Raw genomic sequence first — 55,035 nt, forward strand, 5'->3', positions numbered from 1 at the left:
AGACCCTGGACCCGCACAAGTCCTCGACGGTGGCCGAGGCGCATATCCTGCGCGACCTCTACGAGGGCCTGCTCACCTACGACAATCACGGCGCGATCATCCCCGGGGCGGCCACCGCCTGGACCCTGTCCGATGATCGCCTTACCTACGACTTCGCCCTGCGCGCCGACGGGCGCTGGTCGAACGGCGATCCGGTCTTAGCCGGGGATTTCGTCTTCGCCCTCCGGCGCATCCTCGCCCCCGCCACCGCGGCCAAATACGCCGAGGTCCTGTTCCCCCTGAAGAACGCCCGGGCGGTGAACCAGGGCGGATTGCCCCCCGAGGCCCTCGGGGTCGTCGCCCCGGACGAGCGGCGCCTCGTGCTGACCCTGGAGCAGCCGACGCCGTACCTGCTCGAACTCCTGACGCACCAGACCTCGCTGCCCGTGCATCCGCCCTCCCTGGCCCGGCACGGCGACGCCTTCGCGCGGGCCGGCAACAGCGTGACCAACGGCCCCTACCGCTTGGCGGAGGTGGTACCGAACGACCGCATCACCCTGGAGCGCAACCCGCATTTCCACGCGGCGGCCACGGTGGCGATCCCGCAGGTGGCCTTCCTGCCAACGCCGGACCTGTCGAGCGCGGTCCGGCGCTACGCGGCCGGCGAGATCGATTCGCTGGCCGACCTGCCCGGCGACCAGATCGCTTCGCTCAAGGCGCGCTTCGGCTCCGAAGTGGTGCTCGGCCCCTCACTCGGCCTCTATGCGCTCGCGGTGAACACCCGCAAGGCGCCCTTCGACGACGTCCGGGTCCGGCGCGCCCTCTCCCTCGTCATCGACCGCGAGTTCCTGGCCAGCCAGCTCTGGGGCGGGACCATGGACCCGGCCTATTCCCTCTGCCCGCCCGGCCTCGACCATTATCGCCGGCCGCCCGAGACCGAAGGCCGCGAGGCCCTGCCGATCGATCGCGAGGACGAGGCCCGGGCGCTGCTGGCGGCCGCCGGCTTCGGCGAAGGCCGGCCCCTGCGGCTCGAGTATCGCTTCAACACCAGCGACAACAACCGCAACACGGCGCTCGCCATCGCCGACATGTGGCGCGGCATCGGGATCGAGACCCGCTTCGTCTACACCGACGCCAAGACCCACTTCGCCTACCTGCGCGACGGCGGCGACTTCGACGTGGCCCGCATGTCCTGGATCGCCGACTATTCCGACCCACAGAACTTCCTGTTCCTGCTGGAGACGGGCAATGACGGCCTCAATCCCGGCCATTACAGCAACCCGGCCTACGACGCCCTGATGCGGCGGGCGGCGGCCGAGCGCGACATCGCCCGACGGGCCGACCTCCTCTTCGCGGCCGAGACGATCGTGGTCACCGAACTGCCCTGGATCCCGGTGATGCACACCCGCTCGAAGGCCCTGATCGCGCCGCGCCTCGCCGGCTACCACCCGAACCTGCGCAACGCCGCGCCGACCCGGTTCCTGAGGCTGACGGCGTGATCGGCTTCGTCCTGCGCCGCCTCCTCCAGGCGATCCCGACCCTGCTCGCCGTGGTCACCGCGAGCTTCTTCCTGATCCGCCTCGCCCCGGGCGGGCCCTTCGACCTGGAGCGGCCCCTGCCCCCGGCCGCCATGGCCAACCTCGCCCGGGTCTACGGCCTCGACCAGCCGCTGATCGTCCAGTACGGGCGCTACCTCGGCGCCCTGCTCACCGGCGATTTCGGGCCCTCCTTCTCCTTCCGCGACCTCACCGTGGGCGAGCTGTTCGCCCGCGGCCTGCCGGTCTCGATGACGCTGGGCGCCCTCGCCCTGGCGCTCGCCCTGGTGCTCGGCATCGGCCTCGGCGCGCTGGCGGCCTTCCGCCGGGGCAGCGCCGTCGACCGCCTCGTCGGCCTCGGTGCCGGCCTGACGCTCGCGGTGCCGACCTTCGTGGTGGCGCCCCTGCTGCAGATCGTGTTCGGCCTGACCTTGCGCTGGCTGCCGGTGGGCAGCTGGGAGAACGGCGCGCCGGCCAACCTCGTGCTCCCGGTGGTCACCCTGGCCCTACCCCAGGTCGGGGCGCTCGCCCGCCTCACCCGCGCCGCCCTGGCGGAGGTGCTGGCCGCGCAGCCGGTCCGGACCCAGCGCGCCATGGGCCTGCCGCCCCACCGCATCGCCCGCCACGCCCTGCGCGGCGCCCTGCTGCCGGTGGTGGCGATCCTCGGGCCGACGGCGGCCTCGCTGCTCACCGGCTCGGTGGTGGTCGAGACCATTTTCGGCCTGCCCGGCATCGGCCGCTACTTCGTCGACGGCGCGCTCAACCGCGACTACACCCTGGTGATGGGCACCGTCGTGCTGGTGGCCGTCTTCGTCATCGCCCTCAACCTCGTGGCCGATCTCCTGTCCGGCCTTCTCGACCCGCGCCTGCGGGCGGCCCGGTGAGGCGCGTCCTCGGGCGCCTCGCCCGCAACGGGAGCGCCCTGGCGGCCCTCGCCGTCCTGGCGCTGGTCGCCCTCGCCTGCCTCGCCGGTCCCCCGCTCACCGGCCACGATCCGGGCCGGATCTATCCCGACCTCGTGCGCACCGCGCCCTCGCTGCGCGCCCATCCGCGCCCCGAGGCCATCGCGCCGGCGGTGGAGCGCCTCGCCTTCCGCATGCGGGTGACGGCCGCGGACATCCGGGTCGCGGACGGGCGCCTGCGCGTCACCCTGTCGGCGCCGAACCCGATCAACGCGCGGGTGCTGAGCTACCTGCCCCGCTCGGACCTGTTCGGCCCCGCCACCATCCTGTCGCGGGAGGCCGAGGGGCGCCGCCTCGTGGTCGAGGCGCCGGTGCGGCGGCTCTTTTTTCCCCTCGGCACCGACGTGCTCGGGCGCGACCTCCTTACGCGCAGCCTCGTCGCCGGCCGGATCTCGCTCCTCATCGGCCTCGTCGCCACCGGCGTCGCGCTCCTCATCGGCGTCACCTACGGGGCGGTGGCGGGCTATGCCGGCGGCCGGGTCGACGCGGTGATGATGCGCGGCGTCGACGTGCTCTACGCCCTGCCCTTCGTGTTCTTCGTCATCCTGCTGCTGGTGTTCTTCCGGGCCGGGCTCGGGCTGATCCTCGTCGCCATCGGCGCGGTGGAATGGCTCGACATGGCCCGGATCACCCGGGCGCAGACCCTGTCGCTGCGCCACCGCGACTTCGTGCGCGCCGCCGAGGCGCTCGGCCTCTCCGCGGTCGCGATCCTGCGCCGGCACATCGTCCCCAACACCCTCGGGCCCGTCACCGTGGCGGCGACCCTGCTGGTCCCCAAGGTGATCCTGCTGGAGAGCTTCCTCTCCTTCCTCGGGCTCGGCGTGCAGGAACCGTCCACGAGCTGGGGCGCCCTGATCGCCGAGGGCGCACGGGCCATCGAATCCGCCCCCTGGATGCTCGCCGCCCCGGCCGGGTTCCTCGTCGCCACCCTGGTGGCACTGAACGTGCTGGGCGACGGCCTCGCCGAGGCCCTCGACCCGCGTCTCAGCGCGGATTGGTGAGTCCGGGATAAACCACCCGGACCACGCGCCGCTCTTCCGGGATCTCCGAGACCGGCCGGCCCTTGGCGTCCCGCGCAGGGCCCGCCTCCGCCGGCACGACGTCGCTCGGCCGCAGTCGCCACGGATCGAGGGGCCGCGCCGCCGCGCCGCGTCCCGCTTCGGATGCGGCGGCGGGCGGGACCCCGAGGGCGGTGAGGGCGAGAAGCAGGGCGGAAGACACGCGGGCAGGCATCGGCAGGGCGTCCGGGAGAGCCTGCCGAGTTCAGCGGAGATGACTTAACCTTTGCGTGAAGCTTGGCGGAACCGCCGGGCACCGCGCCGGATTGCCAACAACTGTCGTACAGCACGGTTAACGAGGATTCGATGGCAACCAAGGCCGTGGCGGACCGGGGCAGCGCGAGCGCGGGGACGACGCCGGAGCGGGTCCCGATGGGAACCGTGATCGACACCGACATCTCCGCCCGGCTCGACCGCCTGCCCTGGGGGCGCTTCCACGTCCTCGTCATCGTGGCGCTGGGCATCACCTGGGTGCTCGACGGCCTCGAAGTCACCCTCGCGGGCTCCCTCGTCGGGGCGCTGCGAGCCGAGCCCATGAGCTTCACCGAGTTCGACATCGGCCTCGCGGCGAGTTCCTACCTCGTCGGCGCCGTCACGGGCGCGCTGGGCTTCGGCTGGCTGACCGACCGCATCGGCCGCAAGAAGCTCTTCTTCATCACCCTGGCGCTCTACCTCGCCGCCACCGCCGCCACGGGCCTGTCCTGGAATATCTACAGCTTCTGCCTGTTCCGCTTCCTCACGGGCGCCGGCATCGGTGGCGAATACACGGCCATCAACTCGACGATCCAGGAACTCGTGCCGGCTCGCGTGCGCGGCTGGACCGACCTCGTCATCAACGGCTCGTTCTGGATCGGCGCGGCGATGGGCTCGTTCCTCTCCATCGTGGTGCTGCGCCCGGGCATGATCGACCCGGCCTGGGGCTGGCGCATCGCCTTCTTCGTCGGCGGCGGCATCGGCCTCGTCATCCTCCTCCTGCGCACCTGGATTCCCGAGAGCCCGCGCTGGCTCGCCACCCACGGCTACGTCGCCGAGGCCGACCGCGTGGTCACCGCCATCGAGAAGCGCTTCACCGACGAGGGCCACACCCTGCCGCCGATCGACGAGGGCAAGCGCATGAAGCTCAGGACCCGCAGCCACACCCCCCTCAAGGAGGTGTTCGGCACCATGCTGGTCGGTCACCGCCGGCAGACGTTCGTCGGCCTCGCCCTGATGGTGGCGCAGGCCTTCTTCTACAACGCCCTGTTCTTCACCTACGCCCTGGTGCTGCAGCGGTTCTACAACGTGCCGGGCGACCATGTCGGTTGGTACCTGCTGCCGTTCGCCCTGGGCTCCTTCCTGGGTCCCGTGCTCCTCGGGCGCCTGTTCGACACCATCGGCCGCCGTCCCATGATCGCCTTCACCTACGGCATCTCGGCGGTCCTGCTGGCGATCACCGGCTACCTGTTCAAGATCGACGTGTTCGGCCCGGTGGGCCAGACGGCGGCCTGGATGGTGGTGTTCTTCTTCGCCTCCGCCGCCGCCAGCGCGGCTTACCTCACCGTCGCGGAGACCTTCCCCCTGGAGATCCGGGCCCTGGCCATCGCGGTGTTCTACGCGCTGGGCACCGGCATCGGCGGCGTCTCCGGGCCGCTCCTGTTCGGCGCCCTGGTGGAGACCGGCTCGCGGGACTACGTGCTGGTCGGCTACCTCATCGGCGCGACCCTGATGGCCGTGGCGGCGGTCGTGGGCGGTCTCTTCGGCACGGCGGCCGAGGGGAAATCCCTGGAAGACGTCTCGAAACCTTTGGCGGCCGCCTGATCTTCGGCGATCGAGCCCCGGCAAGGCTCGAAACCACCGGGATTGATCCGTGTCGGTCCGGCACCGACCGGGTCACGCCCATCTCGGGAAGGACCCCATGCGGATCGTCCCCACCGCCCTTTCCCTGGTCCTCGCCGGCGGCTCCCTGGCGTTGGCGCCGGGCAATGCCCGTGCCGAGATCGAGCCCCCCGGGCCGCCGCGCCTGACGATTCCGGGCGTCGTCGGCGAAGGGATCGTCTGGCCCGGCGGCATCGATAATCGGGGGCCGGGTTCAATCGGCACCGTCGCCCCCGGAGCCACTGGGGCCTCCAAGTGCCTCAAACGCGTCCGGCGCGTCCGGCAACGCCGCGTAGACCCAGACGCCGATCGCCAGCACCGGCGGCGGGGGCGGCAGCTGAACTTTAGGGCAGGCGGCGTTCGGCGAAGAAATCCCGCAGCAACCCGGCGGCCTCGGCTTCCCGGAAGCCGCCATAGACTTCCGGACTGTGATGGCAGGTCGGCTGGTTGAAGAAGCGCGGCCCGTTCTCCACGGCACCGCCCTTCGGGTCCGCGGCCGAGAAGTACAGCCGTCGGATCCGCGCGAAGGCGATCGCGGCCGCACACATCGCGCAGGGCTCCAGGGTGACGTAGAGGTCGCATCCGCTCAGGCGTTCGTCGTCGAGGGCCTGGCAGGCGGCCCGGATCGCCAGGATCTCCGCATGGGCGGTCGGATCGCGCAGGGCCCGCGGGCGATTGTGCGCCACGGCGAGGACCACCCCATCCCGCACCACCGCCGCACCCACCGGAACCTCCCCCTCCACCGCCGCCCGACGTGCCGCCGCGAAGGCGTGGCTGAGGGGGTCGGTGGCGGACGGATCGGTCTCGGGCATGATGGAATCCTGCGGATCGGGCGCCCGATCCCTGGCGCCCGATCCTTGGCGACCGCGACGCTGCTTCGCAATGGGCTGCATCCGAGGAACCCTCGACACCGCCGGCACGAAAGCCCAGCGACCCCCGGCTGGCGGTCCTGCGACGGCAGGTCGGGCCCGACGGCGGCTTCGTCACCGCCACGGGACATCGCCGCCGTCTTCGCACGCGGATTGTTCAAGCGCGGCGCGCCGATGGAGCCGCCGCACCGAGCAGAAGCCGAAGCCGTTCGTGGAATGGCTTCACGAGGATGTTAAAACCCGGAACATCGCACGGGCGTGGCCGTTGGGAAGGGCAATGCGGCACGGCCGACACGACGCCGACCGCCAACCCGAAGACGAGGAGCGCACGATGAGCAGCACCACCGACAAGATCAAGGGTCTCGCCAACGAGGCTGTCGGCAACGTCAAGCAGGGCATCGGCAACGTGACCGATAACGACAAGCTGAAGGCCGAGGGCAAGGCCCAGGAGCTGAAGGGCGAGACCCAGAAGACGGTCGGCGATGCCAAGGACGGCGTCAAGAACGCCGCCGACGCGGTCAAGAGCAAGCTCTAAGTCTTTCGACCCCGGGTCTCGCATCCGGCGACGATGATCTCGGAAAGGCGGCGCGAGCCGCCTTTTCGCATGTTTGGGGATTGCATCCACCGAACCCGCGGCCCTTGCGCGCGGGATCACTCGCAACAATGCGTCCGCTCTGTTATGGGGCAGGCATGACCGACAAGACTGACGATACGATGGGCAAGTCTGAGGACGTGCCTGCCAAGACCTCCCGTTCGAAGCCCAAGGCTTCGGCAAACCCGTCGAGCAAGACCGTGGCGGCCTCCACCCAGACCGCGCCAGCGAATGCCCGCGCGTCCGCGCCCGCCGCAGGGGCGGCCGAGGGGGCGGCGAGCCCGCCCGCCAAGGCGGCCAAGGCCGCGAAGGCCAAGCCTGAGACGGCGGACGCCGCCAAGACGGGTGCGGGCAAGGCCGGCCCTGGCAAGACGGCGACCGCGACGGCTTCGGACACCCCGGCGTCCGGTGCGACGCCTTCGAAAGCGAAGTCCGCGAAGCCGGCCGCATCCGAGGAGACGCTCGCGGCGGAGACCGTGACGTCCAAGGCCCCGAAGGCGGCCTCCGCCAAGCCGAAGGCTGAGACGGGCAAGCCTGCGACGGCCGATGCCGCGTCGGCCAAGGCTGCGGCGGGCGCCGAACCCGTCGACACGGCGAAGCCGAAAGCCGCGAAAGCCAAGCCGGCCAAGGCCGAGGCGTCCCAGGACGTCTCGAAGGAGGCCTCCACCGTCGCGCCCGAGGCCGCGAGCGCAGTGGCAGAGCCGTCCGCGGCCAAGCCCGGGACGGCCAAGCCCAGGACGGCCAAGCCCATGACGGCCAAGCCCTCCAAGGCCAAGGCACCCGAAGCCGCGCCGAGCGAGGCTGTCGCCGCCGAGCCTCCCGCGCCCGCGGCGGCGGCGCCGCAGGCCGCCGCCACGACCTCTTCCGAGTCGAAGGCCCCGGCCGGGTCCTGGGCTCCGGCGACCGATGCCGGCATTCCCGGCCCTTCGGCCGAGGAGAAGCCGAAGGTCCGGCACGCCGCCATGCCCCGCGGCGGCGACGCGCCCCTACGCCGCAAGACCGCCATGGCAACGACCGCCGTGGCGAAGGCCGCCCAGCCGGGGACCGCGGCCGGCGGTCCCGCCCGCGACGAGGGCACGCCCGAGGGCGACCGCATCGCCAAGGCCATCGCCCGCGCGGGCATCGCCTCGCGCCGGGATGCCGAGGCGATGATCGAGCAGGGCCGCGTCACCCTCAACGGGCGGGTCCTGACCTCGCCGGCGATGAACGTGACCCCCGATGACCGGATTACCGTCGACGGCGAGCCGCTGCCGGCCCGCGAGCGCACGCGCCTGTGGATCTACCACAAGCCCCGCGGCCTCGTGACCACGGCGCGCGACCCGGAAGGCCGCCAGACCGTCTTCGACAACCTGCCCGAGGACCTGCCCCGCGTCGTCGCCATCGGCCGCCTCGACATCAACACCGAGGGGCTGCTGCTCCTCACCAACGATGGCGGCCTCGCCAAGGTCGTGGCCCATCCGGATACCGGCTGGCTGCGGCGCTACCGCGTGCGCGCCCATGGCGACACCACCCAGGCCGAGCTCGACAAGCTGCGCCGGGGCGTGACCATCGACGGCATGGATTACGGTCCGGTGGAGGCGACCCTCGACCGGGCGTCCGGCGACAACCTCTGGATCACCCTCGGCCTGCGCGAGGGCAAGAACCGCGAGGTCAAGCGCATCCTCGAGCATCTCGGGCTCGCGGTGAACCGGCTGATCCGCCTCTCGTTCGGGCCGTTCCAGCTCGGCGACCTCGAAGCGGGCCTGGCGGAGGAGATCCGCACCAAGGTGCTGAAGGAACAGCTCGGTCCGGCCCTCTCGGAACAGGCCGGCGTCGATTTCGAGAGCCCGGTGCGCGAGCCGATCGCGCCCTTCGGCTCGCCGAAGCAGCAGGCCAAGCAGCCCGCCCGCAGCGCCTCGGCCGCCCAGCGCCGCGACACCCGGGGCACCGACGACGAGGGGCCGCGCGGCGGCGGCCGCCCGATGGCGCCGGCCAAGCCCGCCCGCGTGCCCACCGGCGGCAACAGCGCCGGTCCGCGCCGCTCCGTCTGGCGCGCCGAGGACGAGGCCAAAACTGAGGATGGGACCCGGCGGGTCAAGATCCCGCGCCGGGGAGCCGACCCGAAGGTCGAGCGCGAGACGGCCGCCGCCCGGGGACGCGAGCGCGTCGGCGCCATCAGCACCGGCGAGCGCCGTGTCCTCGTGGAGCGCCTGAAGTCGAGCCCGCAGGAACCGGCCGCCGAGCCGCATCGCCGCGACAGCGCCGTGCGCCGTCGCGGGGACGAGGCCGCCCCCCGCGAGGGCCGCTTCCCCCGCGCCGAGGCCCAGGGCCGTCCGTTCCGGCAGGCCGACGACCGTGCCTCGGAGGCTCGCCCCGCCGGTGACCGGCCCGCTCGCGGCTTCGGCGGCGAAGGCCGGCCGCCGCGCCGGGACGACGACCGTCCGCGCGGGAACTTCCGCTCGCAGGACGGTGCCGAGCGCCGTGGTCCCCCGCGCGGGAGCGAGGACCGCCCCCGCGGCCCCTTCCGCGGCAACGCGAATCGCGCCGAGGGCGGCGACGACCGTGGCGCCCGTCCGGCCTCCCGCGGCGCGCCGGCCCGGGACGACCGCCGCGACGGCTTCCGGGGCGACAAGCCCAGCGGCTTCCGTGGCAACGACCGCCCCGGCGGCGACCGTGGCGGCTTCAAGGGCACCCGCCCGGACGGCGAGCGCGGTGGCTACAAGGGCACTCGCCCGGACGGCGACCGTGGCAGCTTCAAGGGCACCCGCCCGGACGGCGACCGTGGCAGCTTCAAGGGCACCCGCCCGGACGGCGAGCGCGGTGGCTTCAAGGGGGCCGGCAAGCCCGGCGGCGGTTTCAAGGCCGGTGGCAAACCCGGCGGTTTCAGCAAGCCCGGTGGCAAGCCCGGCGGTTTCAGCCGCGGCGGCTCCGGTGGCGGCAAGCCCGGCGGCGCCCGTCCGCCCCGCGGTGGCGGCCGGTGAGGATCGTTGGCGGCGATCACCGCGGTCGCCGCCTCGCCACGCCGAAGACCGATGCGATCCGGCCGACCTCGGACCGCCTGCGCGAGGCGCTCTTTAACGTCCTCGCGCACGCCTATGACGACGCCGTCGCCGGGGCCCGGGTCCTCGACCTGTTCGCCGGCACCGGGGCGCTGAGCTTCGAAGCCCTGTCGCGCGGTGCGGCCTACGCCCTCCTGGTCGACGAGGGCGCCGAGGCCCGCGCCCTGATTCGGGAGAACATCGAATCCTTCGGCGCCGAAGGGGCGACCCGCCTGTTCCGGCGCGACGCCACCCGACTCGGCCCGGCCGGTACCAGCGGTACCTTCTCCCTCGTGTTCTGCGACCCGCCCTACCACCGCGACCTCGCTCCGGCCGCCCTGGCCAGCGCGGCCACCGGCGGCTGGCTCGCTCCCGGCGCCCTCGCGGTCGTCGAGGAATCCGCGAGTGTCCACGTCGCCCTGCCGCCCGGATTCACCGAGCTGGAGCGCCGGGTCTACGGCGACACCGCCCTCGCCTACGCGCGCTACGCCGCCTGACGCGCGACCTCGACGCGAGCTGCGTGGTATACCGGCGCGACCGACGCGCGCGCGGCGGACCCCCGCGGCACCCGGGCGCGTTCCTCCGGTATGGTCCTCGCCGAACCCCGAACCGACGCCGCCGAGATCGATCCGGTCGCCTCCGACCCGCGCCCGTCCCGCCTCTGGCGACCGCGCCGCGTCCTCGTCACCCCGGCCGCCCTGGAGCACGCGCACGGCCGCGCGATGGTGGCTCGCGCCGAGGCCCTCGGGTTACCGGTCGAGCGCTTGGCTGCCAACCGTCTGACGGGCTTACGAAATCTGGACCCACGGATCGCGTATCGCGAGGCGAAGGCGACCCTCGCCATCGTCGTCGCCCCACCGACCAAGCTGAAACTCCAGCCGATTCCCCCGAGCGCCGACTGGCGCTTCGACCTCGCCGAGGGCTGCCCGGCCCATTGCCAGTACTGCTACCTGGCGGGCTCTCTCTCGGGCCCCCCGGTGACGCGGGCCTACGCGAACCTCGACGCGATCCTCGACAACCTGCCGGCCTATCTCGGCCAGGGCGCCATCACCTCGACCCAGGCTGACCGCGCCCAGGAAGGCACCACCTTCGAGGCCTCGTGCTACACCGATCCCCTCGGCATCGAACATCTCACCGGCTCGCTCTCGGCCGCCATCACCCGCTTCGGCGCCTGGGACGCACCGGTCCAACTTCGCTTCACCACCAAGTTCGCGGCCGTCCAGCCCTTGCTCGGCCTTGCCCACAACCGGCGTACCCGCATCCGGTTCTCCGTGAATGCGCGCTCGGCCGCTCGCTACGAGGGGGGAACGGCGAGTTTGGATGCGCGCCTGGCGGCCCTCCGGGAGGTCGCGGAGGTTGGCTATCCGGTCGGCCTCACCATCGCGCCGATCCTGCCGGTCCCGAACTGGCAGGACGCCTATGCCGGCTTGATACGGGATGTCGCCGCGGCGCTGTCGGGCGTGAAGGGCATCGATCTCACCGTTGAACTCATCACCCATCGCTTCACGCCCGGTTCGAAGAGCGTTCTGCAAGGGTGGTATCCCGGTTCGGATCTTCCGATGACGGAGACGGAACGAAGTCGCAAGCTGACGAAATTCGGATCGGTGAAGTACGTCTTTCCGCGAGATCTGATGCAGTCCATGCGTTCTTGGCTGACGGGAGAGATCCAGCGCACCTTGCCGGCTCGTATCCTTTACTGGACGTGAGATAATATCCTGCCTTCAATTTGGTCGGCCTTCATCGAAGCGACTTCGTGCCTCCTGGATCGCCGGAAGATTCGAGAATGCCCAGGCCCCCAGGGCCTGAACGGGGACCTGCAGGGATCGCCCGAGATCCGTAAGTTCATACTCCACCCGGGGCGGAACAGTAGGATACACGGTCCGTGAGACCAAGCCGTCGCGCTCGAGGCCCCGGAGGGTGAAGGTCAGCATCCGCTGCGAGACGCCCCCGACCAGGCGCTTCAATTCGTTGAAGCGCCGCGGCCCTTCCGTCAGCATCATCACCACGAGGATCGACCACTTGTCGCCGATCCGCGACAGGACTGTGCCGACGACCCGGCAATCGCCCGGGTTGTGCTGTGCGGTCGTCGCGGTTCCCTCGTTGTGCCCCAGTTCCACGAATGTGCCTCCTTGCGCGGGAGCGCATCTGGTTCTCTATACCGCCTCGGTACACTTCTGATACCGGGGATCGAAGATGAAACTCCTGCACGTCGACGGAAGCATTCTGGGGGACCATTCGGTCAGCCGCGCGGTTTCGGCTGCGATCGTCACGCATCTGACGGCGGCGACACCGGGCCTCGACGTCACCTACCGCGATCTCGCCGCGACGCCGATTCCGCACCTCTCGGGTGCCTACCTGGCAGGCCACCAGCCGAACGCGACGAACACCCCTGATATCCAGCACGACGTCGAGCTCGGCCGTTCCGTCCTTGCCGAATTCCTCGCCGCCGACATCGTGGTGATCGGCGCGCCTCTGTACAACTTCACGATCTCGTCGCAGCTGAAGGCCTGGATCGATCGTATCCTCGTGGCGGGCCAGACCTTCAAGTACACCGAGAGCGGCGCCGTCGGCCTCGTTCCGCAGAAGCGGGTCATCGTAGCCGTTGCTCGGGGCGGTCTTTACGGAGCGGGAACACCGAACGCGGCGGCGGAGCATGCCGAGACCTACCTGCGCGTGGTTCTGGGTTTCATCGGCATCACGAACCCGGAGATCATCGTCGCCGAGGGCATCGCACTCGGTCCGGACGCCCGCCAGAAGGCCCTCGACGGTGCTCTGAAGGCCGCCTCCGACCTGCCGGCGGCCTAGCGCCGTCCGAAGAGCCGCTCGATGTCGTGGAGCTTCAGCTCCACGAAGGTCGGGCGGCCATGGTTGCAGGTGCCGGCGAGCGGCGTCGCTTCCATCTCGCGCAGGAGCGCGTTCATTTCCTCTGGGTGCAGGCGCCGGCCCGCTCGGATCGAGCCGTGGCAACTCATCCGCGACAGGATCGCGTCCAGGCGTCGGCCGAGGGGGCCTGCACCCGCATCGGTGCTATCGGGGCTTTCGTCTTCGAGACCACTCTGGCTGAGCGCATCGAGGATATCGGTGACGAGGGTTCGGATCGAGGCGCCGGCGAGAGCGGCCGGTACCTCCCGCACGAGGACGGCGCCCGAGCCGAACGGCTCGAGCGTGAGGCCCAGGCGGTCGAGATCGGGGGCCGCGGCGACGAGGCGCTCCGCCTCGCCGGGAGCCATCTCCACCACGTCGGGAATCAACAGGCCCTGACGGGCAATGCCGCCCCGTGCGCGTTCGCGTTTCAGCCGTTCATAGACCAGGCGCTCGTGGGCGGCATGCTGATCGACGAGGACAAGACCATCGGCCGTCTGGGCGACGATGTAGGTCTCGTGCAACTGAGCCCGCGCCGCTCCAAGGGGGTGCGCCTGTTCGTCCGCTGGCTCCACCCCTGGGCGCAGATCCGCCGCCGGGGGGGCGAAATCATGCGCGAAGCGGGCCTGGGGCGCCTCGGCCAATCCGGCGAGCGCCGGCGAGCGCGGAACCGCCTGGCGGTAGGGATAGGGCGCAGCAATGGACGGCACCGAGCCCGGTCGGTTCAGTGAGGGGATCGGATAGGTACTGGTGCCCGAATGAACGGCGAGACCGGTCGGCCGCAAGGCGTCCAACGTGCGGGCAGCGCCCGTGGTGGAGCCGCGCAGGCCGGCTTGACGGAGGGTCTCGTGGATCGCACTGACGATCAGGCTCCGGATCAGGCCGGGATCGCGAAAGCGGACTTCGGTCTTGGCCGGATGCACGTTCACGTCCACCAGCGACGGATCGCACAGGATCGCCAGCGCGAGAACCGGGTGGCGGTCGGAACTCATGGAATCGGCGTAGGCGCCCCGGACTGCGCCGAGCAGTAGGCGGTCACGGACCGGCCGGCCATTGACGGTGAAGTGGATCTGGCTGGCAGCGCCCCGATGGAAGCTCGGCAGGCCGATATGACCCGCAAGCGCGAAGCCCTCGCGGGCCATGTCGAGGGCTAGCGAATTCGATCCGAAGTCGGTGCCGAAGATCCCAGTCAGGCGCCGAAGGGTTGCGGAAGAACCCGTTTCTGTCTCGGCCGCGAAGATGAGCGGCGTCCCACTCTCCGATCGCAGGACAAGTCGGATTTCGGGCTGCGCCACCGCGAGGCGGCGCAGGATGTCGCCGATCGCCGCCGTTTCGGCCCGGTCGGACTTCAGGAATTTCAGTCGCGCAGGCGTGGCCGCGAACAGATCGGACACCTCAATGCGCGTGCCGCGCGCGCTCGGTGCCGGGCGGACTTCGCCCTTGATGCCCGCATCGACCGTAAGGGTGACACCCGTTTCGGCCTTGGCCGTGCGACTGGTAAGAGTCAGGCGCGCGACCGCGCCGATGGAGGGTAGGGCCTCGCCACGAAAGCCCAGCGTTTCGATGCGGGTAAGGTCTCCCCCTGGAAGCTTCGAGGTGGCGTGTCGCTCTACGGCGAGCGCAAGATCATCCGCATCCATGCCCGCGCCGTCATCGACCACGCGGATCAAGCGTCGGCCGCCTCCTTCGATCGTGACCTCGATACTGCGTGCGCCAGCATCGATCGCGTTCTCGACGAGTTCCTTGACCGCTGAGGCAGGCCGCTCAACGACCTCGCCCGCAGCGATACGGTCGACGAGGATCGGATCGAGGCGACGGACGGGGCGAGGTGGCGTGGGCATGCGGAGGAAACTATAGGTGCCCTCGGACACAGCCGAAAGGCCAGGATGGAAACGTTGGTTCGTGCCACACCCGCTGCCGATTCGACGCACGCTCACGAGGGTGACGACAAGGTCGACGGTATGAAGATCTTACGGTTCTCTTTCGAGGGGCTTGTCCGCGCGTGAAGGCCAAGCTGCAGCGCTGCCGCACCGTATGGGGACGGATCGAACAGCGCGATACACTTCCGGGACTGCGTGCGGTGACCAACGCCGTGTATCAGCCGGCGACCCCGGACGGGAGTTGGGCGCTGTGCGATGCTGATGGCACCATCATCGAATTTGGCGCCAATCCCATGCTGACGGACGTCGTGGACGAGGCGGACGATCGCCCGACTCTCTTCATCGGTCCGCTGATCACCCATTACGGCCATTTCCTCCTCGGCACCTTCGCGCGCCTCTGGCCACTCCTCACCTGGAGGGGACCGAAGCCACGCCTCCTCTGCTACGCTGAAGGACCTCTGGATGCGCTGCACGCGAAATGGGCGACGCTACCGTTCCTCGCCGACATTCTCGCCCGCTTCGATCTGACCATCGCAGACCTCGTGACCTTCCAGAACGTGACGCGGATCCCGAAGCTGCTGGTTCCGGAGCCGAGCGTAAAGGAGCAGGACTTCACCCATGCGATCTACGGCACGCTCACGCACTATACCGGCGAGGCGTTCTACGACCCAGTCGCTGTCGATCGGGAAACGCGGCCGGTCTACCTGTCGAAAGCAAGATTGGCATCGGGGATCTCGCGCCTGCGCAACGAGGATGTGCTGTGCGAGCGTCTGGCGCGGCAGGGGGTGGACATCGTTTTCCCGGAGACCCTGCGGTTTCCTGAGTTGGTTCGTCTGCTTTCGGAACGGAAAATGGTTCTTGGAACGGCAGGCTCGGCGTTTCACACGGCCGTCTTCGCGGCGCCGAACCGCCGGATCCTCGCGTTGAACTGGACGCCTCCGGTCCACGCCAACTATCCCCTGCTCGATGCGCTCAATGGCACGCAGGCGCGGTACTACTTCGTTCCGGGGAGCATGATCGAAGAGGAGCCCGGCTTTCATTTCGGGTGGTCGATCCCGGACCCACTAGCGGTCGCGGCCGAGATGCTGGAGCGCGCGCATGCCTTCGACAGCCTCGAGGCCCGCGATGCCGCCGAGGACGCGGCGCGATGGCGATCCAAGTGGATCCCGGGCTGGAAACCGGTCCAGCGCTGGCTCGAGCGCCGCCTCTGAAGGCTCAGGCGACGCCTGAGCGGAGCAGATCGTGGTAGTGCACGAGCCCGACCGGGCGATCGTCCTCGACGACGATCAGCGCCGTGATCTTCATCGATTCCTGAATTTCCAGGGCCTTCGCGAGCAACGTTTCGGGGGCGACCGTCCGTGGCTTGCCGCTCATCAGCGCCTCCACCGCGAGGCTATCGAGATCGGTGCGGAAGACGTTGCGGCGCAGATCGCCGTCCGTGAGGATCCCCGCGAGGCGTCCCTCGGCGTCCACCACGACCACCGAGCCGAACCCCTTCGCATCGATCTCGGCGATGGCCGCGCGCATAGGCGTCCCGCGTGGGACCACCGGCAGCTGGGATCCGGTATGCATCACCTCGCGAACCTGACGCAGCGACGCGCCGAGGCGACCGCCCGGGTGATAGATGCTGAATTCCCGCGCGGAGAAGCCGCGTGCTTCGAGGAGCGCAATGGAGAGCGCATCGCCGAGGGCGAGCTGCATCGCCGTGGACGTCGTCGGGGCCAAGCCATTCGGACAGGCCTCGCGCGCCTTTGGGAGGGTCAGGCAGATGTCGGCTTCGCGGCCCAGGGTCGATGAACTGTTGGATGTGATGGCGATCAGGCCGACGCGGTAGCGACGGGCATAACCGATGATGTCGGCCAGCTCCGTCGTCTCGCCCGACCAGGATAGCGCCACCACGACGTCTTCGGGCTGTATCATGCCCAGATCGCCGTGGCTGGCCTCGGCGGGGTGAACGTACAGGGCGGGCGTCCCGGTCGAGGCCAGCGTCGCAGCGATCTTGCGACCGATATGGCCCGATTTGCCCATGCCCGTGAGGATGGCGCGTCCCTTGGCGCGGGCGATGCGCGACACCGCATCGGTGAACGCCGCGCCGAGCCCATTGCCGATGGACTCCATCAAGCAGGCGAGCCCGTCGCGTTCGGTCTCGATCGTCCGCAGGGCGGAGGCGACCGCCGGCGAGAGCGTCGAATCCGCGGGGATCGAGGCGGGGCGCAAGGCCTGGGCGCTGTCTGCTGGAGCCATACTGGCCCGTATCCTTCTCGTGAGATCGCGTGCGCGTGCGGCGCCACGGTCGTCCGCCTATGGACAGCGATTGTGGTCGGATGGCGACCCCTTGGCTTTGGCCGATGTGTCCCGCTCCGCGTTGACGCCCCATTAACCGTGCCGGTTGTAGGCCTGTTAACCATGAGGTCGGGGCGTCTTCCCTTGAAAGGCGGTCTGGCGTCGTCCGTCTCGCGCATCCGCAGGCGGTCCAGGTCTCGAAGCGCCGTCTTCGGCGTCAAGGTCAGCGGAAAGACGTCGATCCGTGACATGCGCAGGGCCGATCGCAGGATGGCAGAGCCAAGGTCTTCGTGGCTTTGCCCTGATCGCTGCCCTCACGCTTCCGTCCCTTGCCTGGGCTCAGGCGCTTCCCTCCGGTGCGCCCGATAGTACCTTCGGAGCGCCGGCCGTGGGCGACGTCCTGCCGCTGGGCGCGGGCCTGCGGGGCAGTGCCGTCTCGGGCAGCGGGGTTCTGAACAGCAACGGCTCTGCGACCGGCGGAGAGACGTCAGGCAGCGGAGGACTGGCCACCCGTGCGCTGGCCGGAAGCCGATCCGGCAGCGCCCTCGCCTCCGGCGGGACGAATGGGCCCAACAATCGCGGACTGACGAATCTCCTGCGGCTCAGGGCGATCCCGCCGCGCCGCTTCGGGAGCGCGACGGTCCGGCCGGTCCGATCGATCACGCAAGTGCCGCCTTACGATCTGCGTCTCACGCCGGTGGTGCGCAGTGCCGTGAGCGGCGTTCCGTTGCCGACGGTGCTGCCGCTCGCGGGTGTCCAGACGCCGGGCTTCTTTCTCTCGACGGCCCTTCGGCGGCCGATCACCATCGACGAGGCCTACGCGCCGCTCGGGATCAAGGTCGGCACCTTCACGATCCTGCCTGCGATCCAGCAGAGCATCGGCTATGACACCAACCCCGACCAGATCACGAATCGGCTGGCCAAGCCGTCGCTGGCGCTGCGGACCGATGGCGAATTGAGCTTCCGGAGCGACTGGTCGTCGAGCGAGCTCACCGGCGACCTGCGGGGGGGCTACGTCGATTATCCGGACAATCAGGGGGCCAGCCGGCCGAACGGAGCCGGCGTGACGCGGCTGCGGATCGACGCGAACCGCGACACGCGGATCGAGGTCGAAGGCCGATTTCTCCTGGAAACACAACGCACTGGCACGCCGGACCTGGCGGCCGCGACGGCGACCCGGCCGCTGATCGCGAGCTATGGCACGACGGTCGGCGTCTCCGAGCGCTTCAACCGGGTCCAGGTTTCGCTGCGGGGGTTGCTCGACCGCTCGGAGTTCGAGGATGCGCAGCTCTCGGATGGCACCATCCTGCGCCAGAGCGATCGCAACCTGAACCAGTATGGCCTGCAACTTCGGGCCGGATACGAGATCTCGCCCGTCATCACGCCCTTCGTCGATGTCCTGGCTGACACGCGCGTCTACGATCTGCGCGTCGACTCCTCGGGAATACGGCGCGATTCCGATGGCATCACGCTCTCGGGCGGCGCATCCTTTGCCCTGACCCGCTTCGTCACCGGGGAAATCTCGGCGGGACTTCAGCACCGCAGCTATGTCGACCCGGCCCTGCGCGATCTGACGGCGCCCGTCATCACCGCGGCGCTGATCTGGAGCGCGAGTCCGCTCACCACGGTCCGCCTGAATGGAGCGACGGGCATCGTCGAGACGTCGGTGCCTGGTTCGAGCGGTGTCCTGACACAAACCGCGACGCTGGAAGTCCAGCACGATCTCCTGCGCAATCTCTCGCTGACCGGCGGCATCAGCTACCTGTCGAACGACTATGACCGGGTGAACATCACCGAGCGCGGATTCTCGGCGACGGCGCGGATCGACTATCGCTTCAACCGCTGGCTGGCGATGCGCGGGAGCTACATCTACCAGCGCCTCGACAGCACCTCGTCCGGTTCGAGCTTCCACGCGAACACGTTCCTGCTCGGCCTGCGCGTCAATCCGTGACGCGCGGACCCGCTTTTTCGTCGCGGTATACCAAGAGGGTCGTGTCGAGGTCGCGCGGGTTTCAGCGCACCATCGCCAGCGACGCGCCGGATTTCGACAGCGCGCCGTCGAGGGCCCCGCCACCCTGACGCAGCCGGGCCGCGACGGTGCCGCCGGGCTGGTAGAGGTAGACCTCGCCGTCGCGGTAATCCCAGGCGGTGACCTTGGAGAGGTCCTTGTTCGGGCAGCCGGAGGCGCTGGCCTTGTAGAGGTCCAGGGCCGGAGCGCTCGACAGGGAGACCTTGCAGCTCGCGCCGGTGGCGTCCTTGGCATTCCAGGTGCCGACGACGGACGAGCGGCCGCCCGCCACGACCGGCGGCGGAGCCGGGGCGACGGGGGGCGCCTCCGGGGCGATCACCGGGGTCGAGGGGGCGACGGCCACGGTGGCGCCCACCGGGGGCGGCAGGTCCGCCGGGGCGGCGGTGGCGCCCGGCGGCGGGGCCAGCGGCTCCGAGGTGACCGGGCCGGACGGCATGGCGGGGACGACCGGCTCCAGGGCCGCCTGGGGGCCGGGGGCGATCCGGCCGCGCGTGGGACCCTCGAGGCGCTGGGAGGCACAGGCGCCGAGGCTGGCGGCGAGCGCGAGGACGGCGGCTGTCGACAGGAGCGAACGCGGCATCGATGTCATGTTCCGAGCAGGTGCGGGTGGGGAGCCCGGGGGCTCTTCGTTTCGGCCTGCGTCACCGGCAATTGCGCTGGCGGCAAGGCGCCGGGCGCGGGCGGTAAGGGATTTGCCGGGACCGCTCGATCTTTCGCGGCGGGTGTGGCGTTCGTGCCTCAGGGGATGGGGCCGACCCCCGGCTCCGTCGCGCCGGCCTGCCGCGTGGGCATTCGCCGGCGTTCCGCCAGGACGAGGGGCCGAGCGGGATCCGACCCCGGCGCGAGGATCGACGAATCGCGCTTGGTCTCGCATTCCGGACGAAAGTGTGGCGACACAGGATCGGCAGTCTTGCGACGGAGGTTCGGCAGATTCCGCGAATAAAGGCGCGCCGGATACAAGCATGTGTCCAGTTTCGGCACAATCCCGCCTCAGAAACGCCGAGTCGACCGGGTCGGATAGCCCCGTGACGGACGACGCAAGTCGCGCGCCCGTCATCCGCGCCCTGGGGCCGGACCGAAGGCCCGGCACGTGCGCCGGCCCATGCAGGAGATGGAGCCGACCATGGCGGAAGCTGCCGAGCGTTCCATGTCGACCCGACCCGGTCGCGCCGCCCGAGGCCTGGGCCTCGCGGCCCTCCTCCTCGGCGGCGGTATCGCGGGTTTCGTCGCCTGGTCCCGTCCGCCGGCCGCGATCCCGACCCTCGCCGCCGTCACGCCGGTGGACCCGCCGGCAGCGGCCCCGGTCGGTGCCGACAGGTCTGCCGACTCCGCCGCCGCGACGTCCGCCGACCCGGCGCCCGAAGTCCCGGCGCCCGTGGCACCCGAAGTCCCTGCGCCCGCGGGCGTCGCCGAAGCCACGACAGCAACCCCCGAGGCCGCGCCCGAGACCGCGCCCACGGCTATGGCGGAGCCGGCCACGGCCCAGCCGCCCCTCGTGGCGCGGTGGGTGCCGCTGCCGGTGCCGCGGCCCCCGGAATTTCGCGCCGGGCGCCTCTCCGCACGGTCGACCCGCGCGGCGCCCGCCCGGACCGCCAGCGCGGCGCCGCCCCCGGAGGACACCCGCTCCTTCATCGAGAAGCTCTTCGGCGTCGAGAGTTCCGAGCCGCCGCGGCTCGCCTACGCGGCCCTGGAGACCAAACCCGTCGACGACGTCTTCCGGCGCGCCCTCAGCGCCGTGCCGACCAGCCCGACCGGCGGCGTCGCGGTCTACGATATCCGCGCCAAGGTCGTGACCCTCCCGAACGGGGAGAAGCTCGAGGCGCATTCGGGGCTGGGCGAGAGCATGGACAATCCCGGCCACACGCATGTGCGGATGAGGGGGCCGACCCCCCTCGGCACCTACGACATCCGCGAGCGCGAGCAGCCGTTCCACGGCGTCCGCGCCCTGCGTCTCAGCCCCGTCGGAGGCCCGGAGGCCATCCACGGCCGGGTCGGCCTCCTCGCGCACACCTACATGCTGGGTGCGAGCGGCGCTTCGAACGGCTGCGTCTCGTTCCGCGACTACGACAAGTTCCTGCAGGCGTACCTGCGCGGCGAGGTCCAGCGCCTCGTCGTGGTCGCGGGCGGCTAGGGGCCTCACGGCCACTCGTCACGGGGCTGCGGTCCGGGATCGCGTCGGGCGCATCGGCGCCCTCGAGATCCCTTCGCGGAGGCCGTGCGTCGCGGTCCCGGCTGAGACCGCGTGGAAAGATCTGTCCCAGGACTCATCTGCATTCGGCGCGTTTCGCGTGCTGTTCGCGTGTCTTCGCGCGTCGGCCGGCGCGCCCGCCCTCGATGGGGTCCAGGGTCTCGTCGGTGTTCGGGATCGGTACGACACGCCGACGACGCTCGGCGGGACGTCTGCGCGTCGCCGCGGCGTCATGGCTGGGAAGGGGCTTCGCCGTGCGCGCAACGACACCATGACGAAGACTTGCGCATTACTGTCGCGTCAATACTGTAAAATATACAACAAATGCTGCTTTCGGGATGGTGTTGGCCGATGAATTCCTGATAAGGCGATTGATGGATTGGTCGAATGAACCGGGCAGAGGCTGAGGATGCGGCGGCGTACATTCGTGGCGGGTCTCGCCGGGTTCATCGGGTCCCGGCCCGCGTCGGCGCAGATGCGGCACGACATGGGCACGATGGCGGGCCAGGGTGCACTTCGCGCCCCGACGCCGGCGGCGCCCGTCCTGCCCCAGGGGCAACCGCTGCGCGACCTGCCGCGCCTGCCGAACCAGTCCACCGTTCCCGGCCGCTTTAGCGCGACGATCACGGCCGGCCCGGGCGTCGTGCGCTACGCGGAGGGTCTCGAGACGCCGGTGCTGCTCTACAACGGCGTCCAGCCCGTGATCGAGGCGACGGAGGGCGACCGGATCGCGATCCGGTTCCGGAACGGCGTTCCGGGACAGCCCTCCACGATCCACTGGCACGGGATGCCGGTCCCGTCCGATCAGGACGGCAACCCGATGAACCCGGTCGCGCCGGGGGACGAGCGCGTCTACGCCTTCGATCTCCCCGAGGGCAGCGCGGCGACCTACTGGTTTCACCCGCACCCGCACGGCTTCACTGCCGAGCAGGTCTATCGCGGCTTGGCGGGCCTGTTCCTCGTCAAGCCGAAGGTCGATCCCATTCCGGCCGCCTACGGCGACACCGTCCTGATGCTCACCGATCTGCGGATCGCCGCCGATGGAACGATGCCCCGGAGCACCATGGCCGACGCCATGAACGGACGCGTCGGCGACCATGTGCTGGTCAACGGGCAGAAGAACCCGGTCCTGTCCGTAGCGCCGGGGGAGAAGCGCCGCATCCGCCTCGTCAACGCGACGAATGCCCGGTTCCTGCGCCTCGGCTTCGAGGGCGCGCGCATGCTCCTCGTCGGCACCGATGGCGGCTTGGTGGAGACGCCGGTTCCGGTCGACGCCGTGCTGATCACGCCGGGCGAGCGCGTGGAACTCATCGTCACCTTCGACCGGCCCGGGGAGGCCCGGCTGACGACGCGCCCCTATGCGCGGGGCTGGATGGGGCCGGGTGAGCCGAAGGAGGCCGGCCTCGTCCTGCTGACGGCCCGGGTGTCGGGCCAGCCGGCCGCCGCCTCCCCGCCCCTGCCGCCGGTCTTGAACCGGATCGCACCGCTCGGCGAGCCGGTCGTCTCCCGGCGCTTCGTCTTCACGGAAGCCATGACGCAGGGCAGCGGCCGGGATGGCTCGAAGGGCATGGCCGGTATGGGAGGCATGGCGGGCATGGGAGGCATGGCGGGTATGGACGGCATGGCGGGTATGGACCGGGGCGCGACGGCGCCGCCCGGACCCGCATCGGCCGCGCCGTCCGGCGGCATGGCGATGCGATTCCTGATCAACGGCCGGAGATTCGACCTGGGCCGCATCGACGAGGTCTCGAAGGTCGGCCAGGTCGAATCCTGGAGCATCGTCAACGAGTCGGACATGGACCATCCGTTCCACGTCCACGGGACCCAGTTCCAGATCGTGGACATCGCGAAGGGCGGCGCGGTCCGGACGCCGGAATTCCGGTCCTGGAAGGACACCGTCAACGTGGCGGCCGGCGAGACGGTCCGCATCCGCCTGCGCCAGGACATGGCGGGGCCGCGCATGTACCACTGCCACATCCTCGAACACGAGGATCTCGGCATGATGGGAACGCTCGACGTCCGGGCCTGAGCCGGGCCGGATGCCGGCGCGGCTGCGGGACGGACCGTCGCGCAGCCGGCGCCGGGCCGAGGTCAGGCGGCCCGGATGGCGTCGAGGAAGGTCTCGACCTCGCGCTGGACGGCCACGGCCTGGGTCGAGAGTTCCCCGGCCGCCATCATCACCTGCTGGGCGGCGCTGCCGGTCTCGCCGGCCGAGGCCAGCACCCGGGCCACGTTCGCCGAGACGTCCTCCGTCCCGTGGGCGGCCTCGATGGCGTTGCGCGAGATTTCTCCGGTTGCCGCCGTCTGCTCGATCACGGTCGCGGCGATCGTTTCCGTGATGCTGTTGACCGACCCGATGGTCTGGCCGATCTGGCGGATCGCGGTGACGGCCTGGGCGGTGGCCTGCTGGATCGCCGCGATGTGTCCGCCGATCTCGTTCGTGGCGCGCGCCGTCTGGCCGGCCAGTTCCTTGACCTCCGTGGCGACGACGGCGAAGCCGCGTCCGGCCTCCCCGGCCCGCGCCGCCTCGATGGTGGCGTTCAGGGCCAGCAGGTTGGTCTGGCCCGCGATGCCGGAGATCATCGTCACGGCTTCGCCGATCTGCTCGGCGGCGGCCGACAGGCTGGCCATGGCCACGTCGGTCGCCTGGGCCTCCCGCGTCGCCGCGGCCGCGACCGTGTTCGACTGCTTCACCTGACGCTCGATCTCGCGCAGGGAGGCCACCATCTCCTCCGCCGCCGAGGCGACCGTCTGCACGTTCGCGGAGGTCTGCTCGGCGGCCGCACTGGAGGCCTGGGCCTGATGACTCGTCGCGTCGGCCACGCCCGTCATGGAGCGGGCGGTGGCGTCGAGTTCGGTGGAGGCCGCGGTGACGACCCCCACGGCGGCGCCGATCGTCCGTTCGAACCCCTTGACCAACTCGTCGACGCGGTCGGCGCGGCGCTGACGGGCGGAGCGCTCCGAGACCTGCTGGGCCTCGAGTTCGATGCGGGCGATGGCGTTCCGGCGGAAGACGTCGACGGCCTTGGCCATCGCGCCCATCTCGTCCGTGGCGTCCTGCGACGGCACGACGACCGCCGTTTCCCCGGCGGCCAGACGGGTCATGGCCTCGGTCATCCCGGCGATCGGGCGGATCAGGCTGCGGGCGATCAGGACGGCCATGCCGCCGCCCAGGATCAGCGCCAGGGCGATCAGGCCCTGCTGCAGGCGCTCGCCGAAGGCGACGGTCGCCTCGGTGGTCGCGGCGACGGCCTTCATCCGCCCCTCGGTGACGGCGCGGGATTGGACCCCGGCGGCCGCGATGGCGGCGACCTTCGTCTTGATGCCGTCGAAATCGCGGCGGCTGTCCTCCATGGCCTTGGCGGCCTCCTGGAAGGCGCCGATATAGCTGGCGAACGCAGCCTCGCCGCGGGTGATCGCCGCGGCGGACGCCGGGTCGGGATCGAGGGCCCGCAGCGCCCTGCCGGCGGCTACGGCCGTCTGGGCGTAGTCCGCGAAGATCGTCGGACCCTTGGGGTCCAGGGTCGTCAGGAAACGCCAGGCGGACATCCGCGTCAGCAGGACCGCGCTGTCGTAGGTCTGGGCCTGGATGAGGTGCGACACGCTGCCGTTGGCCCGGATCTCCTGGAGGATGGCCTGGTTCAGGCGGGTCAGGCCGTTGCCCTCGTCGAACAGGCGGGTGCGGGCCTCGGCCAGGGCGGCGCCGCTGGCTCCCAGGCGGACGACGTCCTGCTCCAGGTCCCGGCCCCCGTCGGGCAATTGGGCGTAGACCTTCCGACGCTCGTCGGAGGCCGTGTTCCGCGTCACCCGGTCGCCGATCTCGACGATGCTCCGGCGGGTCTGATCGAGGTCGACCAGGGTCTCCGGCTTGGCCGTGGCGCTGTATGCGAAGGATTGGGCGATGAGCCGGTCGGTCAGGCCCGTGATCGTGTAGATGTCGCGGGTGTTCGTCTCGATCCGGTTGCGGTTCTCGTACTGGCCGGACAGTTCGGCGAACTGGTAATGCGATGCGATGCCCAGGCCGGCGATGAGGAGCATCAGCGTGCCGAAACCGGCATACAGGCGGGTCCGAATACCGAACTTCATTGCAGTGTCTCGCTGAGTAGGATTACGTCGCGAGCCCTTTTATAGGCTAGATCCAACAATATTCCGTTAAAAGATCAGTATAGAAGTCTCTCTGAGTAAGGTGCATTGCTTGCGGGGTCCGCCTGACCTTCGGGATGGTCCCGCGCGGCCGGACCCTACGGAGCGATGCCGTCGATGGCGAGGCGCAGGTGCTTCGGGCCGCGCAGGGCCGAGCCCGGCCGGTAGGGCGGGGGGTCGACGGTCAGGCGCGGGTTCTTCAGGCGGCGGGCGAGGGCCACCAGGGCGGCCTCGACCTCGAAGCGGGCGAGCGGCGCGCCGACGCAGTAGTGCAGGCTGCCCCCGAAGCCGAGATGGCAGTTGTCGGCCCGGTCGGGATCGAAGCGGTCGGGCTCGGCATAGACCTCGGGGTCCCGGTTGCCGGAGGCGAGCAGCAGGACGAGGGGGGCCCCCTCCGGGATGGTGACGCCGTTCTGCGTGATCGGGCACAGGGTCTTGCGGGTGCGGAACTGGACCGGGGGCTCGTAGCGCAGCAGCTCCTCCACGACGCGGGGGGCGCGGGACGGGTCCTCGCGCAGGCGCCGCAGCTCCTCCGGGTGGCGGAGCAGGGTCAGCATGCCGTTGGTGATGAGGTTCACCGTGGTCTCGTGGCCGGCCACCAGCATCAGGATCGCGGTGGCGATGAGGTCGAAGTCGCTCATGCGCCCGTGGCCGTCGACGGGCGCGGTGGCCAGACCCGACAGCATGTCGTCCTGCGGGTCCTTGCGCTTCTGCGCGATCAGGCCCTGCATGTATTCGGAGATGGCATCGAAGGTGCGGCTGTTCTCGGCGCGCAGGTCGTCGTCCTGCAGGGTGTCGGGTTCGAGGGCGGTGGCGAGCTGCGTCGCCCAGCCGTGGAACTGCGCCTCGTCCGCCGGCGGGATGCCCAGGAGTTCGCAGATCACCGTCACGGGGAGCGGATAGGCGAGGTCGTCGACGATATCGATGGCCGTCGCGTCCCCGAGCCTGTCGAGGATCTCGTCCACGAGGACGTGGGAGCGCGCCCGCAAGGCCTGGACCCGCTGCGGCGTGAACTGCTGCATCACGGCGGCGCGCAGGGCGTCGTGGTCTGGCGGATCGCGGAAGATGAAGGGCCGGTGGGTGTCGGTGATGTGGTCGCGCACCGGCTTCACCAGCCAGTCCTTGAGCGGGTTGCCGGTCTTGGGCCGGTCGGCCGGTGGCAGGGTCTCGGAGCTCACCCGCGGGTCGTGCAGCAAGCTCGCGATCGCCGCGTGGGAGGCGGCCACGTAGGTGCCGTCCGCCTGGCGCGAAACCGGGCATTCCCGCAGGCGGGCGAAGAGCGGGTACGGGTCCGGCCGGGCGGCCTCGTCCTTGATCTGCGCGAACAGGGTGTGGTCGCTCATGCCGCGTCCTTCTCGGAAGATGTGGGCTCGGCGGGTTCGGGGAAGGCCGGCGGCAGCACCGCGAACGGGCCGGCATCGACGCCGCCGGTCTCGGGCGGGAACGGCGCCCCCGCGGCGATGTGCTCGGCATAGGTTGGGAGCCAGCGGGCGCAGTCGAAGGCCACGGCGGCGATGCAGCGGCCCTCCCGGCCGTAGACCGCCACGAACCGGCCCTCCTTCAGGCTGCCCCGGGCCACGACGAAGCCGTCGGCGCCCGTGGTCAGGCCCACCGACTTGAGGGTGATGCCGCCCTGGCTCGACCAGAAGGCGGGCACCTCGGCGTAGGGCTCCGGCGCGAGGCCGGCCAGGAGCCGGCCCGCATGCCGGCCCTGCGCGACGGCGTGGCCCCAGTGCTCCAGGGCGATGCGGTGGCCCGGATAGAGGGGATGGGGAAACCGCGCGACGTCGCCGGCCGCCGCGATCCGGGTATCGGGCCGTCCGGATTCATCGAGGACGTAACCCTGCGCGTCGCAGTCGATCCCGCCGTCGTCGCAGGCGAGGCCCGAGCCGGCGAGCCAGCCCGTGTTGCGCACGGCGCCGAGGGCCACCACCACCACGTCGGCCGGGAGGATCGTGCCGTCGGCGAGGCGGACCCGCGCCACGCGGCCGGCGCCGTCATCCTCCAGGGCCGCCACCTTGACGTTGCTGCGGATGGTGGTGCCGAGGCTGGCATGCAGGGCCTCCACCACGGAGCCGAGATGCTGCCCGAGCACCTTGGCGAGGAGAGTCGGCCCGGTCTCCACCAGGGTAACGGTCAGACCGAGGGCCCGGCACGAGGCCGCCACCTCGCAGCCGATGAAGCCGCCGCCGATGACGACCACGTGGGCCGGGCCGGCGGCGAGGTCGCGCCGCAGGGCCTCGGCCTCGTCGCGGCCCCGCAGGGTATGCACGCCCGCGAGCCCTGCTTCCGCGGCGTTCGGCCAGCCACGCGCGGAGGCCCCGGTGGCGATGAGCAGCCGGTCGTAGGGCACCGCCTCGCCGCTCGCCAGCGTCACGGTCCGTCGGGTGCGGTCGAGGCCGGTGGCCGGGTCGCCGAAGCGCCAGTCGGCCTCGAGCGCCACGAGGTTCGGCAACGTCGTGGCGTCGGCCGCGACCTCCCCGGTGAGCACCGCCTTCGAGAGCGGCGGCCGGTCGTAGGGGCGGTGCGGCTCGGCCCCGATCATGGTCAGGGGGCCGCAGAAGCCCGCCTGCCGCAGGCTCTCGGCGCCGCGCAGGCCGGCCAGGGAGGCCCCGACCACCACGATCCGCGTCTCGGCGTCGCTCATCGCGGGTCGGCCCCGGCATCCTCGACGCGGATGGCCTGCACCGGACAGGCGATCCGCGCGCGCTCGATGTCGTCGCGGGCGGTGGCCGAGGGGGCCGGGTCGTAGTGGAGGGCCTCGCGGCCCTTCAGGACGAAGTGGTGGGGGGCCGCGTAGCAGCACTGGGCGTAGGCCTGGCAGAGGTTCAGGTCGACGGTGACCCGCAGGCCCCCGGCGGCCCGGCGCCCGTCGGCGCTCGGCCGGTCGTGGTGGTTCAAGTCGGACATGCTTGCGCAATCTACCCGACCCGCTCACGGTTCCGCGACGCACCACGTGCCACGGGGACGCGGCCCGGCGCACGGACGGACGCCGCCTCGGGACCGGCAGCCGGTGATGCGCCCCGGCCACAGGGGAGCGGGAAGAGGGTCCGCGCCCCGTCAGGCACTTGTCATACAATAACATCCCCATCATGAAACATTATAACGTTGAGTGATGGGGTGAGCGGGTGCGTCGATCGCGGATGGTGTGGGCCGGCGCGGCCCTGGCGGGGGCCGGCCTCGGGGCGAATGCCGGCGCGGCGCAGCAGGCCCAGGCGACCCTGGACGAACTCAGCGTCACCTCGCCGAGCCCGATCCAGCCCGTCCGCGGAGCGGGCGGCGCCGCGGGCGACGCCGGCGCGTCGTTCCCGGTGGGCGTGCTCCCGGTGGTGACCAGCACCTACTCGCCCGTCACCGTGGTGACGCAGCAGCAGATCGCCCGCGAGCAGCCGCGCACCCTCGGGGACGCCCTGTTCGACCGCCCCGGCATCTCCTCCTCGACCTACGCGCCCGGCGCCGCCAGCCGGCCCATCATCCGTGGCCTCGACAACGCCCGGGTGCGCATCCAGGAAAACGGCGTCATCAACAACGGCGTTTCGGACCTCGGCGAGGACCACACCGTTCCGGTGAACCCTCTCGTCAGCGACCGGATCGAGGTGATCCGCGGGCCGGCGACCCTCCGCTACGGCTCCGGGGCGATCGGCGGCGTCGTCTCGGCCGAGAACAACCGGGTCCCGACCTTCATCCCGGCGAACGGGGTGTCCGGTCAGGTCACGACCGGATTCTCCAGCGTCGACAACGGGCGGCTCGGCGCCGCGACGGTGGATGCCGGCAAGGACGGTATCGCGGTCCATGCCGACGGCTTCCGCAGCGCCACGGACAGCTACGCCATTCCGGGCGGGATCCAGCGCAACTCGGCCACCGAATCCCAGGGCGGCTCCGTCGGCATCTCGGCCATCGGCGACCGCGGCTTCGTGGGCATCTCCTTCAGCCACTACGACGCGCTCTACCAGATCCCCGGCGGGGAGGCGGCCGAGAGCCGGACCCGCCTCGACCCGCGCCAGGATCGGGTCGTCGCCCGGGGCGAGTACCGCCCGCTGGACGGCCCCCTGGAGGTGATCCGGTTCTGGGCCGGCGGCTCGGTCTACCGGCACGACGAGCGCGGCATCGGCGAGACCGGGATCGACGGCATCCAGGCCACCTTCAAGAGCCGGGAGGCCGAGGGGCGCATCGAGGCCCAGCACGTGCCGGTCTTCACCGCCCTAGGGACGCTGACGGGCGCCCTCGGCGTGCAGAGCGGACGCCGGGTGCTCAACACGCAGGGGGAGAGCTTCCTGCCGCCGACGGAGTCGCGCTCGAACGCGGTCTACCTCTTCGAGCAGCTCGACGTGGGCCACGGCCTGCGTTTCCAGGCGGCCGGGCGCATCGAGGGCACGCGCTCGGCGAGCACGGCGGTGCAGTTCCCGAGCGACTACCTGCCGGTCGAGGGGCAAGATCCCCAGGCGTTCGGCCTCAAGCGCCGCTTCGCGCCCAAGAGCGCCAGCTTCGGCGCCCTCCAGGACCTGCCCTACGGCTTCGTGGCCAGCGTGAACGGCTCCTACGTGGAGCGGGCGCCCACGGCCTACGAGCTGTTCTCGCAGGGACCGCACGACGCGACCGAGACCTTCGAGATCGGCGATCCCCGCCTGAAGCTCGAGCGTGCCCGCACGGTGGAGATGAGTCTCCGCCGGGCGCAGGGGCCGCTGCGCCTCGACGCGACGGGCTACTACACCCGCTACACCGGCTTCATCTACAAGCGCGACACGGGCAACCGCTGCGGCGACGACTTCGCCTCCTGCGGCAGCGGGGACGAACTTCGGCAGATCGTCTACGCACAGCAGAACGCCACCTTCTACGGTGCGGAGATCGCCGCGCAGCTCGACCTGATCCCGGTGGGCAACGGCTGGGCCGGCCTCGAGGCGCAGTACGACTTCGTCCGGGCGCAGTTCGACGACGGCTCCTACGTGCCACGCATTCCACCCCATCGCCTGGGCGGCGGCGTGTTCCTGGCAACCGAGGGCTGGTTCGCCCGGGTGAACCTGCTGCACGCCTTCGACCACGTGGAGATCGCGCCGTTCGAGACGGTCACGCCCGGCTGGAACGACCTGCGCGCCGAGGTGAGCTACACCAAGGCCGTCGATCCGGCACTCTACGGCGCGAGCGAAGTCACCCTCGGGCTGCAGGGGCGCAACCTCCTCGACGACGACATCCGCAACTCGGCCTCGTTCAAGAAGGACGAGATCCTGCTGCCGGGCCGCAACGTCCGCCTCTTCCTGACGGCACGCTTCTGAGCCGCGGCGCTTCCGCGTCGCGCCGTGACAATAAAAGCCGACGCGGGGGCCCAACCGTGCTACACGGAGCCAACCCCGCACGACCCCGTGCCCTGGGCAACCCCATGAGGCCCAAGTGGCAAATGCGTTCAAGAGCGGTGCGTCGCAGTCGCGATCGACCAATGATTTCAACGAGCGCGCGAAGCTCCTGTCCGAGCGCCTGGGCGCGATCGAGAAGCCGGTCCAGATGAAGCGCGGGAACGCGCCGCGCCGCACCTTCAAGGCAGGCCCGCGTCCCGAAGAGGAGACGGCGGAGCCGGCCGAGGCCCAGACCGAGGGCCAGGAGACCGCCGAGGGCGAGGACGCCGAGTCCGAGACGCGCTCCGAGAGCTGAGGACGAACGCGGTTCGCCCGATCGTCCAACACGAAAAGGGCCGACGCGCCGCGTCGGCCCTTTTCGCTGTCCGGTTCGCGTCCATCCCCGCTCCGGGCGCCGCCGAAGAGGTGCGCTCAGGAGTGGTTCGGCGGCGCGCTCATACGCCTTGCGGCGGGCCTTGACCCCTCGCAGCGGGTCTTGACGCCTCGCGGCAGGCCTTAGCTCAGCGGCGGGCCTTGGCCTTGCGAGCCGCGTAGCGGGCATCGCGGGCCGCCTTCTTGGCGACGAGCTCGGCGGCCTTCGCCTCGGCGGCGGCCAGAGCCTCGGCTTCTTCGCGGGCGATCTGCGCGGCGAGTTCCGCTTCCTCGCGGGCCCGCTTGGCTTCCGCCGCGGCCTTCTCGGCGGCAATCCGGGCCGCTTCGCGCTCGCGGGCGCGCTCTTCGCGGGCGCGGGCGACCTCGGCGCGGGCCTGCGCCTTGGCGATCATCTCCGGATCATCGGCCGGAGGACGGGCCTTGAATTTTTCCAGCAGCATCTGCTTGGCGCTGACGGAGTTCTTACGGCGATCGTCGAAGTTCCTGTAGTCGAAGGCGCCCATCTGACCTTTCTCATGTGGTGTGTCGCCCGCATCCGGCGTGGAGCACGCGCGGCATGGGGCCGTGGAAAAACTGGGGTATACGCTGATCTTGCACCGCAACAGCCCCATGCCCGACCGCCTGCCGGGAATCAACAGAAGCCGCTCATCGAAAAGCGGCTTCTGACAGGTTGTTGAAACGATGCCGCAGCATTCGAGCCGGTCTCGGGCCGCCCGCATCGGGCGACCCGGACCGGCCGGCGGCGATCAGGCCGCCTGGAGGTTGCCGGCCGACTGCTTGCCGGTGCGGCGGTCGTTCTCGATCTCGTAGGAGACCTTCTGACCCTCGATCAGGTTGCGCATCCCGGCGCGCTCCACGGCGGAGATGTGAACGAACACGTCCTTGCCGCCGTCATCCGGCTGGATAAAGCCGTAACCCTTGGTCTCGTTGAACCATTTCACGGTGCCCGTGCTCATGGTGCTGTTCTCCTGAAGCGTTGTCTTGCCTGCCATCGGCTGCCCGGTGCCCGCGTCGCAATCGCGCGGGCACCCGAGGCGCAGGATCGTCGGATGGGATGTGCGATCGCAGCGGCACCCGCGTGCAGGACTGGCGAGCAGTCCTGGGAAAAGGGCGGGTGAGCTACCCGGAATGAGCCGGCCATGGAGCGATGGGGACAAAAGTAGGAAGCCTGCGACGCAGGGACAAGGCGCCAGCCAAAGCCGGGTTCCCTGGCCGATGGCGGAAAGCCGAGGCGGAGCCGGGCCTGCGGCGAACCGCGCAACCACCCCCGCGGCTGGGGGTAGAGCGGTGCACCGCGGTTGCTGCACCGCCGCCGGACCGGTAGGCTGGCGGTCAACATATGTGGGTCCGAAGGGCCCTGGGACAGGACCGGGATGCGGGACCGGCAGCGGGGCCGCGGCCCGGAAGGGGATGGGATGGCGAGGCCTGCGACGCAGCGACGAGAGCCGGGAGCGCAGGCGCACCGGGCTCGCCGGAACGGCCATTCGTGACGCGGATTCGGGGGCGGATGCGTCGCGGGTCGGTCTGGAGGCTCGCCTGCTTCGCCTGGCCGCTCGTCCTCGGTTCGGCCGGGGCCGGGCTCGCCGTGGGGCCGGCCCGGGCTTTCGACCTGTTCGGCCTGTTCGGCTCCGAGGAGGAACCGCCGGTCCCGAGCGCGGGCGCCCTGCCCTACACGGTGAAGATCTCGGGCATCGATGACGACGACGTCCTGCGCGCGCTGCAGGACACCTCGACGCTCTATCGCCTGCGCCAGGAGGCGCCGCCGGACGGCGAGGGCCTGGTGCGCCGGGCGGAGGCCGACCAGCGCCGCCTCGCCGACGTGCTCTCGGGCTACGGCTACTACCAGGGCACCGTCGCGATCCGCGTCGACGGCGTCGCGCTGGCCGGCGAGTCCACCGTGGTGGCGGCCGCCCGCGCGGCCGAAGCGTCGCGCTCCCGCGCCCTCGTGCCGGTCAAGGTCGTGGTCGATCCCGGTCCGCTCTACACCCTGCGGTCGATCCAGGCCCGCGACCCCCGGGGCAACCCGTTTCCCGAGGAGGTCCTGCCGGAGCGCTTCACCCGCGTCGGGGACGACGTGCCGGCCCGCTCGGCCACCGTGCTGGCCCGCGAGGCGAAGATCGTCGACCGCTTCCGGGCCCTGGGCCATCCCTTCGCCAAGGCGGTCGCCCGCGACCCCGTGGTGGACGACGCCGCCCACGTCATGGACGTGACCTACACCGTCGATCCCGGGCCGATCGCCGGCCTCGGCGAGGTCGCGGTGCGCGGCACGCAGGACATCGACCCGGCGGTGGTGCGCTCGTTCATCTACGCCGAGCCGGGCGATCCCTACTCGCCCAAGGCCGTGTCGGACATCCGACGCTCGGTCGCCAAGGTCGAGGGGTTGGGCTCGATCCGGGTGCGCGAGGGCGAGACCCTCGATCCGTCCGGCAACCTGCCGATCTTCGTTGACGTCACCGAGCGCGAGAAGAACCTGATCGGCGTCGCGGCCCGCTACTCCACCGTCGACGGTCCCGGCATCCGGGCCTACTACGCCAACCGCAACCTGTTCGGCGGCGGCGAGACCTTCCGGGTCGATGCCGACATCTACTATCTCGGCAACGACCTCTACGCCAAGCAGCGCAAGGCCGCCGGCATCGACTCGAACGGCCTCGGCGGGCGGCTCTCGGCCACCTTCGTCAAGCCGGCTCTCTGGGGCACCCGGAACGACTTCATCGCCAACGTCTTCGTGGGCCGCGAGGCACAGCAATCCTACGTCAGCGACGCGGCGGGCGGCACCGTCGCCCTGCGCCACCGCTTCTCCGACACCTTCTTCGCCCAGGTCGGCCTCGACGGACAGGCCGGGCGCTCGCAGGACGCCCTCGGCAAGGTCGATTACCGCCTCGTCGGCGTGCCGCTCTCCGTGAGCTACGATTCCACCGACAACCTGCTGGATCCGACCGAGGGCGTGCGCCTCACCGCCTCGGCGACGCCCTATGCGGGCTTCCTCGGCTCCGATCCGTCGATCTTCGTCGCCAAGGCGCAGGGCTCGACCTACTACGCCTTCGACGACGAGGGCCGCTACATCCTGGCCGGCCGCATCGGCTTCGGCTCGATCTCGGGGGCGAACCTCGAGGACATCCCGGCCAACATCCGGTTCTTCGCCGGCGGCGGCGGTTCCGTGCGCGGCTTCCCCTACCGGACGCTCGGCCCGCGCGGACCCTTCAACCTGCCCATCGGCGGACGCAGCCTGCTCGAGGCCTCGGTGGAGGCGCGCATCAAGGTCACCGATACCATCGGCGTCGTGCCCTTCATCGACGCGGGCACCGCCTTCGCCGGCAGCCTGCCCGATTTCGACGAGCGCATCCGCTACGCGGTCGGCCTCGGCCTGCGCTACTACACCGGCATCGGCCCGATCCGGGTCGACCTCGCCTTCCCGATGGACCGCATCAAGGGCAACCACGAGCGCCCGGTGGCCCTGTACATCAGCCTGGGGCAGTCCTTCTGATGGGATTCTGGAAGCGTCCGCGCGCGCAGGTCGCCGCCGCCACCCTGTGCCTCTCCGTCTTCGCCGCGACGCCGGCCACCCTGACCTACGCCGACGAGGGCGAGAAGACCGTGCTCGGCGGCCTCCTCTCGAAGGCCCTGTCGACGCCGGGCTCGCGGGTCGCCATCGGGGCCGTGGACGGCGCCCTCTCGTCGGACGCCACCATCCGCGACGTGGCGATCAGCGACGCCAACGGCGTCTGGCTGAAGCTCGACCGGGCGCGCCTGGTCTGGCGCCGCCTCGCCCTGCTCTCCGGCCGCCTGGAGGTGGACAGCCTGGAGGTCGGGCGCCTCGAAGTGCTGCGCCGCCCCCTCCCCGCCCCGGTCTCGGCGACGCCGGAGCCCGACGGATCGCTGCTGCCCGACCTGCCGGTGAAGGTCGAGGTGAAGACCTTCAAGCTGGCCGAACTCGTTCTCGGCGAGGCCCTCGCCGGGCAGCCGGCCCGCCTGACGGCCGAGGGGCGGGCCAAGCTCGGCGCGCCGGCCGAGGGGCTCGACCTCGATGTGGCGGTGCGCCGCCTCGACGCCGAGGGGCGCTTCGGCGCCCGCCTGCTCTTCGTACCGAAGGGCGAGACCCTGGAGCTCAAGACCACCCTGGTGGAGCCCGCCGGCGGGCTTCTCTCCAAGGCCGCCAACCTCCCCGGCGCACCGCCGATCAACCTCGACCTCGACGGGCGCGGCACGCTCGACGCCTGGAACGCCCGCCTCGACTTCGATGCCGGGCCGGACCTCGGGGCCCGCGGCACCGCCCGCATCTCCCGCATCGGGGCCGAGCGCCGGCTCGCCCTCGACCTCGCCTCGCGGATCGAGGGGCTGCTGCCCGGCCCGGCGGCGGCGATCTTCTCGGGCACGACCAAGCTCGACGGCGGTCTGCGCTTTTCCGACAGCGGGGCCTTCGGCATCGACCGGCTGGAGCTGACCTCGCGCACGGCCCGGCTCGAGGCCCGGGGTACCCTCACCGCCGACCGGATCGCCGACTTCCTCGTCTCCGCCCGCGCCGTGCCCACCGAGGGCGGCGTCACCAAGGCGGCGGATGCGGAACTCGACACCCTGGTCTTCGATGGCAGCCTGAAGGGGCCGATCGCGCGGCCCGTCGTCAATGGCACGCTGAAGGCCGCGGGCCTGCGCGCCGGCGGCTCGGCCCTGGAGCGGGTCGACGCCACCCTGTCGATGGCGCCGGCCGGCGCCGATCCCGCCGCCGCCCGCTTCGTACTGGCCGCCGACGCCAAGGTGGACGGCCTGCGCCTCGCCGATCCGGCCCTGCGCCGGGCCATCGGATCGCGGGCCGGGCTGAGCTTCCGGGGCACGCTGCAGCCCGACGGCGTCGTCGACGTCGCCGAATTCAAGCTCGACGGCCCGACGGCCCGGGCCGCCTATGTGGGCCGGATCGGGCAGAACACCCTCGCGGGCACGCTCGATGCGGCGCTGTCCGACCTCGCGGCCTTCTCGGAGGTGGCCGGGCGGCCGCTCGCCGGCACCCTGACGGCGCGGGCGGCGCTGAGCGGCGACCCGGCCCGCAAGGCGGTGAACGCCGATCTGGACCTGCGCACCTCGGGCCTCGTCCTGTCCCTGCCGGCCCTCGACCGGACCCTCGGCCCGTCGCCGCGCTTCAGCGGCCGCCTGTCGCAGGTCTATGACGGCTACGCCTTCGAGAACGCCCGCCTTGAGGGCGCCGAGATCGTCGGGCGCCTGGAGGGCCGCGCCACCGCGCGCCTCGCCGACGCCAAGCTGCTGGTCGACCTGAAGGACCTGTCGACCCTCGACCCGAAGCTGTCCGGCCGCGCGCTCCTCGACGGGCGCCTCACCGGCACCCTGGAGAAGCCCGACCTCACCGCCACGCTCACCGCCGACGACGCCCGCGCCCTCGGTCGCCCCTTGCGTGACCTCCGGGTCGAGACGGCGCTGACGGACGTCACCGGCGCCCTCGACGGCACCCTGCGCCTGTCCGGCGCGGTGGGCGGAAAGGCCCTGCGCGGGGACGCTCACGTGGCCCGGCCCGCCCCCGACGCCTGGGTCCTCGACCGCCTCGCCTTCGGCCTCGGCTCGGTCACCCTCGACGGGCACGCCGCCCTCGATGCCCGCACCTTCCTCACCGAGGGGGCGCTGGCCCTCAAGGCCGGGAATCTCGACGACCTCGCGCCCCTCGCGCTGACACCGATGGCGGGCAACGTCGAGGCCGCCGTCACCCTGTCCCGCGCGGGCGGGCGCCAGGACGCCGGCATCCGGGCGAACGGGGCGTCCCTGCGCTTCGGCGAATTCGCCCTGTCGCGCCTGGACGCCGACCTCACCGGGCGGGACCTGCTCGGCCGGCCCATCGTCGACGGGCGGGTGAACGCCGACCGCCTCCTCGCCTCCGGGCAGAGCCTCGACACCGTGCGTCTCGTCGCCGTGGGCTCGCCGAGCGCCAGCGACATCACCCTGACGGCCAAGGCCCGGGGCTTCGACCTCGACGGCGCCGCCCGTCTCGTGCCGGGCGAGCGCACCCGCATCGACCTGTCGCGCTTCTCCGCCGCGCGGGGTGGGGACCGTTTCGCCCTGGCCGGTCCCGCGAGTGTGACCCTCGACGGAGGCTCGGCCGTGATCGACAACCTCGTGGTGTCCGCCGGTAGCGGCCGCCTCAGCCTGTCGGGCCGGGTCGGCGAGGCCCTCGACCTCAAGCTCGGCATCCGCAGCCTGCCCCTCGCCCTGGCGCGGATCGCCGCGCCCAACCTCGCCCTCTCCGGAACCCTCGACGGCGAGGCGGACTTGCGCGGCTCCGCCAACCGGCCCGAGGGCCGCTACGCCCTGACGGTCGCCCGCCTCGTCACGCCCGAGACCCGCAAGGCCGGCCTTCCGCCCATCGACGCCCGGGCGAGCGGCACGGTGAGCGACGGACGCGCCGGGATCGACGGACGGGTCTCCGCCGGGCGCGGCGCCGAGCTGACGGTGACCGGCTCCCTGCCGGTGGCCCCCGGCGAGGCGCTGGCGGTGAAGCTGCGCGGCACCCTCGACGCGGCGCTCGCCAACAGCCTCCTCAGCGTCGGCGGCCAGCGCGTCGCCGGGCGCATCGCCCTCGATGCCGGCGTGACCGGCACCCTCGCGGCCCCCCGCGCCGAGGGCAGCGCCACCCTGACGGGCGGTTCCTTCACCGATCCGCTCCAGGGCATTCGCCTGACCAACATCGAGGGACGGGTCACCGGCCGGGGCGACACCCTGGTGGTGGAGCGCCTGACGGCGCTGACCCGCAACGGCGGAAGCCTGCGCGGCGACGGCCGGGTGGCGCTCGATCCCGCCGCCGGCTTCCCGGGCTCGCTCCGGGTCTCGGCCGAGCGGGCGGAGCTCGTCTCCAGCCCGCTGATGACGGCCGTGGCGAGCCTCAACCTCGCGCTCACGGGGCCACTGGCCCGAACCCCGAAGGTGGCGGGCCGGATCGACCTCGTCTCCGTCGACGTCTCGGTGCCGGACCGCCTGCCCGCCACGGTGCAGCCCCTGCCCGAGATCCGTCGCGTGAACACGCCCCCGGAGGTGCGCGCCCGGCTCGCCGCCCGGGCCGACCGCCGCGCCAAGGTCGCGGCCCTGGGCAAGCGGGGCAAGGTCGCCCCGCCCTTCGACGCCACCCTCGACGTCGCCGTGAACGCCCCCAACCGCATCTTCGTGCGCGGTCGCGGCATCGATGCCGAATTGGGCGGCGCCCTCCAAATCACCGGCTCCTCGCGGGATCCCGTCGCCACCGGCGATTTCGAGATGCGGCGCGGCCGCCTCAGCGTGGTCGGCCAGCGCCTCGACTTCACCCGCGGGCGCCTGACCTTCGGCGGCGAGATCGCCACGCCGGATCTCGACTTCGTCGCCGAGACCAAGGCCGCCGAGGTCACGGCGCGGATCGCCGTGACGGGTCCGGCCAACCAGCCGAGCTTCCTCCTCACGTCGGACCCGAGCCTGCCGCAGGACGAGGTGCTCTCGCGCCTGCTGTTCAAGAAGGCCTCGGGGGGCCTGTCGCCGTTCCAGGCCCTGCAGCTCGCGCAGGCCGTGGCCCAGTTCTCCGGCGGGGCCGGCGGCGTCGACGTCTTCGAGCAGGCCCGCAAGGGCCTCGGGCTCGACAGCCTCGACGTCTCCACCGGCGCCAGCGGCGGACCGGCGCTGGGCGCCTCGCGCTATCTCAGCGACCGCCTCAGCGTCGGCGTGAAGGCGGGCGCCAAGCCCGCCGACACGGCGGCGACGGTGGATTACGACGTGACCCGGCGCATCAAGATCCAGGGCGAGGCCGGCAGCGACGGCCGCACCGCGGTGGGCGTCGGGGCCGAGTGGGAATACTGACGCTCAGCGCGTCAGCCAGAGGGACTGGCCGATGCCGCTGAGCGGTTCGTGGAAATGCGTGACCAGGACGATCGCCCAGAGCAGGCCGAGGATCGTGGTGAGGGCGACGAGGATGACCTCGCCGGACTCGCGCAGCCTCAGGAATCGGTGGGCCCCCTTGGGCGATGGGGTCCCGGTGCGTTGCCGTGCCATTCCGTCTCCGGGTCGAGCTTGTCATCCATCGAACGCCGCAAGGCGCGGGCCAGGAACCCGCGTCCGGGTCGCCCTCGCGCAACCGTGACGTCCCCCATCCCGCTCCGGAATGACCCTCGTGTCCGCCTCCTCCCTGCTCATCTATCCCGATCCCCGCCTCAGGCTCGTGGCGGCTTCGGTCGCCCGGTTCGATGACGCCCTGCACGAATCCGCCCGTGACCTCGAGGCGGTGATGCTGGCGGTCTCCGCCCTCGGGCTCACCCTGCCGCATATCGGGCAGGGCCAGCGCCTGGTGCTGTTGCGGATGGAGCCCGGCGAGCCGGTGACCGCCTACGTGAACCCGGAGATCGTCTGGGCCTCCCCCGAGCGCGGACCGCAGCAGGAGGGCAGCGTCTCGATGCCGGGGGTGATGGACGTGGTCGACCGGGCCGTACGGATCCGGGTTCGCTACCGCGACCTCGAGGGCGCCGAGCACGAAGAGGACGCCGAGGGATTCCGGGCGGCCTGCCTCCAGCACGAGATCGACCAGCTCGACGGGATCTTCTGGATCGAGCGCCTCTCCCGCCTGCGACGGGACCGGGCGATCAGGCGCTTCGCCAAGCTGCGCCGGTCAGGCCCCTGAAAGCGCGGCCGCCGTGCGGCGGAATGGCCGCGAGCGCGTTATGGCTTGGCGGCCCGCCCTCCTCCGGAGAGGCCGGCCGCCGATCACGTTCGTTTCTGCCGAGAATTTCCCGATGCGTTCGATCCGACCTCTCCTGCTCGCCCTGGCGGTCGCCGGCACGGCGCAGGCGACCATCCGGGAGGCCCCGGCTGCGCCGGCCCCCGCACCGGTACCGGCGATCGGATGCGCGTCCCTGGCGAACCTGCGGCTGCTCCTGCGCGAGAGCAAGGACGTGGTGGCCACCGCCGTCGCGCGCCTCACCGACGACAAGGCCGACCACCTCGGCTGCCAGGTCGTTGCGCGCGATGCGGTGGCGGGCATCGCCGAGCACCTGACCCTGAACGGCAGCGCCTACGATTGCCTGACCCTGCGCACCACGAGCGTCTGCCATTGGGTCGTCGCCGGCACGGTCAAGCCCACCGAGGCCGTGGCGAAGCCTCGCGCGGGCGAGAAATCCAAGGCGGCCGACAAGGCCACCGACAGAACGTCCGACAAACCCGCCGCACCGGAGAAGAGCCGCCGATGACCCGACCTTTGCGCGTCCTCCCCCTGGCCCTCCTCCTCGGCCTCGCCGCCGGCACCGCCGCCCGCGCCCAGCCGGTCGAACCCACCGACGTCATCGCCTGCAAGACCCTGGTCGCGTTGCGGGTCCTGATGGCCAGCGGCGACCGGGCTGCCGCGGAGGCGGTCCTGCCGCAGCATCCGGATTGCCGACGGATCGCGCGTACGCGCATCGGCGCCGCGGAGCACCGCGCCATGGTCGGCGGGGCCCCGTTCGAGTGCCTTACCGTGGCGAACGAGGCCGATTGCGCCTGGGTGATGCCCTGACGGGCACGCCGAAACGACGTCACCACCACGACAGCAGGGGGAACAGGATGCAGACAACAGGGATGTGGCGTGGGCCGGCGCTCGCATTGACGCTCTCGGCCATCGCCTCGGTGGCCATGGCTCACGCGGCTTCGGCGCAGGGGGAATCCACGCCGATCCAGAGTCCGCAGGACGCGGCCTGCCGCACGGAGGCCCGCGACCGGGTGTTCTCGACGCCCGACCCGAAGGGGCTCGGCCTCTACGCGATCGGCCGTCAGCTCTACTTCGCCTGCATGAAGCGCGCCCAGCCGGGGCCTCGCCGCCGGGAGCGGGCGCGCGCCTCGTAGGATCCGGCGGGTTCATCCTGAACCTCGCGGACTCCCGATTCCGGTCAGGTCGTTCGTCTCTTCGGGATCACCGGTTTCCGCTGATCCCCGACAAACGCGAAGGCGGTGGGATCAGACGCTGAGGGGCGCGCCGATCCGGGCCCGGAGGACGTGCCGAAGGTTCTCGTTGTCGTTGGTGTCCGCGTCGAGGGCGGCCATCAGGCGAAGCAGCCGGCTGATCGGCGTGGTGCGGTCCTCGACCGCCGCGTCGATGAGCGCCCGAAGGGGAACAGGCTCGCTGGCCGGGTGCATTTTCAGGTTCGTCTGGGCCGGCTGGGGCATGGTCCGCGGATCCGTGGCGTGATCAGGCGCGATCACGGGCGGCTCGCTACGCCATCGAAGGACCCGGCGCCAGGGTTTTTTGCCATCTATCCATAGCCGGCACGCAATCCTGCCCTGCGCCACGGAACAAAGCGGGATTACGCGGGAAATGTGTGGATCGGTGCAGATCCCACGCGTCGCGTGGCCGGTTTGCCACCGGGCCCGTCCGAATCGACAGGCCCGGACCGAAACCGCTGCACCGGGATCCCGGTCGCCGGATCACCGAGCCAGCGGCGAGGCGGCGTAGCCGTCGAGAAGGTCCTGCGGATCCTTGTAGAGGGCGATGCAGCCGGACGCGCTCAGGTCGGCTTCCGGAAAACCGCCGCAGAGAACCCCGATGGTCGGAAGGCCGGCCTTCCCCGCCGCCTCGGCGTCGTAGGGCGTGTCGCCGATCACCACGGCCTGCGCCGCCGTGATCGGGGCAAGCTTAGTCAGGGCGGCCTCGAAGATGTCGGGGAAGGGCTTCGAGCGTTCGACGTCGTCGGAACTGACCACCACGTCGGTGAGGTCCTCGACCCCCATCAGGGTCTGGTAGTGCTCCACCTCCTTCGCCTTGCCGGAGGAGGCCAGGGCGAGGGTCAGGTCCTGGGCCTTCAGGTGCTCGAACAGGGCCCGGACGCCGGGGAAGGGCTTCACCTTCGAGAGATAGTCGCGCTTGAACAGGTCCGAGCGGTAGGCCTCGATCGGCTTGCCCTCGCGCTCCACCCGCTCCGCGTCGAGGAAGACCGGCAGCAACTGGTCGCCGCCCTTGCCGATCTGGCTGCGGGCCTGGTCGTGGCTGACGGTGACGCCGAAATGCGCGAAGGCGTCCACCCAGGCCTGGGCATGGAGGTCGACGCTGTCGAGCAGGGTTCCGTCGATATCGAAGATCACCGCCCGTACGGTCTTGGTCATCGCGTCATCCCGAACCGGTTGCACGCCGGCGGACAGGCCGGGGCTCCCTGGGCGAACGGATGGCTCTCCCGGCCGTTCCGCCGGGATGGCGGGATTCGTTCGGCGGGCTCAGCGGGGAAAGATGTGCAGGCCGTCGTCGGGCAGGAGGTTGCGGGCTGGACCGCCGGTCTGCTGGCCGCGGCCCTGCTGGTAATAGGGCAGCTCCGGACGGCGATCGTTGTCGCCGCCGGAATCATACTCGTAGGGCTCGCTCCAGGGCGCCCGCCCGCCGACGCCGCCGGTGGTGTCGACGTCGAGGAGCGCGGGGCCGCCGCGCAGGCCGCCGGGTCCCGCCAGGGCGGCGAGCGGCAGGCCGGCCACCCCGAGGGCCAGAAGGGTCGCGATCGTCGTCTTCATGGAAGCCTCGCCTGGGAAGGCGCACGGCCCTCAGGGCCGCGGCCACGTCTCTGGATCTGGCCTGACAACGGTCAAGGTTTTCCTTCGTTCCGGCGTCCCTCGCGTGGAGGCGGCCTCCGCGGCCAGCGAAAAGCCCGCCCCACCGGTCCGGTGAAGCGGGCTCTGATTCGTCCGGGGGCGGGCCGGAAGGCTCCGGCCCGCGCGTCTCAGTGAACGGTGGCGACGCTCTCGACCACGCGGCCGCGGGCGGGAGCCCGGGGCGTCTTGGTCACCGCAGCCTTGGCCACGGCCGCCTTGGCGACAGTGGCCTTCTCGGCGGCGGGCGTCTTGGCAGCGGCGGTCTTGGCAGGGGCGGTCTTGGCAGCGGCGGTCTTGGCAGCGACAGTCTTGGCAGCGACAGTCTTGGCAGTGGCCGTCTTGGCAGCGGGCGCCTTCGTGGCCACCGGCTTGGTAGCCTTCGTGTCGGCGGCGGCCTTCGCCTTCGTCTCGACCTTGGCGCCGGCGCTGCGGCTGCGGCTCGGCTTGGCCTTGAGAGTCTCGGCGAGGACGGCGGCCGGGCTGGCCGAGAGGGTGACGTCCGCGGTGGCGGCCTGGATCACCTCGATGCCCATCCGCGACGGGGTCAGGAGCTCGATCTCGGCGCGCAGCCAGTGCGCCTCCGCCTGGCCGAACACGCGGCCCTCGTCTTCCCAGATGTAATAGGCGCGTTCGCGCACCTGCTGCTCGAAGGGGTTCATGCTGTCTCCTCGTCCGATCGGTCCGACGTCCCGGGCGAGGATGAAACCGGATGGTTAAGCGGGCGTTAACCGCCCCGGCATGGCGGCGGGTGCTCAGCCCTGGGACAGGCGTCGGGCGTTGGCGCGGACCTTCCGCCGGTAGCCGGCCACGACCCCGGCGGTGGAGCCGCCGGTGGCGATCAGCAGGGCGGCCTCCTGGGCGGCCATGATCTTCTCGGTGACCATGTGCTGGGCCTCGGCCTGGGCCGCGGCACCGCCCGTCGCCAGCTTGGCGAGGCGCAGGGCGATGACCTGCTGCGATTCCATCGCGAGCAGGGTCGCGTCCATGCCGAGCTTCCACCACGAACCGAACATCAGCATCCACTCTCAAGATAGGTCGCGCCGAGCCGGCTTGGCGGCTCGGCCTTACCGAGACGGTCCCGCGCCCGGTATCTGGGCTGGGGACCCGTTCGCTCAGTCGAAGAGGCGGTTCTTCGCCCCGGAGCCGCCGAGGCTGATCTTCTTGGTGCCCGATCCGCCGAGGCTGATCTTCTTCGGCGGGGCGGCGGCTGGGCTCGGCGTCGCCGGACGCGCCGGCTTCAGGCGGGACTGGCCGTAGACCACCGAACCGATCTCGTCGGCGACGCGCACGAGATCCTCGCGCTCGCAGGCCCGCGCGACCCGCAGGCCGAGCTGGTGCATGTGGCTCTTGCCGTAGAGGTAGACGGCGAGGCGCGCGCGCGTCGTCGTGGACATCGCCTCCAAGATCTCCGGCAGGTCCTCCTCGTCCGCCCGGTAGACCTGGCCGAGGAGTTCGAGGGAGACCGGGCAATCCGGATCGGGAACGGCGCCGCTGGTCGGGTGAGCCTGCGTCATGGGGCATCTGCCTGTGCGAGGGGCGGAGGGAGAACGGCCGGCGAATCGGCCGCGAGGGGCGTAAGGCCGCCCGCATCGGCGCGGGCGGGCGGTGCGGCGACCGGCACCGAGGAGGGCGGCACGGCCGCGAGGCAGCCGGTGCAGACCGAGGCGATGGCGATGCGGGACCGGGCTTCGGCCCGCTGCCAGACCGCCTCGCTGCGGGCCCGCGCCGCCTGGGCCGCGGCGTCGTCGAAGGCGCCGGACCCACCGGAGCCGACGCTCGCCTCGCCGCCGGGGCGGATGCGGATGAACAGCGGTTCCTCAGCGAGGGCCGGGCCGCCCGTCAGGACCCCGATAGCAGGCGCGAGGGCGGTCAGGCTACCCGCGATCGCCAGGGCTGCGGAACGGGAACGGGGCATCGGCTCCTCGGTGCGATTCGACGGCGTGGGGATCGGCCATGCCGGCCGCCATCGTTCGGCTGAACAGGGTTAACGATGTCTGAAGCGAACCGGATGCCGCAGCGGCAGCGCGTCCGCTCGACCCACGGCGCCCGGGCGGCCTAACAGGACGCCATGGAACCGAACGTCTACCTCCTGCTGGCCGCAGCCCTCCTGTATTCCGGCTACATGGTCCTCGCCATGAGGTCCTGAACGAGGCTCAGCGGCGCTCGTCGCGCTCGATCACCGCGCAGGCGGTGACGGGCGCTTCGCGCGATCCGGAGAGCGAGCAGGTGACGAGGACCTTCCCGGCATCGACGTTGCTGTGCCGCGTCGTGGCGGCGGCGGTGCGGGCCGTCCGGGCCGCTTGCGCCAAGTCCTCGGACGCGAGGCCCGTGACGGCGTGGCCGGCCCGTCCGAACAGATCGAAGTAGCCAGCGGGGAGCGGCGTGCCCCGGAACTGGACGCCGGTGGCCGAGAGCTCGCCGCAGGCCAGCGTCATCCCGATCCCGTCGGGGGCGCTGAATTCCGCGAAGTCCGCCGTCCGCTTGACCAGGGTGGCCTGGGTCTCGGCCACCACCCGGTCGATGAGGTCTCCGCAGGAATCCGCCGCGGCGGGTCCGGCGAGGGCGAAGAGGCCGAGGGTCGCGGCCAGGGTGGGACGAATCACGCGCATGACCTTCTACCTAAGAGCGGTCCGGCGGTTGTCGAGCGCTGCGGCTACAGGCGCTTGCGGGGTGGTGGCGGGCGGCGGAACACCCCGACCATCTCGAGATGGCCCGAATAGGCGAACTGGTCGACCGGAATCACCCGCTCCAGGGTGTAGCCGCCCGACACCAGGGTCGCGGCATCCCGCGCGAAGGTGCCGGCGTCGCAGGCGACCCCGATCACCAGCGGCACCTTCGATTCGGCGATCCGGGCCGCCTGCGCGCCCGCGCCCGCCCGGGGCGGATCGAACACCACGGCGTCGTAGGCGTCGAGTTCGAGGGCCAGCAGCGGCCGGCGGAACAGGTCGCGGCGCTCGGTGGTGACCCGGCGCAGGCCCGGCACCGCCCGCACGGCCCGGTCGAGGCTGGCCAGGGCCGCCGCCTCGCCCTCGACGGCATGGACGTCCCGGCTGCGCGCCATGGCGAGGCTGAACGGTCCGCTGCCGGAGAACAGGTCGACGACCCGCTTCGTCTTCTTGTCGAGGGCCGCCACCACGGCCTCGGTCAGCACCCGCTCGCCCTCCTCCGTGGCCTGGAGGAAACCGCCGGCCGGCGGCACCAGCCGCAGGCCCGCGCTGGTGACCGCCGGAGCCCGGCGCTCCACCAGCACCTCTCCGTGCAGCGAGAGGCGCGCGAGGTCGAGGTCTCCGGCGAGGCGTACCAGCGCGGCGCGGACTCCCTCGGCCGCGGGTCCGTGCCCGCGGATGTCGACGTCGAGGCCGGCCTCGGTGGCGCTGACGGCGACGTCGAGGGGCTTGCGGCCGTGCCCGAGCGGCGCGCTCAGGGCCGTCGCCACCTGGGGCGCCCGGTGCAGGGCCGCCACGGTGATCGGGCAATGGTCGATGGCGACGAGGTCGTGGCTGCGCGCCGCCATCAGGCCGGCCTGCGCCCGGCCCTCGATGGCCCGCACGTGCAGGGTGAGGCGCCGCCGCCCGGCCCCGCGGGCATCGACCAGCGGCTCCGGCGCGACGGCGAGCCCCGCATGGGACAGCGCCTGGACGAGGTGGTCCCGCTTCCAGGCGGCGTAGGGCACGGGCGCGAGGTGCTGCACGGTGCAGCCGCCGCAGGTGCCGAAATACGGGCAGAACGGCGCGATGCGATCCGGCGAGGCGTGCAGAACATCGACGACCGTCCCGCGCGTGCCCGCCCGCAGCACCGTGACGCGCTCCCCCGGCAGCGCCAGGGCGACGGCGGTGCCGTCCTCGGCCAGCCCGTCGCCGCGGGCGCCGAGGCGGCGGATCTCCAGGGTCTCGGGGGTCGGCTGGGTGTCCGGCTCGGTCATGGTCGTGGGTCCAGGCGCGCCCCGATCAGGAACTCGCGGTTGCCGTCGCCGCCGGCGACGGGTGACGGGATGAGGCCGAGGATCTGAAGCCCCAGAGCCTCGAGGGCGGCGCGGATCTCGGCGCAGACGGCGTCGTGGATGGCGGGATCGCGGACGATCCCGCCGCGCCCGACCCGGTCGCGCCCGGCCTCGAATTGCGGCTTGATCAGCGCCGCGAGGTCGGCGCCGGGGGCCAGCAGCGGCAGGAGGGCCGGCAGGATCAGCCGGAGGGAGATGAAACTGACATCGATGGCGCAGAGGTCCGGGGGGCGCGGGATCGCGGCGCGGTCGAGGCTGCGGGCATCGGTGCCCTCCAGGCTGGTGACGCGGGCGTCGTCCCGGAGGGAGACGTGGAGCTGGTCGCGTCCCACGTCGACGGCGTAGACGTGGGCGGCGCCCCGCGCCAGCAGCGCGTCGGTGAAGCCGCCGGTCGAGGCCCCGACATCGAGGCAGACGCGGCCCGCCGGGTCGAAGCCGAAGGCGTCGAGGGCGGCATCGAGCTTCAGCCCGCCGCGGGACACGAACGGATGGGGGGCGGACGCCACGAGGCGCGCGTCCCGGGCGAGGAGGTCGGAGGCCCGCGTCACCGGCTGGTTGTCCGCCCGGACGAGACCCGCCGCGATGGCGGCCTGGGCCCGGGCGCGGCTCTCGAAGAGGCCCCGTTCCACCAGCAGGCGGTCGGCCCTCAGCCGCTCCCGATTCATCACCACGCCCAACGAGTCTCGTTCCCGCCGGCCCCGGGCCGGTTCCTCCCGCTACACCACTCGGCGCCGGGGGCGAATGAAAATCGTCACGAATTCAGTCGCGCGTCCGGGTCGCCCTGCTCCATAACCGACGACGGTGGCTGGTGATTCCGCACGGAACGGTTGCCGCGGGCCGGGCTTGTCCCGATCGCTGGGGGCCCGCCGCCCCGTCGGGGACGACGGATCGGGGCCGAAACTTGGGACACATCATGGTCGCGCCGCGTGAGATCGAGTTGAAGCTGGAATGCGAGGGCAGCGACCTCGCGGAGCTGAGCCGCCATCCCTTCCTGCAGGCGGAAGGCTCGGAGGACTCCCGCTTCCTCACCTCCACCTACTTCGACACGGCCGCCGGCGACCTGCGTGCGGCCGGGCTGACCCTGCGGGTCCGCCGCGACGGCGAGACGTTCGTCCAGACCGTGAAGGCCGCCGCCACCGCCCCCGGCCTGTTCGACCGCTCGGAATGGGAGGCGCCCGTCGCGGGGAACGCGCCCGACCTGGCGCAGGTCTCCGAGACGCCGGTGCCGGAGGTATTGGCGGGCGCCGAGGCGCCGGAGCTGTCCCCCATCTTCGCCACCCTGGTGGAGCGGCGCAGCCGCCTGGTGCGCTACGGAGCCTCGCGGATCGAGGTCGCCTTCGACGAGGGTCGGATCGAGACCCCGAACGGCGACGCGCCCCTGTGGGAGCTCGAACTCGAACTCAAGGAGGGCCGGTCGGAGGACCTGTTCACCCTGGCCCAGGCCCTGGCCGAGACCGTGCCGCTCCGGCTTGGGGCACTGAGCAAGTCGGCCCGCGGCTTCAGCCTCCGCGACGGCACCCTGCGGCGCCCGAGCAAGGCGCGGCCGGTTTCACTGGCGCCGGACGCCACGGCCGGCGAGGCCTTCCGCGCCATCGCCTTCGCCTGCCTGTCCCACCTGCGCCTCAACGAGGACGTCTTCCTGCACAACCGGGACGTGGAGGCGCTGCACCAGCTGCGGGTCGCCCTGCGCCGCCTGCGTTCGGCCCTCACCCTGTTCAAGCCGGTCCTGGCGCAGGACGCGACGGCCGCGACCCTGCGCGACGAGATCAAGCGCATCACCGAACCCTTCGGCCACGCCCGGAACCTCGACGTGTTCCTGGCCGAGACCCTGCCGGCCGAGATGGCCAGGCGCCCGGACGAGGCCGGTCTCGACGACCTGCGCCGGCGCCTCGAGGCGGAGCGGGACCGCGCTCATGACGGCGTCCTCGCCACCCTGGAATCGCAGGAATGGCGCGGCCTGGTCCTCGACGTCGCCGCCTGGCTGGAGACCGGCGCCTGGCGGACCGGACTGGCCGCCCCGGACCGTGAAGTGCCGGACCGCGGAGTGCCGGCGCGCGACTTGCCGGCGCGCGACTTCGCCGCCGAGGTGCTCGACAAGGCCCTGCGCCGCATCCGGAAGCGCGGCCGCCACCTCGACCGCCAGGAGGCCGAGGAGCGGCACCGCGTCCGGATCGAGGCGAAGAAGCTTCGCTACGGCGCAGAGTTCTTCGCCAGCCTCTACACCGAGAAGAAGCTGCGCAAGCGCCACAAGGCCTTCGTCTCGGCCCTGTCCGACCTGCAGGACCATCTCGGCAGCCTCAACGACCAGGCCACCGCCCACACGGTGCTGGCCAGCCTCGTGGCGGTGCCCGACCCGCAGGAGATCCCCGGCGAGACGGCGTTCGCCGCGGGCCTTGCGGCCGGCGACAACGAGGCCGACGGCCGGAAGCTGCTGAGAGCGGCCGCCGAGGCCCATGGGGACCTCGTGGCGGTCAAGCCGTTCTGGCGCTGAGGCGCCAACGCTGAGGCGCCAACGCTGAGGCGCCAACGCCGAGGTGTGACTCAGCCGCGGGGGCTGAGGGCGTAGAGCGTGATCGCGGCGGCGTTCGAGACGTTGATGCTGCGGATTTCGCCGCTGAAGGGGATGCGGGCCAGCACGTCGCAGTTCTCGCGGGTGCGCTGGCGCAGGCCCTTGCCCTCGGCCCCGAGCACGATCACGGCCGGGCGCTTCGGGCCGATGGTGTCCAGTACGGTCTCGGCGTCGGAATCGAGGCCGATCCGGGTGAAGCCGCGCTTGCCGAGGTCGACCAGGGCGTCCGACAGGTTGCGGACCACGATCAGGGGCACGTGCTCCAGGCCGCCCGAGGCGGATTTGGCCAGCACGCCCGTGGCGTTGGGCGAGTGCCGCGCGGTGGTGATGATGCCCGCCACCCCGAAGGCGGCGGCGGTGCGCACGATGGCGCCGACATTGTGCGGATCGGTGATCTGGTCGAGGGCGAGGAGCAGCACGTCGTCGCCCAGCTCGTCGAGATCCGGCCCCGGCAGGGGGTCGGCCTCCAGGTAGAGGCCCTGGTGCACGGCGTCGGGTCCGAGCAGCGCGTTGATGGCGCTCGGCCGCACCAGCTCGGGATCGATCCGCAGCGTCCCGATCTCCTCGGTGAGCCGGATCATGGCGTTCTCGGTGGCGAGCAGCCGGTGCAGCTTACGCCCCTCGTTGGCCAGGGCCTGCGCCACCGGGTGCCAGCCGTAGAGGACGACGTGGTCGCCGGCAGCCGCCGCGACGCTCGCCGCGCCCCGCTGGTTCTGCGGCGGCCCGCGCCGGAAGGGACTGCGCGAAAAGCCGGGCTTGTTCGTCCTCGGCCCCGGCGGGCCGTCGCGTCGCGTGGTCATGCAGTCAGGTCCGCTCTCCGGCCGCCGGAAGGAGCGGTCCGCGTGTCCGCCCGACAAACCGGCCGGGGCCGCATTCGTCAAGCCGCAAACCCGCGGCGATTCCCCCGTTGCCCCCGCGCCCGAAGCCGCATATAGAACCGCTCACCGCAGCGGCGCCCTTCGTCTAGCGGTCCAGGACGTCGCCCTTTCACGGCGAAAACACGGGTTCGATTCCCGTAGGGCGCGCCAGCGATGTTTTCGCGGTCGATCTCCGATCGCCCCCGATCCGCTCGATCTTGCCAGCCCGCAACGATGCTCGAACGCCTCTTCGGGCATATCGGACCACCGGTTCCGCTTCTCTAACGACTCCCCCCGGCGAGGGGTCCCGTACGGTCGCGGCCACGCAGTTTATCGGCTCGCTCATGCGCGGCGACGGGGCGTCACCATTCCTGCGGAGCCACGAGAAGCGGCGCTGCGCAGCGGATCACATTTCGAGATCTGGAAAGAGATGGTGAGCGCGCTGGGGCTCGAACCCAGGACCTACAGATTAAAAGTCCGTTGCTCTACCAACTGAGCTACGCGCTCGTGTGCGACGGGGCGTTGCGGCGCTCGGCGCCGCGCCGTGTCGAACAGCGTGGCTCGCAATAGGGGGTCGGCGGTATGGGGTCAACCGGCTTCGCGGTCGTCCCCCGGGGATGGTGCGTCAGGCCGCGGCGCGCTCGGCCTCGGCCCGGGTCCAGGCCGCGCGGGTCTCGTCGGTGAAGTCGGCGAGGCGGCCCTGCGCGATGGCGGTGCGCAGGCCCGCCATCAGGTCCTGGTAGTAGGACAGGTTGTTCCAGGTGAGCAGCATCATTCCCAGGATCTCGTCGCTGCGCACGAGGTGGTGGAGGTAGGCCCGGGAATAGTCGCGGGCCGCCGGGCAGGACGAGGCCTCGTCCAGGGGGCGGGTGTCCTCGGCGTGGCGGGCGTTGCGCAGGTTGATCCGGCCGTGTCGGGTATAGGCGAGGCCGTGGCGGCCGGCGCGGGTCGGCATCACGCAGTCGAACATGTCGATGCCCCGGGCCACCGAGCGCATCAGGTCGTCCGGGGTGCCGACGCCCATGAGGTAGCGCGGCTTGCCCGCGGGCAGGTGCGGCTCCACGGTCTCGATCATCGCCAGCATCACGGCCTGGGGCTCGCCCACCGCGAGGCCTCCGATGGCGTAGCCCTTGAGGTCGAGGTCCACGAGGGCGCGGGCGCTCTCCACCCGCAGGGCCGGCACGTCGCCGCCCTGGACGATCCCGAACATCGCCTTGCCGGGCTGGGTGCCGAAGGCCACGCGGCAGCGCTCGGCCCAGCGCAGGGACAGGTGCATCGCCTTCTCGATGGCCGCGTGCTCGGCCGGCAGGCGGACGCACTCGTCGAGCTGCATCTGGATGTCGGAGCCGAGCAGGCCCTGGATCTCGATGGAGCGCTCCGGGCTCATGTGGTGGGTCGAGCCGTCCACGTGGGAACGGAAGGTCACGCCCTGCTCGTCCAGCTTGCGTAGGGCCGAGAGCGACATGACCTGGAAGCCGCCGGAATCGGTGAGGATCGGATGCGGCCAGTTCATGAAGCGATGCAGGCCCCCGAGGCGGGCCATGCGCTCGGGACCGGGGCGCAGCATCAGGTGGTAGGTGTTGCCCAGGACCACGTCGGCCCCGAGTTCGCGGACCTGGCCCGGATACATCGCCTTCACGGTGGCGGCCGTACCCACCGGCATGAAGGCCGGCGTCCGGATGGTGCCGCGCGGCATCGTGATCGCGCCGGTGCGCGCGGCCCCGTCGGTGGCGTCGACGCGGAAGGTGAATTCGGTTGGCAGGCCGGCGGATGCGGCGGGAGAGGCGGGCTCGGACATGGGCGCCGTCTTAGAGCCTCCGGCGCTTTCGAGGCAAACCCCGCGCGGGCCGGCGCCTCAGCCGCGCGCCGGAAACAGCAGGCTGGAATCGCCGTAGGAATAGAAGCGATAGCCCCCCGCGATGGCGTGCGCGTAGGCCGCCCGCATGGTCTCCAGGCCCGAGAAGGCCGAGACCAGCATGAACAGGGTCGAGCGCGGCAGGTGGAAGTTGGTCATCAGGGCGTCCACCGCGCGGATGCGCGTGCCCGGGGTGATGAAGATCTCGGTCTGGCCGGCGAAGGGGTGGAGGCGCCCGTCCGCGTCGGCCGCGCTCTCGAGGAGGCGCAGGGCCGTGGTGCCCACAGCGACGATGCGCCCGCCCCGCGCCCGCACGCCGTTGAGGGCCTCGGCGGTGTCGGCGTCGAGGCGACCGATCTCGGCATGCATGCGATGGTCGGCAGTGTCGTCGGCCTTCACCGGCAGGAAGGTGCCGGCGCCCACGTGCAGGGTCACGGTGTGGCGGGCGATGCCGGCGGCATCGAGTTCGGCCAGCATCGCCTCGGAGAAGTGCAGGCCGGCGGTGGGGGCCGCCACCGCGCCGGGCTCGCGGGCATAGACGGTCTGGTAGTCGGTGGCGTCCTGCGCGTCGGTGGGGCGCTTGCCGGCGATGTAGGGCGGCAGCGGCAGGTCCCCGATGGCGGCGATGGTCTCGTCCAGGGCCGGTCCGGCGAGATCGAAGCGCAGGGTGATCTCGCCGCCCTCCCCCTTCGCCGCGATGGTGGCGTCGAGGCCGCCGAGGGCGCAGGGCGCGCTGTCACCGTGGCGGCCGAAGCTGACCCGGTCGCCGGCGGCGAGGCGCTTGCCCGGCCGGGCGAAGGCGCGCCAGGTGTCCGCCGCCTCGCGCAGGTGGAGCATCGCCTCCATCCGCAGGCCCGGCGAGCCCGGGCGATGGCGGACGCCGGCGAGCCGCGCCGGGATCACCCGGGTGTCGTTGAAAACCAGGGCGTCGCCCCGGCGCAGGAGCTGCGCGAGGTCGCGCACCCGCCGATCCTCCAGGCCGTCGTCGGGCCGGACCACGAGGAGGCGCCCGGCATCGCGGGGCACAGGCGGCCTGAGGGCGATGCTGTCTTCGGGCAGCTCGAAATCGAAGAGATCGACGCGCATGCCGCGCCACCTGCCCGGTTTGCCCGCGCGGATCAATGGTCCGGCGCGCGTGCCCGGAACCCGGGACGGTCCTGCCGGTTCGCTGAGGGGCCGGGCCACCGCCCGGCGCGCTCGGATTTTCGTACTTCCGGTTGCGATAATCCGACCCCCTCACGGTGAGATCGAGTCAGGAGTTCGAGGCATGAGCGACGGGACCCCCCGGCCGGTGCGGCCGGGCCGCGTGACCCTGGACGGGCAGCTGGTGACGTACTGGGAGCGGGAGGCGCAGCGCCTCGAGACGCTGGCCGATGCCGCGCGCTGGAACTGGAGCGCCCGCAGCTTCCGGCGCAAGGCCGAGCGTGCCCGGGCCGAAGGCGCGCGCTTCGCCGCCCGCGAGCGGGCGCGCAAGCCCGTGGCGCCGGACACGCCGGACACCTCCGAGTCGGCATAGCCCCGGCTCAATCGTTCAGCGGCGGGTTCAACCTTTGCCGTGGCCTTGGCGCCGGGACGGGCGCTATGGCCGCGCGACCGGGCGTCGCTGCTGCGCCCGGGCCGAGACCGGACGTCGCCATGGACCGTACCCAGAAAGCTGCCCTCCTGAGCGCCGGCCTCGGCGCCCTGGTGATGGGCCTCAAGTTCGCCGCCTACTGGGTCACCGGCAGCCTCGCGTTGTACTCGGATGCCCTGGAGAGCATCATCAACGTGGTGGCGGCGGTGTTCGCCCTCGTCGCCCTGCGGGTCGCCGCCCGTCCGGCCGACGACGACCACCCCTACGGCCACCACAAGGCCGAGTACTTCTCCGCCGTGATCGAGGGCGCGCTCATCGTCGTGGCGGCGATCCTGATCCTGCGGGAATCCTTCCACGGGCTTCTCGACCCGAAGCCCCTCGACGCGCCGCTGACCGGCCTTCTCGTCAACCTCGTGGCCACCGCGATCAACGGCGCCTGGGCCGTGATCCTGCTGCGCCGCGGCCGGGAATGGCGCTCCCCCGCCCTGGTGGCGGATGCCCGGCACGTCATGGCCGACGTCGTCACCTCGGGCGGCGTGCTCGTCGGCGTCGCCCTGGTGGCGGTCACGGGCTACGCGATCCTCGATCCGCTCATCGCCGGGCTCGTCGCCCTCAACATCCTGTGGTCGGGCTGGGGCATGATCCGCGATTCGGTCAGCGGCCTCATGGACAAGGCGGCCCCCGGCGAGATGGTCGCGCAGATCCGCGCGCTCATCTCCCTCCACAGCACCGGCGCCCTGGAGGCGCACGACGTCCGCACCCGCCACGCGGGACAGGCCACCTTCATCGACTTCCACCTCGTGGTGCCGGGCACGATGACGGTGCAGGATTCTCACGCAATCTGCGACCGGCTGGAGGCCGCCATCGAGAACGCCATCGAGGGCTCCGTGGTGGTCATTCACGTCGAGCCGGGCGAGCACGCCAAGGGACGCGGCGTGCCGGTGATCTAGGGTCTGTCTCGTGGATTTGTTTTCTCGGAAGAACCGGTTTCCCCTCATCCCGGGCAAACTCTAGCCTACGGACACCGTCTCGCCGAAGATCGCCTCGAAGGCGGCGCGCAGTTGCATGTCGACCTCGGGCATCGAGACGAGGTGGCCGAGATCGACGAGGCTGGTGACGCCGTGGCCGGCGATGCCGCAGGGGACGATGCCGGAGAAGTGCGACAGATCTGGCTCCACGTTGAGGCTGATGCCGTGGAAGCTGACCCAGCGCCGGACCCGGATGCCGATGGCGGCGATCTTGTCCTCGACCGCCGCCCCGCGCTCCGGTCGGCGGACCCAGACCCCGACCCGGTCCTCCCGTCGCTCGCCGCGCACGTTGAAGGCCTCCAGGGTCGCGATGATCCAGGCCTCCAGGGCGGCCACGTAGGCCCGCAGATCCCGGCGGCGCCGGTTGAGGTCGAGCATCACGTAGGCCACCCGCTGGCCGGGCCCGTGATAGGTGTACTGCCCGCCCCGGCCCGTCCGGTGCACGGGGAAGCGCCCGGGGGCGACGAGGTCGGCGTCCTGCGCCGAGGTGCCGGCCGTGTAGAGCGGCGGGTGCTCCAGCAGCCAGACCAGTTCCGGCGCCTGCCCCGCCGCGATGCCCTCGGCGCGCGCCTCCATGGCGGCCACGGCCTCCCCGTAGGGCACGAGCGCGTCGCTGATCCGCCAGTCCACCG

The 55,035-nt window shown here is 71.6% G+C and carries 51 protein-coding genes and 2 tRNA genes (2 of these 53 running past the window's edge); 25 read left to right on the plus strand and 28 right to left on the minus strand.

Translation table 11 applies throughout. The features are described from left to right. The 3 genes in view from AC6EUL_RS02485 to AC6EUL_RS02495 are tightly spaced (each overlapping or abutting the next) and all read left to right on the plus strand, a layout consistent with a single transcriptional unit that may run on beyond the window. On the plus strand, positions 1-1,478 hold the 3' portion of the coding sequence (locus tag AC6EUL_RS02485; RefSeq protein ID WP_499868679.1) for a peptide ABC transporter substrate-binding protein. It extends 124 nt beyond the left edge of the window; only the last 1,478 of its 1,602 coding nucleotides appear in the window; its start codon lies off the left edge, out of view; its stop codon occupies positions 1,476-1,478. Beyond that, a complete protein-coding gene (locus tag AC6EUL_RS02490) occupies positions 1,475-2,398 on the plus strand; it encodes an ABC transporter permease (RefSeq protein WP_499868681.1) in 924 nt (307 codons plus the stop codon). Before AC6EUL_RS02485 ends, AC6EUL_RS02490 begins: the two co-directional genes overlap by 4 nt. Beyond that, positions 2,395-3,477, plus strand: a complete 1,083-nt coding sequence (locus tag AC6EUL_RS02495; protein WP_499868682.1) for an ABC transporter permease — start codon at positions 2,395-2,397, stop codon at positions 3,475-3,477. The genes AC6EUL_RS02490 and AC6EUL_RS02495 overlap by 4 nt, the downstream gene beginning before the upstream one ends. On the opposite strand, the gene AC6EUL_RS02500 is transcribed toward AC6EUL_RS02495, so the two are convergent. Continuing rightward, the gene (locus AC6EUL_RS02500; RefSeq protein ID WP_056211173.1) at positions 3,461-3,709 is read right to left on the minus strand and encodes a hypothetical protein; all 249 of its coding nucleotides are present in this window, start codon (positions 3,707-3,709) and stop codon (positions 3,461-3,463) included. The genes AC6EUL_RS02495 and AC6EUL_RS02500 overlap by 17 nt on opposite strands. Positions 3,710-3,840: 131 nt before the next feature. Between AC6EUL_RS02500 and AC6EUL_RS02505 the strand changes: the two genes are divergently transcribed. Next, the gene (locus AC6EUL_RS02505; RefSeq protein WP_056211171.1) at positions 3,841-5,331 is read left to right on the plus strand and encodes an MFS transporter; all 1,491 of its coding nucleotides are present in this window, start codon (positions 3,841-3,843) and stop codon (positions 5,329-5,331) included. Positions 5,332-5,732: 401 nt separating this feature from the next. Here the strand turns inward: AC6EUL_RS02505 and AC6EUL_RS02510 are convergent, their stop codons facing one another. After that, positions 5,733-6,200: a nucleoside deaminase gene (locus tag AC6EUL_RS02510; protein WP_499868684.1), complete on the minus strand. Its 468-nt coding sequence runs from the start codon at positions 6,198-6,200 to the stop codon at positions 5,733-5,735. A 388-nt stretch (positions 6,201-6,588) separates the two neighbouring features. On the opposite strand from AC6EUL_RS02510, the gene AC6EUL_RS02515 reads away from it, so the two are divergent. The 4 genes from AC6EUL_RS02515 to AC6EUL_RS02530 all read left to right on the plus strand — a co-directional run bounded on the left by AC6EUL_RS02515 (position 6,589) and on the right by AC6EUL_RS02530 (position 11,572). Beyond that, positions 6,589-6,792 carry a CsbD family protein gene (locus AC6EUL_RS02515; RefSeq protein WP_056211453.1) on the plus strand — a complete coding sequence of 68 codons (204 nt, stop codon included), beginning with the start codon at positions 6,589-6,591 and terminating at the stop codon, positions 6,790-6,792. Positions 6,793-7,853: 1,061 nt separating this feature from the next. Then, the gene (locus AC6EUL_RS02520; protein WP_499868888.1) at positions 7,854-9,809 is read left to right on the plus strand and encodes a pseudouridine synthase; all 1,956 of its coding nucleotides are present in this window, start codon (positions 7,854-7,856) and stop codon (positions 9,807-9,809) included. Then, positions 9,806-10,363: a 16S rRNA (guanine(966)-N(2))-methyltransferase RsmD gene (gene rsmD, locus AC6EUL_RS02525; RefSeq protein WP_056272629.1), complete on the plus strand. Its 558-nt coding sequence runs from the start codon at positions 9,806-9,808 to the stop codon at positions 10,361-10,363. Before AC6EUL_RS02520 ends, rsmD begins: the two co-directional genes overlap by 4 nt. Before the next feature lie 90 nt (positions 10,364-10,453). After that, on the plus strand, positions 10,454-11,572 hold the full coding sequence (locus tag AC6EUL_RS02530) for an SPL family radical SAM protein (RefSeq protein ID WP_499868687.1): 1,119 nt from the start codon (positions 10,454-10,456) through the stop codon (positions 11,570-11,572). A gap of 15 nt (positions 11,573-11,587) precedes the next feature. Here the strand turns inward: AC6EUL_RS02530 and AC6EUL_RS02535 are convergent, their stop codons facing one another. Next, on the minus strand, positions 11,588-11,983 hold the full coding sequence (locus AC6EUL_RS02535) for a winged helix-turn-helix transcriptional regulator (protein ID WP_499868689.1): 396 nt from the start codon (positions 11,981-11,983) through the stop codon (positions 11,588-11,590). A gap of 76 nt (positions 11,984-12,059) precedes the next feature. Between AC6EUL_RS02535 and AC6EUL_RS02540 the strand changes: the two genes are divergently transcribed. After that, positions 12,060-12,671: an FMN-dependent NADH-azoreductase gene (locus AC6EUL_RS02540; RefSeq protein WP_056211160.1), complete on the plus strand. Its 612-nt coding sequence runs from the start codon at positions 12,060-12,062 to the stop codon at positions 12,669-12,671. Here AC6EUL_RS02540 and mutL read toward each other — a convergent pair. Beyond that, the gene (gene mutL, locus AC6EUL_RS02545; protein WP_499868890.1) at positions 12,668-14,569 is read right to left on the minus strand and encodes a DNA mismatch repair endonuclease MutL; all 1,902 of its coding nucleotides are present in this window, start codon (positions 14,567-14,569) and stop codon (positions 12,668-12,670) included. The two genes, AC6EUL_RS02540 and mutL, sit on opposite strands and share 4 nt — an antisense overlap. 161 nt (positions 14,570-14,730) lie before the next feature. Between mutL and AC6EUL_RS02550 the strand changes: the two genes are divergently transcribed. Then, on the plus strand, positions 14,731-15,819 hold the full coding sequence (locus tag AC6EUL_RS02550) for a glycosyltransferase family 61 protein (RefSeq protein ID WP_499868691.1): 1,089 nt from the start codon (positions 14,731-14,733) through the stop codon (positions 15,817-15,819). A gap of 4 nt (positions 15,820-15,823) precedes the next feature. On the opposite strand, the gene AC6EUL_RS02555 is transcribed toward AC6EUL_RS02550, so the two are convergent. After that, positions 15,824-16,852 (minus strand): KpsF/GutQ family sugar-phosphate isomerase, encoded by a 1,029-nt coding sequence (locus AC6EUL_RS02555; protein WP_499868692.1) that lies wholly within the window; start codon positions 16,850-16,852, stop codon positions 15,824-15,826. A 706-nt stretch (positions 16,853-17,558) separates the two neighbouring features. Between AC6EUL_RS02555 and AC6EUL_RS02560 the strand changes: the two genes are divergently transcribed. After that, positions 17,559-18,842, plus strand: coding sequence for an outer membrane beta-barrel protein (locus AC6EUL_RS02560; RefSeq protein ID WP_499868694.1), 1,284 nt, complete (start codon positions 17,559-17,561; stop codon positions 18,840-18,842). Positions 18,843-18,903: 61 nt separating this feature from the next. Here the strand turns inward: AC6EUL_RS02560 and AC6EUL_RS02565 are convergent, their stop codons facing one another. Then, positions 18,904-19,500, minus strand: coding sequence for an AprI/Inh family metalloprotease inhibitor (locus AC6EUL_RS02565; protein ID WP_056211151.1), 597 nt, complete (start codon positions 19,498-19,500; stop codon positions 18,904-18,906). 543 nt (positions 19,501-20,043) lie between these two features. Here AC6EUL_RS02565 and AC6EUL_RS02570 point away from each other — a divergent pair. Further along, complete coding sequence (locus AC6EUL_RS02570) at positions 20,044-21,051, plus strand: DUF2778 domain-containing protein (RefSeq protein ID WP_499868696.1); 1,008 nt, start codon at positions 20,044-20,046, stop codon at positions 21,049-21,051. A 466-nt stretch (positions 21,052-21,517) separates the two neighbouring features. Next, complete coding sequence (locus tag AC6EUL_RS02575) at positions 21,518-23,137, plus strand: multicopper oxidase family protein (protein ID WP_499868698.1); 1,620 nt, start codon at positions 21,518-21,520, stop codon at positions 23,135-23,137. 62 nt (positions 23,138-23,199) lie between these two features. Here the strand turns inward: AC6EUL_RS02575 and AC6EUL_RS02580 are convergent, their stop codons facing one another. The 4 genes from AC6EUL_RS02580 to AC6EUL_RS02595 form a co-directional block, all read right to left on the minus strand. Then, positions 23,200-25,194 carry a methyl-accepting chemotaxis protein gene (locus AC6EUL_RS02580; protein ID WP_499868700.1) on the minus strand — a complete coding sequence of 665 codons (1,995 nt, stop codon included), beginning with the start codon at positions 25,192-25,194 and terminating at the stop codon, positions 23,200-23,202. Between the two features lie 155 nt (positions 25,195-25,349). Then, the gene (locus AC6EUL_RS02585) at positions 25,350-26,594 is read right to left on the minus strand and encodes a cytochrome P450 (RefSeq protein ID WP_499868702.1); all 1,245 of its coding nucleotides are present in this window, start codon (positions 26,592-26,594) and stop codon (positions 25,350-25,352) included. Continuing rightward, entirely contained in the window at positions 26,591-27,898 is a 1,308-nt protein-coding gene (locus tag AC6EUL_RS02590; protein WP_499868703.1) for an NAD(P)/FAD-dependent oxidoreductase, read from the minus strand. The genes AC6EUL_RS02585 and AC6EUL_RS02590 overlap by 4 nt, the downstream gene beginning before the upstream one ends. Continuing rightward, positions 27,895-28,161 carry a ferredoxin gene (locus AC6EUL_RS02595; protein ID WP_499868704.1) on the minus strand — a complete coding sequence of 89 codons (267 nt, stop codon included), beginning with the start codon at positions 28,159-28,161 and terminating at the stop codon, positions 27,895-27,897. The genes AC6EUL_RS02590 and AC6EUL_RS02595 overlap by 4 nt, the downstream gene beginning before the upstream one ends. Positions 28,162-28,394: 233 nt before the next feature. On the opposite strand from AC6EUL_RS02595, the gene AC6EUL_RS02600 reads away from it, so the two are divergent. Both AC6EUL_RS02600 and AC6EUL_RS02605 read left to right on the plus strand, forming a co-directional pair. After that, positions 28,395-30,521 carry a TonB-dependent receptor gene (locus tag AC6EUL_RS02600; protein WP_499868706.1) on the plus strand — a complete coding sequence of 709 codons (2,127 nt, stop codon included), beginning with the start codon at positions 28,395-28,397 and terminating at the stop codon, positions 30,519-30,521. Positions 30,522-30,636: 115 nt separating this feature from the next. Then, entirely contained in the window at positions 30,637-30,894 is a 258-nt protein-coding gene (locus AC6EUL_RS02605; protein ID WP_056211140.1) for a hypothetical protein, read from the plus strand. A gap of 205 nt (positions 30,895-31,099) precedes the next feature. Here the strand turns inward: AC6EUL_RS02605 and AC6EUL_RS02610 are convergent, their stop codons facing one another. Next, positions 31,100-31,474 (minus strand): DUF6481 family protein, encoded by a 375-nt coding sequence (locus AC6EUL_RS02610; RefSeq protein WP_056211138.1) that lies wholly within the window; start codon positions 31,472-31,474, stop codon positions 31,100-31,102. Between the two features lie 243 nt (positions 31,475-31,717). Continuing rightward, positions 31,718-31,927 carry a cold-shock protein gene (locus AC6EUL_RS02615; protein WP_055952791.1) on the minus strand — a complete coding sequence of 70 codons (210 nt, stop codon included), beginning with the start codon at positions 31,925-31,927 and terminating at the stop codon, positions 31,718-31,720. 551 nt (positions 31,928-32,478) lie between these two features. On the opposite strand from AC6EUL_RS02615, the gene AC6EUL_RS02620 reads away from it, so the two are divergent. Continuing rightward, positions 32,479-34,455, plus strand: coding sequence for an autotransporter assembly complex protein TamA (locus AC6EUL_RS02620; protein ID WP_499868709.1), 1,977 nt, complete (start codon positions 32,479-32,481; stop codon positions 34,453-34,455). After that, on the plus strand, positions 34,455-38,786 hold the full coding sequence (locus AC6EUL_RS02625; RefSeq protein ID WP_499868711.1) for a translocation/assembly module TamB domain-containing protein: 4,332 nt from the start codon (positions 34,455-34,457) through the stop codon (positions 38,784-38,786). Before AC6EUL_RS02620 ends, AC6EUL_RS02625 begins: the two co-directional genes overlap by 1 nt. A gap of 3 nt (positions 38,787-38,789) precedes the next feature. On the opposite strand, the gene AC6EUL_RS02630 is transcribed toward AC6EUL_RS02625, so the two are convergent. After that, complete coding sequence (locus AC6EUL_RS02630) at positions 38,790-38,978, minus strand: hypothetical protein (protein WP_499868712.1); 189 nt, start codon at positions 38,976-38,978, stop codon at positions 38,790-38,792. Positions 38,979-39,096: 118 nt separating this feature from the next. Between AC6EUL_RS02630 and AC6EUL_RS02635 the strand changes: the two genes are divergently transcribed. From AC6EUL_RS02635 to AC6EUL_RS02650, 4 genes are all read left to right on the plus strand, one after another. After that, on the plus strand, positions 39,097-39,600 hold the full coding sequence (locus AC6EUL_RS02635; RefSeq protein WP_244472748.1) for a peptide deformylase: 504 nt from the start codon (positions 39,097-39,099) through the stop codon (positions 39,598-39,600). A gap of 112 nt (positions 39,601-39,712) precedes the next feature. Further along, positions 39,713-40,165: a hypothetical protein gene (locus AC6EUL_RS02640; RefSeq protein WP_499868713.1), complete on the plus strand. Its 453-nt coding sequence runs from the start codon at positions 39,713-39,715 to the stop codon at positions 40,163-40,165. After that, positions 40,162-40,467: a hypothetical protein gene (locus AC6EUL_RS02645; RefSeq protein WP_499868714.1), complete on the plus strand. Its 306-nt coding sequence runs from the start codon at positions 40,162-40,164 to the stop codon at positions 40,465-40,467. The genes AC6EUL_RS02640 and AC6EUL_RS02645 overlap by 4 nt, the downstream gene beginning before the upstream one ends. Positions 40,468-40,529: 62 nt before the next feature. Then, positions 40,530-40,793 (plus strand): hypothetical protein, encoded by a 264-nt coding sequence (locus AC6EUL_RS02650; protein ID WP_244472747.1) that lies wholly within the window; start codon positions 40,530-40,532, stop codon positions 40,791-40,793. A 111-nt stretch (positions 40,794-40,904) separates the two neighbouring features. On the opposite strand, the gene AC6EUL_RS02655 is transcribed toward AC6EUL_RS02650, so the two are convergent. From AC6EUL_RS02655 to AC6EUL_RS02700, 10 genes are all read right to left on the minus strand, one after another. Next, positions 40,905-41,084 (minus strand): hypothetical protein, encoded by a 180-nt coding sequence (locus AC6EUL_RS02655; protein ID WP_244472776.1) that lies wholly within the window; start codon positions 41,082-41,084, stop codon positions 40,905-40,907. A 288-nt stretch (positions 41,085-41,372) separates the two neighbouring features. Further along, on the minus strand, positions 41,373-42,047 hold the full coding sequence (locus AC6EUL_RS02660; protein WP_499868716.1) for an HAD family hydrolase: 675 nt from the start codon (positions 42,045-42,047) through the stop codon (positions 41,373-41,375). Positions 42,048-42,155: 108 nt separating this feature from the next. Beyond that, positions 42,156-42,443, minus strand: coding sequence for a hypothetical protein (locus tag AC6EUL_RS02665; RefSeq protein ID WP_499868717.1), 288 nt, complete (start codon positions 42,441-42,443; stop codon positions 42,156-42,158). Between the two features lie 206 nt (positions 42,444-42,649). Then, a complete protein-coding gene (locus tag AC6EUL_RS02670; protein ID WP_499868719.1) occupies positions 42,650-43,180 on the minus strand; it encodes a DUF2934 domain-containing protein in 531 nt (176 codons plus the stop codon). Positions 43,181-43,273: 93 nt separating this feature from the next. Then, positions 43,274-43,534, minus strand: a complete 261-nt coding sequence (locus AC6EUL_RS02675) for a hypothetical protein (RefSeq protein WP_056211118.1) — start codon at positions 43,532-43,534, stop codon at positions 43,274-43,276. A gap of 99 nt (positions 43,535-43,633) precedes the next feature. Beyond that, positions 43,634-44,035, minus strand: a complete 402-nt coding sequence (locus AC6EUL_RS02680; protein WP_056211116.1) for a hypothetical protein — start codon at positions 44,033-44,035, stop codon at positions 43,634-43,636. Further along, entirely contained in the window at positions 44,032-44,436 is a 405-nt protein-coding gene (locus tag AC6EUL_RS02685; protein WP_056272679.1) for a hypothetical protein, read from the minus strand. Before AC6EUL_RS02685 ends, AC6EUL_RS02680 begins: the two co-directional genes overlap by 4 nt. A gap of 238 nt (positions 44,437-44,674) precedes the next feature. Continuing rightward, entirely contained in the window at positions 44,675-45,130 is a 456-nt protein-coding gene (locus AC6EUL_RS02690) for a hypothetical protein (RefSeq protein WP_499868720.1), read from the minus strand. A gap of 44 nt (positions 45,131-45,174) precedes the next feature. Further along, on the minus strand, positions 45,175-46,443 hold the full coding sequence (locus tag AC6EUL_RS02695; protein ID WP_499868722.1) for a class I SAM-dependent RNA methyltransferase: 1,269 nt from the start codon (positions 46,441-46,443) through the stop codon (positions 45,175-45,177). Then, on the minus strand, positions 46,440-47,186 hold the full coding sequence (locus AC6EUL_RS02700) for a TlyA family RNA methyltransferase (RefSeq protein ID WP_499868893.1): 747 nt from the start codon (positions 47,184-47,186) through the stop codon (positions 46,440-46,442). Before AC6EUL_RS02700 ends, AC6EUL_RS02695 begins: the two co-directional genes overlap by 4 nt. A 248-nt stretch (positions 47,187-47,434) precedes the next feature. Between AC6EUL_RS02700 and AC6EUL_RS02705 the strand changes: the two genes are divergently transcribed. Then, positions 47,435-49,012 (plus strand): CYTH and CHAD domain-containing protein, encoded by a 1,578-nt coding sequence (locus AC6EUL_RS02705; protein WP_499868723.1) that lies wholly within the window; start codon positions 47,435-47,437, stop codon positions 49,010-49,012. 50 nt (positions 49,013-49,062) lie between these two features. Here the strand turns inward: AC6EUL_RS02705 and rlmB are convergent, their stop codons facing one another. Continuing rightward, positions 49,063-49,890, minus strand: coding sequence for a 23S rRNA (guanosine(2251)-2'-O)-methyltransferase RlmB (rlmB, locus tag AC6EUL_RS02710; protein ID WP_499868725.1), 828 nt, complete (start codon positions 49,888-49,890; stop codon positions 49,063-49,065). A 152-nt stretch (positions 49,891-50,042) separates the two neighbouring features. Here rlmB and AC6EUL_RS02715 point away from each other — a divergent pair. Beyond that, positions 50,043-50,118 (plus strand) — tRNA-Glu (locus AC6EUL_RS02715). A gap of 260 nt (positions 50,119-50,378) precedes the next feature. Here AC6EUL_RS02715 and AC6EUL_RS02720 read toward each other — a convergent pair. From AC6EUL_RS02720 to queA, 3 genes are all read right to left on the minus strand, one after another. Then, positions 50,379-50,454 (minus strand) — tRNA-Lys (locus tag AC6EUL_RS02720). Positions 50,455-50,572: 118 nt separating this feature from the next. Continuing rightward, positions 50,573-51,745: a tRNA guanosine(34) transglycosylase Tgt gene (gene tgt, locus AC6EUL_RS02725; protein ID WP_499868727.1), complete on the minus strand. Its 1,173-nt coding sequence runs from the start codon at positions 51,743-51,745 to the stop codon at positions 50,573-50,575. 57 nt (positions 51,746-51,802) lie between these two features. Further along, complete coding sequence (gene queA, locus AC6EUL_RS02730; RefSeq protein ID WP_499868729.1) at positions 51,803-52,888, minus strand: tRNA preQ1(34) S-adenosylmethionine ribosyltransferase-isomerase QueA; 1,086 nt, start codon at positions 52,886-52,888, stop codon at positions 51,803-51,805. A 181-nt stretch (positions 52,889-53,069) separates the two neighbouring features. Between queA and AC6EUL_RS02735 the strand changes: the two genes are divergently transcribed. Further along, positions 53,070-53,318 (plus strand): hypothetical protein, encoded by a 249-nt coding sequence (locus tag AC6EUL_RS02735; RefSeq protein ID WP_499868730.1) that lies wholly within the window; start codon positions 53,070-53,072, stop codon positions 53,316-53,318. Positions 53,319-53,437: 119 nt separating this feature from the next. Then, positions 53,438-54,325 (plus strand): cation diffusion facilitator family transporter, encoded by an 888-nt coding sequence (locus AC6EUL_RS02740; RefSeq protein ID WP_056211096.1) that lies wholly within the window; start codon positions 53,438-53,440, stop codon positions 54,323-54,325. A 60-nt stretch (positions 54,326-54,385) separates the two neighbouring features. On the opposite strand, the gene lipB is transcribed toward AC6EUL_RS02740, so the two are convergent. Next, positions 54,386-55,035, minus strand: the 3' portion of a protein-coding gene (gene lipB / locus AC6EUL_RS02745; RefSeq protein ID WP_499868731.1) for a lipoyl(octanoyl) transferase LipB. The gene runs 76 nt beyond the window's last position; the window shows 650 of its 726 coding nt (coding positions 77-726); its start codon lies off the right edge, out of view; it ends in the stop codon at positions 54,386-54,388.

This window comes from Methylobacterium sp. 001424705, assembly GCF_059816145.1.

What these genes read in the sequence shown, in the direction of transcription:
- AC6EUL_RS02500 (WP_056211173.1), bottom strand. Translation starts at nt 3,709, where the DNA reads ATGCCTGCCCGCGTGTCTTCCGCCCTGCTTCTCGCCCTCACCGCCCTC.
- AC6EUL_RS02505 (WP_056211171.1), top strand. Translation starts at nt 3,841, where the DNA reads ATGGCAACCAAGGCCGTGGCGGACCGGGGCAGCGCGAGCGCGGGGACG.
- AC6EUL_RS02510 (WP_499868684.1), bottom strand. Translation starts at nt 6,200, where the DNA reads ATGCCCGAGACCGATCCGTCCGCCACCGACCCCCTCAGCCACGCCTTC.
- AC6EUL_RS02515 (WP_056211453.1), top strand. Translation starts at nt 6,589, where the DNA reads ATGAGCAGCACCACCGACAAGATCAAGGGTCTCGCCAACGAGGCTGTC.
- AC6EUL_RS02520 (WP_499868888.1), top strand. Translation starts at nt 7,854, where the DNA reads ATGGCAACGACCGCCGTGGCGAAGGCCGCCCAGCCGGGGACCGCGGCC.
- AC6EUL_RS02530 (WP_499868687.1), top strand. Translation starts at nt 10,454, where the DNA reads ATGGTCCTCGCCGAACCCCGAACCGACGCCGCCGAGATCGATCCGGTC.
- AC6EUL_RS02540 (WP_056211160.1), top strand. Translation starts at nt 12,060, where the DNA reads ATGAAACTCCTGCACGTCGACGGAAGCATTCTGGGGGACCATTCGGTC.
- mutL (WP_499868890.1), bottom strand. Translation starts at nt 14,569, where the DNA reads ATGCCCACGCCACCTCGCCCCGTCCGTCGCCTCGATCCGATCCTCGTC.
- AC6EUL_RS02555 (WP_499868692.1), bottom strand. Translation starts at nt 16,852, where the DNA reads ATGGCTCCAGCAGACAGCGCCCAGGCCTTGCGCCCCGCCTCGATCCCC.
- AC6EUL_RS02565 (WP_056211151.1), bottom strand. Translation starts at nt 19,500, where the DNA reads ATGCCGCGTTCGCTCCTGTCGACAGCCGCCGTCCTCGCGCTCGCCGCC.
- AC6EUL_RS02570 (WP_499868696.1), top strand. Translation starts at nt 20,044, where the DNA reads ATGGCGGAAGCTGCCGAGCGTTCCATGTCGACCCGACCCGGTCGCGCC.
- AC6EUL_RS02575 (WP_499868698.1), top strand. Translation starts at nt 21,518, where the DNA reads ATGCGGCGGCGTACATTCGTGGCGGGTCTCGCCGGGTTCATCGGGTCC.
- AC6EUL_RS02580 (WP_499868700.1), bottom strand. Translation starts at nt 25,194, where the DNA reads ATGAAGTTCGGTATTCGGACCCGCCTGTATGCCGGTTTCGGCACGCTG.
- AC6EUL_RS02585 (WP_499868702.1), bottom strand. Translation starts at nt 26,594, where the DNA reads ATGAGCGACCACACCCTGTTCGCGCAGATCAAGGACGAGGCCGCCCGG.
- AC6EUL_RS02590 (WP_499868703.1), bottom strand. Translation starts at nt 27,898, where the DNA reads ATGAGCGACGCCGAGACGCGGATCGTGGTGGTCGGGGCCTCCCTGGCC.
- AC6EUL_RS02595 (WP_499868704.1), bottom strand. Translation starts at nt 28,161, where the DNA reads ATGTCCGACTTGAACCACCACGACCGGCCGAGCGCCGACGGGCGCCGG.
- AC6EUL_RS02600 (WP_499868706.1), top strand. Translation starts at nt 28,395, where the DNA reads ATGGTGTGGGCCGGCGCGGCCCTGGCGGGGGCCGGCCTCGGGGCGAAT.
- AC6EUL_RS02610 (WP_056211138.1), bottom strand. Translation starts at nt 31,474, where the DNA reads ATGGGCGCCTTCGACTACAGGAACTTCGACGATCGCCGTAAGAACTCC.
- AC6EUL_RS02615 (WP_055952791.1), bottom strand. Translation starts at nt 31,927, where the DNA reads ATGAGCACGGGCACCGTGAAATGGTTCAACGAGACCAAGGGTTACGGC.
- AC6EUL_RS02620 (WP_499868709.1), top strand. Translation starts at nt 32,479, where the DNA reads ATGCGTCGCGGGTCGGTCTGGAGGCTCGCCTGCTTCGCCTGGCCGCTC.
- AC6EUL_RS02625 (WP_499868711.1), top strand. Translation starts at nt 34,455, where the DNA reads ATGGGATTCTGGAAGCGTCCGCGCGCGCAGGTCGCCGCCGCCACCCTG.
- AC6EUL_RS02630 (WP_499868712.1), bottom strand. Translation starts at nt 38,978, where the DNA reads ATGGCACGGCAACGCACCGGGACCCCATCGCCCAAGGGGGCCCACCGA.
- AC6EUL_RS02640 (WP_499868713.1), top strand. Translation starts at nt 39,713, where the DNA reads ATGCGTTCGATCCGACCTCTCCTGCTCGCCCTGGCGGTCGCCGGCACG.
- AC6EUL_RS02645 (WP_499868714.1), top strand. Translation starts at nt 40,162, where the DNA reads ATGACCCGACCTTTGCGCGTCCTCCCCCTGGCCCTCCTCCTCGGCCTC.
- AC6EUL_RS02650 (WP_244472747.1), top strand. Translation starts at nt 40,530, where the DNA reads ATGTGGCGTGGGCCGGCGCTCGCATTGACGCTCTCGGCCATCGCCTCG.
- AC6EUL_RS02655 (WP_244472776.1), bottom strand. Translation starts at nt 41,084, where the DNA reads ATGCACCCGGCCAGCGAGCCTGTTCCCCTTCGGGCGCTCATCGACGCG.
- AC6EUL_RS02660 (WP_499868716.1), bottom strand. Translation starts at nt 42,047, where the DNA reads ATGACCAAGACCGTACGGGCGGTGATCTTCGATATCGACGGAACCCTG.
- AC6EUL_RS02665 (WP_499868717.1), bottom strand. Translation starts at nt 42,443, where the DNA reads ATGAAGACGACGATCGCGACCCTTCTGGCCCTCGGGGTGGCCGGCCTG.
- AC6EUL_RS02670 (WP_499868719.1), bottom strand. Translation starts at nt 43,180, where the DNA reads ATGAACCCCTTCGAGCAGCAGGTGCGCGAACGCGCCTATTACATCTGG.
- AC6EUL_RS02675 (WP_056211118.1), bottom strand. Translation starts at nt 43,534, where the DNA reads ATGTTCGGTTCGTGGTGGAAGCTCGGCATGGACGCGACCCTGCTCGCG.
- AC6EUL_RS02680 (WP_056211116.1), bottom strand. Translation starts at nt 44,035, where the DNA reads ATGACGCAGGCTCACCCGACCAGCGGCGCCGTTCCCGATCCGGATTGC.
- AC6EUL_RS02685 (WP_056272679.1), bottom strand. Translation starts at nt 44,436, where the DNA reads ATGCCCCGTTCCCGTTCCGCAGCCCTGGCGATCGCGGGTAGCCTGACC.
- AC6EUL_RS02690 (WP_499868720.1), bottom strand. Translation starts at nt 45,130, where the DNA reads ATGCGCGTGATTCGTCCCACCCTGGCCGCGACCCTCGGCCTCTTCGCC.
- AC6EUL_RS02695 (WP_499868722.1), bottom strand. Translation starts at nt 46,443, where the DNA reads ATGACCGAGCCGGACACCCAGCCGACCCCCGAGACCCTGGAGATCCGC.
- AC6EUL_RS02700 (WP_499868893.1), bottom strand. Translation starts at nt 47,186, where the DNA reads ATGAATCGGGAGCGGCTGAGGGCCGACCGCCTGCTGGTGGAACGGGGC.
- AC6EUL_RS02705 (WP_499868723.1), top strand. Translation starts at nt 47,435, where the DNA reads ATGGTCGCGCCGCGTGAGATCGAGTTGAAGCTGGAATGCGAGGGCAGC.
- rlmB (WP_499868725.1), bottom strand. Translation starts at nt 49,890, where the DNA reads ATGACCACGCGACGCGACGGCCCGCCGGGGCCGAGGACGAACAAGCCC.
- tgt (WP_499868727.1), bottom strand. Translation starts at nt 51,745, where the DNA reads ATGTCCGAGCCCGCCTCTCCCGCCGCATCCGCCGGCCTGCCAACCGAA.
- queA (WP_499868729.1), bottom strand. Translation starts at nt 52,888, where the DNA reads ATGCGCGTCGATCTCTTCGATTTCGAGCTGCCCGAAGACAGCATCGCC.
- AC6EUL_RS02735 (WP_499868730.1), top strand. Translation starts at nt 53,070, where the DNA reads ATGAGCGACGGGACCCCCCGGCCGGTGCGGCCGGGCCGCGTGACCCTG.
- AC6EUL_RS02740 (WP_056211096.1), top strand. Translation starts at nt 53,438, where the DNA reads ATGGACCGTACCCAGAAAGCTGCCCTCCTGAGCGCCGGCCTCGGCGCC.